This window comes from Stappia sp. P2PMeth1 (genome assembly GCF_900185735.1).
Lineage (GTDB): Bacteria > Pseudomonadota > Alphaproteobacteria > Rhizobiales > Stappiaceae > Stappia.
The window spans coordinates 338,434-394,905 of the sequence record NZ_FYAW01000017.1; the positions used below are offsets into that span (position 1 = coordinate 338,434).

Sequence of the window (56,472 nt, forward strand, 5' to 3'; positions counted from 1 at the left end):
CGAAGCCGACGAGATGCTGGACCTCGGATTTCGCGACGACCTGGAATTCATTCTAGGTGCATCGCCGAAAGACCGCCGGACGCTTCTGTTCTCGGCGACCGTCAGGCGGGGCATTGCCGAACTCGCCAAGACGGTCCAGACCAATGCGGTGCGTGTCGAGACGCTCGCGACCACCGACCAGCATGCCGACATCGACTATCAGGTGATGCTGGTGCGGCGCGACGAGCGCGAGCACGCAATCATCAACACGCTGCTGGAGTCGGACAGCAAGAGCGCCCTGGTGTTCTGCCACACGCGCGAAGCGGTTCGCCACCTCACGGCGCGCCTCGTCAATCGCGGCTTCTCGGTGGTGTCGCTTTCGGGCGAGATGGCACAATCGGAGCGCTCGAACGCGCTGCAGGCCATGCGTGACGGACGCGCGCGCGTCTGCGTTGCGACCGATGTGGCGGCGCGCGGCATCGACCTTCCCAACCTCGACCTCGTGGTCCACGCCGACCTGCCGAGCAAACCGGAGACCCTGCTGCATCGGTCCGGGCGCACCGGGCGCGCCGGCCGAAAGGGCATCTGCGTGCTCATTGTTCCCGAAAACAGGCGTGGGGCAGCGCATCGCGTTCTGACAATGGCGCAGCTCACCGCGACCATGCGTGCGGCTCCCGGCATTGCGGAGATTGAGGCCCGCTACCGCCGGCAGATCCTGGATGCCGCCGTCTCGGCGGCGGAACCCGATGAGCAGGAGGCGGATTTCGTGGCCGAGTTGCTGGAGCGGGCCGGACCGCAGCGTATTGCGGCCGCGTTCCTCCGCCAGAACCTGGCCGCGCATCCGGTTCCGGAGGACCTCCTGCCGCTTCCTGCCGAAGCGCTGCAGAGCCGTGGTCCCGGCAACCGTGTCCGTCGGTCCGGCGAGGACCATGCGCCGACCCGCGAGCCGCGTGGCCCGAGCATGGAGGACGGCGTCTGGTTCACCATCTCGCTCGGGCGCAGGCACCGCGCCGACCCGAAGTTCCTGCTGCCGATGATCTGCAACGCCGGTGGGGTGACGAAGCGCGATGTCGGCGCGATCAGGATCGACGAAAGCGAAACCCGTTTCGAGATTTCCGCCGACAAGGCCGGCAGTTATGCTTGGCAGATCCTGCAGCCTGGCAGTCTCGAGAAGGGCATCAGGATCGCGCCTGTCGGCGAGATGCGCGCAGCGCCGAGGCAATCCAAACAGAAATTCAAGCAGGACGGTAAGCCGGCCCGCAAGCACAAGGCTCCGGAGAGGGCCCCGGCAACCGATCGCGGCAAGCCGCCGAAGCACAAGAACCGCAAGCCGAAGCGCCCTCACTGATCGTGAGGGGACTGGCGGAGGAACAAGGCGTCTTTCCGGGTGAAATGCGTCTTGCGCGCTCCGGCCGAGGGCGCCTGTCGCCAGCACTGATTGTCAGAACCTCATAGCATCAGTTTTCATCTCATTCGTTCTGCAAGGTTTACCCCCCGTTGAGACAGGGCATGTCTAGTTGTAGCCGTGAAACCGGCTGATCGGCGGATGTGTCGAGCATGCGTCTCCATGGCGCGGTCGGGAGGCCGGCACGCCCGTGTCGGCACGCTGGGGGAGGATCCAGAAATGTGCGAGATTGACCATTACGCCCTGTCGCGACGCGGTCTGCTGGGACTTGGGGCAGCGGCGGCGACGACGGCCTTCGCCGGTGGTTTCGCGTTGCCGGGCAGCGCCGCCGCCGAGCAGGCGACGAGCGCACCCAACGACATATCCCCAGAGGACGCGCTGGCGCGGCTGGTCGAGGGCAATTCGCGCTATGTCGCCAACGCCGGATGCAACGGCGACTTCTCGGTCGGCCGCGCCGCGCGTGCCGGAGCTCAGTACCCCTTCGCCGGAATTCTTTCCTGCGCCGATTCGCGCGTCGCCCCCGAACTTCTCTTCGATCAGGGGCCGGGCGAACTGTTCGTGATGCGGGTTGCCGGCAACTTTGTGGACATCAGCGGGCTTGCCAGCATCGAGTACGGCGTTGCCGTGCTCGGCATCCCGCTCCTCGTGGTCATGGGCCATACCAACTGCGGCGCCGTGTCTGCGACCATCCGCGTGGTGGAAGAGGGCACGGAACTGCCGGGTCACCTGCCGGAGCTTGTCGGCATGCTGAAGCCGGGCGTCGAGGCGGCGCTCGCCGACAAGCCCGCCGATCCGCTCGCCGCCGCGACCCGTGCCAATGTTCTGCACAATGTCGAAAAACTGAAGGCCGCCGGCCCGATCGTTGCCGAGGCCGTTGCCGGCGGCAAGGTGCGCGTTGTCGGTGCGCTCTACGATATCGCCACCGGCAAGGTCGAGGTCATCTGACCTTTGCAACGGCGGTGCGGAGACCTTCCGCGCCGTCGATCTTCGCTCACGCCGCTGGGGCTCAGGCAAAGCCGCTCTTCGCCAAGATGGAGATCGTGCTCCGGCGCGACGGCGACCGCGTCCGCCATATGGGAGTGGGCGAATTTTCCACCCTATTTGGAAGGCTTTCTCGCCGGATCGCAACGCCAGCCTTGCACCGAGATCATCGCACCATCGTCTCCCGGTTCCACGCCGCGTAATCCGGATTGCCCTCCGTGCGCACGGGGCCGTCATAGCCGAACTCGACCATGTGTACGCAGACATGATCGGCTGCGATGAACGCGACTCCGTAGCTCGCCGGCAGGTCCGAACTGGACAAGAGTTCGCGTTCGCGGAACAGCGCGATGCCGGCATGGTTCGTGCCGCGCAGCGAGGTTGTCGGCACGCCGGCGGTCGAGCCGGCCAGCGGCAGATGGCAATGCCCGAAGAAGATGTGCCGGATCCGGTCGCGGTGGCGGGCGACGGCGTCGCGGAACGCCCTCCCGTCGGCAAGGCCGATCCGGTCGAGCGGCGCGAGATGGGTCGGGAACGGATTGTGGTGCATGAACAGGAAGAACGGGCCGTCATGTTCGCGAAGCCGGGCCTCGAGCCAGGCCAGCCGGGCTTCGCAATAGTGCCCGGAATGGGTCTGCGGTTCCCAGGTGTCGAGCATTAGGCAGCGCCCCGCCGAGACGTCGCGCACGCTCTGCACGAAGCCGTTCGGGTCGGCGAGTTCGGGAAATACGTCGAGAAATGTCGGGCGGTCGTCGTGGTTGCCGATGCACAGCGCGATGGGGAGGGGCAGGTTGGCGAGCCGGTCGCGCAGGCGTTCATAGTCCGCCCGGTCGCCCCAGTCGGAAAGGTCTCCGGTGATCACCAGCAGTTCGGCATCGCCATGGTCGGCCAGCGCGTGGCCGAGGGCGCGCTCGAAACTGGCGTTCGGGTCACGGCCCTGGATCGTGTGCCCCGGCGTGGTCAGATGGATGTCGCTGAAATGGAGGATCTTCATCTTGTCTGGCTTGGTCTTGAGGGGCCGGATCGGCGCAGGCACGCCAGGCGTATGGCCCGGCGTGCCTGCTGTCGGAGTTACTTCCTCGGCAGCAGCTTCTGCACGTCGGCGGTCATGTCGGCGAGCACCGCATCGGGCTCCTGCGCCCGTGCGCCGGTGATGATCGAGTTCAGGTGATCCTTGATCACGTCGGTGATCTTGAGCCCGTTCTCGCCAGGGAAGGCGTACCACTTGGTCAGCAGGGCGACCTGGCTGACGGCGGTGTAGTTGTTCGGATTGTCCGTATAGAAGTCCTTGAGGTAGACGTCGTTCGCCTTCTTGTTGGGCGGCATGTAACCAGTCGTCCGCGCCATGATGGCCGCGCCTTCGGCGCCGTGCCAGAACTTCATCACCTCCCAAGCAGCCTTCTGCTTTTCGGCGTCTTTGGTCAGGATGATGCCGACATTGCCGCCCGCCGGCAGACGGCCCGTGCCCGGCACCACGTCGGGGAAGGTGAAGGTCTTCAGGTCGAACTTGCCGTCGACCATCGAGGTGACCTTGGCGAGGTCGGAGGTCGAAGTGAAGTGCAGGCCGGTCTTGCCGGCGGCGAAGGCGCTGCGCATGTCGGGCTGGGTGAGGTTCGGCATGCCGGCCTCGGTCACCAGGCCGGCGATCATGTTGATCGCGAAACGGCCTGCCTCACCGTCGAAGGCGACCTTGCTCTCGTCCTCGCTCAGCATCGTGCCGCCACGGGCGAAGACCGGGGCCTGCCACAGCCAGTTGCCGGTAATGTCCCAGGCGTAGGTGACGCCGTTGATGTCGTCGCCAACCGACTTGATCTTGCGCGCGAGGTCAATCACCTCGGCCCAGGTGGTCGGCAGCAGCTCCGGATCGGCGCCGGCGGCACGCACAAGGTCGAGATTGACATACATGATCGGCAGCGAGATCGCGAAGGGCAGCGCGTAGACTTGGCCGTTCTGTGTGCCGATATCGTACATCGCCTTGTGGAAGCCGTCGGTCTCCAGCTCCGGATCGGCGGCGATGAAACCGTCGAGCGGCTGCGCGATGCCGCGATCGACGAAGATGCGGACGCGGTTCAGGCCCTGGAAGGTGATGTCCGGCATCTGGCCGGTGATCGCCTCGCGCAGCACCTTCTGCGTGCCTTCCTCGTAGGACTCGTAGGGCGCGCGGAACGTCACCTTGATGTCGGGATTGGTCTTCTCGAAGGCCTCCCGGATCTGCTCGTGTGTGGTGTTGAAGAGCTCGCCATAGGGGTACTGGATGACGATCTCGGTCTGGGCGGCGGCCGGGAGGACGGCAAGCGTCATCGCGGCCGAAAGCAGGACGTGCTTCAGCATGTGGATCTCCATACGAGGCTGCGGTAGAGGTCCGGCGGACGTTGACCGTCCGTTCTCGGGGTTATTTCATGCCCGTGAAGGTGATGCCTTCGATGAAGCGGCGCTGCGCGAACAGGAAGGCGATAACCAGTGGGGCGATGATGATCGTGGCCGCCGCCATCAGCGGACCGTAGTCGGTGCCGGCTTCCTCGTTGCGGAAGGCGGCGACGCCAAGCGGCGGGGTGAACAGGTGCGGCGAGTTGATGGCGACGAGCGGCCAGAAATAGTCGTTCCAGTGCGAGACCACGGAGAAGATGCCGAAGGCGGTGACGGCAGGGATCGCGGTCGGCAGCATGACGCGCCAGACGATGCCGAACTCCGATATGCCGTCCATCCGGGCAGCGTCGACCAGGTCGTCCGGAACGCTCATGAAGAACTGGCGCATCAGGAAGATGCCGAAGGCGGAGATCGTGAAGGGCACCACCAGTGCGGCATAGCTGTCGAGCAGGCCGAGCTGGTGGAACAGCAGGAACAGCGGCACGGCGGTTGCCTGTTGCGGGACGAGGATCGCGAACAGGACGAGGGCAAAGGCCGTCTGGCGTCCGATGAAGCGCAGCTTGGCCAGGGCATAGGCCGCCGGCAGGTTGACGACCACCTGCAGGGCGAAGATCGCCAGCGTCACGATCGCGCCATTGGCCAGGAAGCGCAGCAGCGGTGCGCGCTCGAAGGCGGCGCTGTAGTTCTCGACCGCGGCGAGGCGCTCCGGCCACCAGCGGATTTCCGAGAGGAAGATCTCGCCGGCCGGCTTGAGCGACGTCGAGATCATCCAGGCGAAGGGCAGCAGGGTCAGCGCGGCGAGCGCCAGCAGCGCGGCGTGGCGGGCAAGGCCGGGCAGGGCCGCGGCCAGCGAGGAGAGTGGCGGGCGCATCAGTAGTGGACCCTCTTTTCGATCACCCGCGCCTTGATCAGCGTGAGCAGCAGGACGAAGGCGAGGAACACCACCGCGATCGCTGCGGCGAGGCCCGAGCGGAAGAACTCGAAGCCCTCGGTGTACATCGAATAGAGCAGCACCTCGGAGGCCTTGCTTGGGCCGCCCTTGGTCAGCACATGCACCGTGTCGAAGACCTGGAACGAGCGGATCGCCGAGATCAGCACCACGAACATGGTGACCGGTCCGAGCAGGGGCCACGTGACCAGGCGGAACCGCGACCAGGCGGAGCGGGCGCCGTCGAGTTCCGCCGCCTCGTAGAGATGGCGTGGAATGGACACCAGCCCGGCGAGAAACAGCACCATGTTGAAGCCGAACATCTGCCACACGCCGATCGCCGCGAGCGTCGGCAGGGCGAGCGCCGGTTCGCTCAGAAACGCGTGGGTCGGCAGGCCGAACGCGGCGAGCATCAGATTGATGAGGCCGAACTGCGGATGCAGCATGAACTCGAACGAGATCGCCATCGCGATCAGCGTCGCCATCACCGGCACGAAGAACACCGCCCTGTAGAGGCTGCGCAGGCTGCGGCCGGACTCGATCAGCAGGGCCACGGCGAGGCCGAGCCCGACGGAGGCGGGCACCACGATCGCCACATAGGCGAGCGTGTTGCCGAGCGCCTTCCAGAACACGCGGTCATCTAGCAGGGCGGCATAGTTTTCAAACCCGATGAAGGAAAAGCCGGAGGCGCCGAGTTGGTAGTCCGTCAGCGACATCAGCAGCACGGCGGCGACCGGCCCGAGTACCAGGAGCACCATGAGCACGCCGGCGGGCAGCAGAAGCGCCGTTGCAACGAGTTGATGCGGGGACCGCGCGGCCGTGGCGGCCGCCTCGTTCTTCCGCGCCGACCGGCCCAAGGGCGCGGCGACGCCATCGCGGGCAAGGGGCAGGCTCGCGTCAGACATGGGCAGCCACTCCAATGCGCGGGGCAATCCGGCGGCCATCGGCGGCGAACAGGCGCGCGGCGGCCGGTGCGAAGTCGAGCCCGACCGTGTCGCCGAGGCGTGTCCGACGCGCCTCGGCCTGGCTGAGCCGCACCACGACCGGAGCCTCGCACCCCTCGACCGCGAGATGAACGAACACGTCCGCGCCGAGATTTTCCGTATGGGCGAGGCGGCCCCGCAATCCGGCGTCGTCCGGCGCGCGCAAGGCGATCGCTTCGGGCCGGATGCCCAGACTGACGCCCGAGCCCGGCGCCGCTGTCGCGGCGCAGCCGGTGTCGCAGCCACCAAGCCGGACGGTCCCGGCGTCGTCGACCGTGCCGTTCAGGACATTGATCTTCGGGCTGCCGATGAACTCCGCCACGCGCAGGCAAGCCGGCTCGTCGTAGATCTGGTCCGGCGTCCCGACCTGCAGGATCTCGCCCTCGGCCATGACCGCGATCCTGTCGGACATGGTCATCGCCTCGGCCTGGTCATGCGTCACGTAGATGAAGGTGGCGCCCAGCGCCCGGTGCAGTTGGGCGATTTCCGTGCGCATGTGTACGCGCAGCTTGGCGTCGAGATTGGACAGCGGCTCGTCGAGCAGGAAGGCGCGCGGCTGGCGCACCATCGCCCGCCCGACCGCCACGCGCTGGCGCTGGCCGCCGGAAAGCTGGCCGGGCTTGCGCCGCATCAGCGCGCCGAGGCCGAGCTGTTCGGCTGTGCGCGCCACCTCCGCGCGGATCTCCCGCTCCACCGCGTGTGTCCCTGGTACCGCGTGGCGGATCAGCGGCATGCGCTGCAGCGTCGACAGTCGACGCATGCGCAACGGCACGGCGATGTTGTCTGCCACGCTCAGATGCGGATACAGCGCATAGGACTGGAACACCATGGAGAGGTTGCGCTCCGATGGTCGCACGGCGTCGACCACGTCGTCGCCGATCCGCACATGCCCCGAGTTCTGGCGCTCCAACCCGGCGATGATGCGCAGCAGCGTGGACTTCCCGCAGCCTGACGGTCCGAGCAGCGACAGGAACGATCCGTCCTCTATCGTCAGGTCGATCCCTTTCAGGATCTCCGTCCGCTCGTAGCTTTTCCGGATGCCCTCTAGCGTTACGCTTGCCATTGGATCGGCCTCACTGTTTGTCCCTTGCGGACACTGCCTAGCAAGTCGGGTTGACAGTCACATAACCGGAAATAAGCCCTGCTAATGATACGGCGGAGTCCCATCCACCCGGCAGGAGAAACGACCGTGAAACCCGGCCTGGCTCAGATCGAGGCGTTTACCGTAGCGGCACGCGAGCGCGGATTTTCCCGCGCGGCGACGGTGCTCGGCATCACCCAGTCGGCCGTGACGCAGCATGTCGCCAAACTCGAGCGGTTGATGGGGGTGCCCCTGTTCGTGCGCCGTCGCGGCGGGCTCGAGCTGACGCGCCCCGGACAGGACCTGTTCGAGCTCACCGACCGGGTCTTCACCCTGACGCAGCTTGTCGGTGAACGCCTGCAGGCCTACGGGGCCATCGAATCGGGGCATCTGCGGGTCATCGCCAATGCGCCGCGCCCCGTTCTGCCGCTGATCGCCGCCTTCAACCGCCGCTATCCCGGCGTCCGGGTGGCCTTCTCGTTGCACAGTTGGTCGGTGGCGATGCAGCGCTTGCGCGGGCGCGATGTCGACATCGCGGTCGTGACCGAGCCCGAGCACGTCGAGGGCATGTACGAGCTTGAGCTGGAGCGCGCCTGTTTCATGGCCTATCTGCGCGGCGAGCATCCGCTCGCCCGCCAGAAGACCCTGTCGCTACGCGATCTCGCGCAGGAATGCGTCGTGCTGCCCGAGGGCGGCTCTCTCACGCGGCGCGCGGTGTCGCAGGCCCTTGCCAGGAACGGCCTTGCGCTCGACCGCATGATGGAGATGACGAGCTATCCGGTGGTCAAGGAGGCCGTTCTGCACGGCGTCGGCGTCGGCCTGCTGCTCGGCGCGAGCTTCTTCCCGTCGCGCCAGCTTGTCGTGCGGCCGATCGCCGAGATGCCGGAGGCCTACCGGACGGTGCTCGTCACCCCTGCTGACAAGCGCGCGCTCCAGATCGTGCGCGCCTTCATCGACGTCGCAGAAGAAAGTGTCGGCTGATGCCTGCCGCCCGGTCTCAGGCGAAGCCGCGCTTCTTGAGCAGCGGCCCGGCATCGGGCAGGGCGCCGCGGAAGGCGACATAGGCGTCCTTCGGGTCCTGCCGGCCACCGGCGGAATAGATCGCCTCGCGCAGCCGCCGGGCGAGGTCCGCGTTGAAGATGTCGCCGGTTTCCTCGAAGGCGGTGAAGGCGTCCGCGTCCATCACTTCCGACCACATGTAGCTGTAATAGCCTGCCGAATAACCATCGCCCGAGAACACATGGGCGAAATGGGTCGGCCGGTGGCGCATGGTGATTTCCGCCGGCATGCCGATACGGCTGAGCGTTTCATGTTCCAGCGCCTCGATATCGGCCTCGCCGTCCGCCTGGCGAGTGTGGACGTCGAGGTCGAACAGGGCGGAGGAGAGATACTCGACCGTCGCGAATCCCTGGTTGAAGTTGCGCGCCGCCAGAACCCGCTCCATCAGGTCTGCCGGCATCGCTTCGCCGGTCTCCACATGCACGGCGAAGCGCGACAGCACTTCCGGCTGCGACAGCCAGTGCTCGTAGAGCTGCGAGGGCAGTTCGACGAAGTCGCGCGCCACCGATGTGCCGGAGATCACCGGATAGGTCACGTCGGAGAGCAGCCCGTGCAGGGCATGGCCGAATTCGTGGAACAGCGTGCGCGCATCGTCAAAGGTCAGCAGCGTCGGCTGCCCCTTGGGCGCCTTGGCGAAGTTCATCACGTTGACGATGATCGGACGGATGTCGGCCGCCAGCTTCTCCTGCCGGCGATAGGCACTCATCCAGGCGCCGCTGCGCTTGGTCGAGCGGTTGAAATAGTCGCCGAGAAACAGGCCGACATGACCGCCATCGGCATCCAGCACCTCGAAGGCGCGCACATCCGGGTGATAGAGCTTCAGCCCGTCGACCTCTCGAAAGGTCAGACCGAACAGGCGCCCGGCGGTGTGGAACGCCGCCTCGATCATCTTCTCCAACTGGAAATACGGCTTCAGCTCTGCCTCATCGAGCGCATGGTCGCGCAGGCGCAGCTTCTCCGCGTAGAAGCGCCAGTCCCAGGGGGCAATGGCGATATTGTCCCCCGTCTCGGCGGCGAGCCGCTGCAGAGCCTCCGCTTCCTTGCGGGCCTGCGCCACCGCCGGGCTCCAGACAGTCTCCAGCAGGTCGCGAACCGCATCCGGTGTGCCGGCCATCGTGTCGTCCAGCTTGTAGGCGGCGAAGCTGTCGAAGCCCAGCAGCCTGGCTCGCTCGTCGCGCAGCCTCAGGATCTCGGCGATGACCGCGCGATTGTCCGTGTCGCCGCCGGTCTCGCCGCGCGAGATCCAGGCCTTGAACGCGGTCTCGCGCAGGTCGCGCCGCGTCGAGAACTGCAGGAACGGCTCGATCAGCGAACGCGACAGGGTGATGACGTGCTTGCCCGGGTGACCGCGCTCGCTCGCCGCCTCGGCCGCCGCCTGGCGCAGGAAGCCGGGCAGACCGGCGAGATCCTCCTCGCTCTCCAGCAGAAGGTGATATCCGGCCTCATCGGCCAGCACGTTCTGCGAGAACCGCGTCCCCAGCACGGCAAGCCGCTGCGAGATCTCGGCCATGCGCTGGCGTCCGGCCTCATCGAGGGCCGCGCCGGCGCGAGTGAACATGCGGTGGTAGCGTTCCAGAACGCGCGCCTGTTCCTCGTTGAGAGCGAGACTGTCGCGTTTCTCCCACAGCGCGGCGACGCGGGCGTAGAGCGCCTGGTTGAGCAGGGTTTCGCTGGAATGGCGGGCCAGCTTCGGGGCGATGTCGCGCTCGATGCGCTGCAATTCCTCGGATGTGTGACTGCCGGCGAGATTGAAGAAGACGGAAGCGACGCGCGTCAGTTCCCGGCCTGACAGTTCCATCGCCTCGATCGTGTTGGCGAAAGTCGGTGCCTGCGGGTCGGCGGCAATCCCGTCGATCGATTGCCGCGCCAGCTTCAATGCCGCCCCGAAGGCCGCCTCGTAGTGCCAGGGCTCGATTTCGCCGAAGGGCGGCAGCCCGAAGGGCGCGGTCCATTCGGCAAGCAACGGATTGCGGTCGGCGACTGCGGCGGCGTCGGTCATGGGGGTCCTGAAAGATCTCACGAGGAAGGAAGCGGGCCAATTCCCGAGAATCCGGCCCTGTCGCGGACAATATGGGACGGCGAGGCGCTTCTGTCAGCCCCCGTGGAGCGGCCTTTGCTCACAATCCCGCCCACATCAAAGCGAGGGACACGGTGACCACGCCGGCTGTGGTCGACAACAGGATCGCCGCCGACAGTTGCTGGATGAAGATGCCATAGCGCTCGGCAACGACGAAGACATTGCCGGCGATCGGCAGCGATGCAACCACCACCAGCACCGCCGTGCGCGCCGCATCCAGGCCAAACAGTGTCGCAGCGGTAAGGACGGCGAGCGGATGCACAAACAGCTTCATCACGATCATCAGCGAGATCGCCCGTGCCTCGCCCTCGACCCGCCGCGCGGCAAGCTGCACCCCAAGCGAGAAAAGGGCGGTGGCGCCGGCTGCATCCCCAAGGAAGTTGAGCAGGTTCTCTCCCGCCTGCGGCAGTTTCCCTCCCGCCAGCGACAGGAGCGTGCCGCCGACGATGGCGAGCACGAACGGGTTGAAGATCACGCCTTTCGCCACGGTGACGACCAGCCGCCAGCTCGCACCCTTGCCCGAGGCCCATTCCAGCAGCCCGATGCAGAGCGGAATGAAGATCGTCAGGTCGATGATCAGCACCACCGCCATCGGCGCGGCGGCCCGGTCGCCGAACGCCGCCAGCATCAAGGGCAGACCGAGAAAGCCGATATTGCCGATGGTGGCGGCCTGGCCGCTGACCGCCATTTCGGCGAGGCCACCGCCGCACAGGATGCGCATGGCCAGCATGGCGAGGCCGAAGGTCACGGCTCCGGCCAGGATCCACACCGGCACCATCGGCCCGGTCAGTGCCGCGATGATGTCCTGTCCCGCCAGCGCCCGGATCACCAGCGCCGGCATGGCGAAGTTGAACACGAAGACATTCAGGCTGCGCACCGCTCCGTCCGGCATCCAGCCTCGCTTCGCGGCGAAGAACCCGAAGGCAATGACAGCGAAGAACGGGCCGGTGATCGAGAGCGTCAGGAGCATGGCATTGCAATCCTTGGTTGAAATGACAGTGGCGGCTTTGGCGCGCCTGGCTCGAATGCGAGGGAATGGACTCAGGATTCGTTAAGAGGGGACGGGGATACTGTGCAGATCATGTCTGCCCTGTCCATCTCCCTTTCAGGCCTACAGGCCGCCGGTCAGCGCTTCGAGGCGTCCGCCCGCCGCATCGTTGCGGCCGGAGCCGAAGCGGGCAATGCGTTGCTCGCCGCGAGCGGCCGCGAGACGACGGACGGACAGAGCGCAGACGGCGACCAGTCGCCCGCCACCGGCGCGCCGGCAATCGGTTTCTCGCCCGACATGGTCGAGGCCATCGTCGACATGATGCAGGCGGAAAATGCCTTCAAGGCCAATGCGCGCGTCGCCGGCCGCATCAGCGACATGCAGAAGGCCTATCTCGACATGTTGGGCAATCGGTCCACACGCTGATCGACGCCGGCTTCTGCAGCCGGCCGCCTGCAGGCCTCAGACCTTATAGAAATCCCGATACCACTCGACGAAGGCGCGCACGCCGTCCTCCACCGAGGTGCAGGGGCGGAAGCCCGTCGCCTGGGTCAGGTCTTCGACATCCGCCCAGGTGGCCAGAACGTCGCCCGGCTGCAGCGGCATGTAGTTGCGGACCGCCGTGACGCCGCAGGCCGCCTCGATGGCGTCCACATAGCGCAGCAGCTTCACCGGCTCGGAATTGCCGATATTGTGGATCTGATAGGGGGCGGAGCTGGTCGCCGGGTCGGCGGCGGCCGCGTCCCAGTCCTCGTTGACCGCCGGCGGCCGGTCGGCGATGCGCACGATGCCCTCGACGATGTCGTCGACATAGGTGAAGTCGCGCAGCATCTCGCCATTGTTGTAGATGTCGATCGGCTGGCCCGACAGGATCGCCCGGGTAAACTTGTAGAGCGCCATGTCCGGCCGCGCCCAGGGGCCGTAGACGGTGAAGAAGCGCAGGCCGGTGAGCGGAATGCGGAAGAGGTGGGCGTAGCTGTGCGCCATCGCCTCGTTCGCTTTCTTCGTCGCCGCATAGAGCGAGATCGGATGATTGCCGCCGCGATGCGGCGACAGCGGCATCGTCTCGTCCAATCCATAGATCGAGGAGGTGGAGGCGAAGACCACATGGTCGACGGTGTGGGCGCGCGCCGCCTCCAGCACCGTCAGGAAACCGGTGACATTGGCATCCACATAGGCCTGCGGCGCTTCCAGCGAGTAGCGCACGCCCGGCTGCGCCGCGAGATGAATGATCCGTTGCGGCGCGTGCTCGGCCATCAGCGCCATCACCGCCGCGCGGTCCTCCAGCGAGATCCGCGCCTCGATGAACTGGGGATGCTGGCGCAGGATCTCCACCCGCGCTTCCTTCAGCGCCGGATCGTAATAGGGGCTGACGCAGTCGAGGCCGATCACCTGCCATCCGTCGGCGAGCAGGCGGCTTGCCAGGTGAAAACCGATGAACCCGGCCGAGCCCGTGACGAGGATCTTGCGCATCGATGTCCTCAGGCGTCGAGCAGCGAGCGCAGCAGCGGCCGCAGCTCGCGGGCGAGCTCCTCATCCTCCAGCGCGAAGGCGATGTTGGCGGCAAGGAAGCCGGACTTGGAGCCGCAGTCGTAGGTCTCGCCCTCGAAGCGCAGGCCGGTGAAGGGCTGCATGCCCATCAGCGAGATCATCGCGTCGGTGAGCTGGATCTCGCCGCCGGCGCCGGTCTCCTGGCTGCCGAGCAGTTGGAAGATCTCCGGCTGCAGGATGTAGCGACCGTTGATGAACAGGTTGGTCGGCGCCGTGCCCGGCGCCGGCTTTTCGACCATGCCGGTGATGGTGAAGGTGCGCGCACTCGCATCGCCGTCGACCTCGACGATGCCGTAGTTCTGGGTCTGGTCCTCCGGTACGGCCTCGACCGAGATGACGTTTCCGCCGGACGCATTGTAGATCTCCACCATCTGCGACAGGCAGCCCGGCTCGGACTTCATCAGCATGTCCGGCAGCAGGATCGCGAAGGGCTCGTTGCCGATGATGTCGCGGGCGCACCAGATGGCATGGCCGAGGCCCAGCGGCTCCTGCTGGCGGGTGAAGCTGGTGGTGCCGGGGGCCGGGCGGATCGCCTCGAGCAGCTTCAGCGCCGCCTGCTTGGAGCGGGCGCGCAGCGTGTCCTCCAGCTCGTAGGCAATGTCGAAGTGGTCCTCGATCACGTGCTTGTTGCGCCCGGTGACGAAGACGATGTGCTCGATGCCGGCATTGCGCGCCTCGTCGACCACATACTGGATGATCGGCCGGTCGACGATGGTCAGCATCTCCTTCGGCAGGGCCTTCGTCGCGGGCAGGAAACGGGTGCCGAGGCCAGCCACCGGAAGGACTGCCTTGCGGATCTTCTTGTTCTGCATGAAACGCATTTTCCGTGTCTGGTGGAATCGGGAGGCGGCACGGGCCGCAAGGTAACCTGAAAGGATGACGGAACCAAGTTGGCGAAAAGAATGTCGGCGCAACGACTTCGCGCCAATCCGCGCAAGCTTTGTCCCAGGATTGGGGCAAGGATTGGGCAAGGGAACGACCGCCCCAGACCGCCGAGGCGCTTGCGCGCGCGCGCCATGCGGACTACTGACGGGCGGAACGCGCCAGCGGGCGGGCGGCCCATGAGTTGGGGCTGGCCCAGCAGGAGAGACGAGCTGCCATGACCGAGACATGCAATCGAACCGTGACCGTCGGGAACGTCGCCTTCTCGCAGGACGCGCCGCTGTCGCTGATCGCCGGCCCCTGCCAGATGGAGAGCCGGGCGCATGTGCTGGAATGCGCCGCCGCGGTGAAGGAAATCGCCGACAGCCTCGGCATTTCCGTCGTCTTCAAGGCCTCCTTCGACAAGGCCAACCGCACCTCCATCGCCGCCTCGCGCGGCGTCGGCCTCAAGGAAGCGCTGCCGGTCTTCGCCGAGATCCGCGAGACCTTTGGGCTGCCGGTGCTGACCGACATCCACTCCGCCGACCAGTGCGCCCCGGTGGCCGAGGTCGTCGACGTGCTGCAGATCCCCGCCTTTCTCTGCCGCCAGACCGACCTCCTGGTCGCCGCCGCCAGGACCGGCGCGACCATCAACGTCAAGAAGGGCCAGTTCCTCGCCCCCTGGGACATGAAGAACGTGCTCACCAAGATCGTTGAGACCGGCAATCCCAACGTGCTTTTGACCGAGCGCGGCGCCTCCTTCGGCTACAACACCCTGGTGTCCGACATGCGCGCGCTGCCGATCATGGCGCAGACCGGCGCGCCGGTCGTGTTCGACGCGACCCATTCGGTGCAGCAGCCGGGCGGGCAGGGCACCTCCTCGGGCGGCGAGCGCCACATGGTGGCGGTGCTGGCGCGCGCGGCCGTTGCCGTCGGCGTCGCCGGCGTCTTCATCGAGACCCACCCGGACCCGGACAACACCATCTCCTCCGACGGGCCGAACATGATCGCGCTCAAGGACCTGAAGGAGCTGCTCGCCGACCTGATGGCCTTCGACCGCATCGCCAAGTCGCGCCCGCGCGGCATCTGACACGGCCTTTTCCTTGTCGCCCGCCTCGGCTAGGAACAGCCGGACGGCGGCAGGTCCAACCAGCCTTGGCCCACCCACTTTCACAAAGTCCCACCCGCAGGGAGACGAGAATGACCGCAATTGTCGACATCACCGCCCGCGAGATCCTCGACAGCCGGGGCAACCCGACCGTCGAGGTCGACGTGCATCTGGAAGACGGCACCTTCGGGCGGGCCGCGGTACCCTCCGGCGCCTCGACCGGCGCGCATGAGGCGGTGGAACTGCGCGACGGCGGCGCCCGCTACCTCGGCAAGGGCGTGCAGAAGGCGGTCGACGCGGTCAACACCGAGATCTTCGACGCCGTCGGCGGCCTGGATGCGGAAGACCAGATCAAGATCGACGAGGCGATGATCGCTCTCGACGGCACGCCGAACAAGGCGCGCCTCGGCGCCAACGCCATCCTCGGCGTGTCGCTGGCCGTCGCCCGCGCCGCGGCCCAGTCGGCCGGCCTGCCGCTCTACCGCTATGTGGGCGGCGCCGGCGCGCGCCTGCTGCCCGTGCCGATGATGAACATCATCAACGGCGGCGCCCATGCAGACAACCCGATCGACGTGCAGGAATTCATGATCATGCCGGTCGGCGCCGACACGCTGGCGGATGCCGTGCGCATGGGCTCGGAAGTCTTCCACACCCTGAAGAAGGGCCTGAAGGACGCCGGCCACAACACCAATGTCGGCGATGAGGGCGGCTTTGCCCCGAACCTCGCCTCGACCGAGGACGCGCTCGGCTTCATCATGAAGTCCATCGAGAAGGCCGGCTACCGTCCGGGCGAGGACATTTGCCTCGCGCTCGACGCCGCCTCCACGGAGTTCTTCAAGGACGGCAAGTATCACATTTCCGGCGAGGGCAAGGTGCTCGGCCCGGACGAAATGGCTGCCTATCTCGCCGATTTCGTCGGCCGCTATCCGATCATCTCCATCGAGGACGGCATGGCTGAGGACGACTGGGCCGGCTGGAAGGCACTGACCGATCTGGTCGGCTCCAAGTGCCAGCTCGTCGGCGACGACCTTTTCGTCACCAATTCGGTGCGCCTGCGCGAGGGTATCGAGAAGGGCGTCGCCAACTCGATCCTGGTCAAGGTCAACCAGATCGGCACCCTGACGGAGACGCTCGACGCGGTCGAGACCGCGCACAAGGCGGCCTATACCGCCGTCATGTCGCACCGCTCGGGCGAGACCGAGGACAGCACCATCGCCGACCTCGCCGTCGCCACCAATTGCGGGCAGATCAAGACCGGCTCGCTGGCCCGTTCCGACCGGCTCGCCAAGTACAACCAGCTCATCCGCATCGAGGAAGAGCTGGGCGAGCAGGCCCGCTACGCCGGCCGCAGCATCCTGAAGGGCTGATCGGCGCCTTACGCCTCCTCGCCTGAAACAATGAAACCCGGTGCGCTCCCCGCGCGCCGGGTTTTTGTTTGGGGAGTTGACGTTGCGTCGGCTAACACGTGTCTGAGCGTTATTCAGGCGGTGAGCTTCTCGAATATCCGTATAATCAATGAAGATTATTGAAGGAACGATAATATCGTTCTAGTCTGTTCCAAAGGTCCAATATCGACCAGGTGAGCGAGTTTTAATTTTGTATTCCTATTTTGAATCTGAGGTTTCCAATGATATTCGAAGTTAAATTCGAAGGTGGATTGGCGGAGTTTCATAAGATACCCGCCTATGATGGAACCAAGTCACTTGAAGGGTTAACTCGTTCCTTGATGATAGTCTCAACCTATCTCGTTGAGGGGCGAGTTAGGCGTAAGAATTTCGGTCAAGTGCCTTTGCATTTTCATCTTACTGCTCATCGTCCAGGTAGTTTTGATGTTCTGTATGAGATAGCATACACTGCAGCCGTCTACGGAGGACCCGTATTAGCAGGAGGCGTAGCGAGCAACCTCCTTACGGATCTACTAAAAACTATTTTCCGAAGAGTGACCGGCGCGGATGCGGATCAAGAAACTCCTGAGACAGTTCAGCATTTGGAGGCTGAACGAGGAGGCGATGTTGCTGCATTGGCAGAAGCAATCGAGCCTTCGGTTCGGCTCGCTCACAACGTAATAAATCACGGGGTTGTAAATATTAATATCAATCAGAATGCTGCGCCGCCGGCAGCCCCATTGGTTCAATTGAATGCCGAAACCAAAAGATATGTTTGGGAAAATGTTATAAACGATGAAATAAGAGTAAGATTATTTAGCGTGGGAAGCTTTAATGCAAACCAAGGTACGGGCCGAGCATTCGATCTGGAGCTCGGGAGATCAATTCCATTCGAGCTAGCAAATAACGTTGATCGAATTACCGTCGACACCCTCCTTCAAAGTATTAGCTCCTATACAAGAACTCGCAGGCTTGGAGATGATTTGAGGTCGGCCATTGCAATTCGTTATACGTCGGTAGATTCCGTCGACGGTCGCTTAAAAAAAATACGTATCTTGTCCGCACGGAATGAAATGCGCGACCTTTAAGGTGCCTATCACAAACGTACCACTCACCCCGCCTTCGTCTCATAGGCATGCTTGATCGCCGCGGCGAGGGTTTCTGGCTTTTCCGCGCCCATGACGATGAAGCGTTCGTCGATGATGAAGGCCGGGACGCCGGTGACGCCGATGCGGTGGGCCTGTTCGACGGCGGCGGTGATCTTGTTGCGGTCGGAATCCGTCGGCAGCAGTTCGGCGACGAGATCGGCCATCATGCCGACTTCGCCGGCCGCCATGACCAGCGTCTGCGGGTCGCTGAGGTCGGCGCCTTCCAGGAAATAGAGGCGGAACAGCCGCTCGGCCATCTCGCTCTGCAGCCCGTCGGCGCGCGACCACAGCAGCAGGCGGTGGCAATCCAGCGTGTTGGGCGAGGTGCGGATGCGTTCGAAGGCGAAGGGGATGCCTTCCTGCAGGCCGGCGGCGGCGATCTGCTCGTGCAGCGCGTCGATGCGCGCCTGGCTGCCGAATTTCTCCATCAGATATTGCTGGCGGTCCTTGCCCTGCGGCGGGATCGTCGCGTCGAGCTGATAGGGCTGCCAGCGCAGGGCAACGGGAATGTCCGGCAGGCTCGCCAGCGCCTTTTCCAGCCGCCGCTTGCCGATATAGCACCAGGGGCAGACCACGTCGGAAATGACGTCGATGGGCATCGCGGCCTGATCGGCGGCGGTCCGGGCGGCTGCCTGCTGCCCGCTCGCGGTGTCGGTCTCCGTCTCGGCGTGCATGGGCAGTCCTTTCGTCGGTTGCGCCAGGAGCGCGAAGGGAGCGCGCCTTAGGACGCGTCAGGCAAAGGCGGTGCTGGCGACGATGGCGCCGATCCGCCGGCGGATGCGCTCCTGCGCCTCCGCATCCCGCAGCACGGCGATATCGCCCAGCCCCTCGACCGTAGCAACAAAATCCTCCTCGCGCGATGCAGCAAGCGTCGCCGAAAGGACGGGGTTGACGGCGGCACCTGCGAAAGGATCGTCATTCGCGGCCATGGAGGTGAGCGGCGGCGGGGCGATCTGCGCCAGTTGCAGGGTCAGCGGCTCTGTCCCGCGCAAGGCAAGCGCTTCGCCGAGCGCCGCCAGATAGCGCTCGAACGCCTCGCGCGGCAGCACCGGCAGGCCCTTGCCCGAACGATGGCGCGGGCGATAGCCGGCCAGCACCCGGTCGGCAAGCGCTCGGCGCGCGCCGGCCCGCAGCAGGCACAGGAGATGCCGGGCGAGGATCTGCGGCGCGGCCTTGCGCGGCACGCAGTCGCTGGCCCCACTCGTCAGCAGGGCTGCCCCCTCCGCCTCGTCGGCGCACAGCGCCAGCACGGGCAGGGCGATATGGCGCGGATCGGCGCGAAGGCGGGCGAGCAACTCGGCCGCGCGGGGCGCGGGCAGGTCGCTCACCAGCAGCCGGGCAGGGGCCGCGTCCAGCGCGGCGAGCGCGGCCTCCGCCGTGAGGCAGCCGCGCAGGTCGAGCGCGGCAAGGCGACCGGACAGCGCCATGCCGATGCGCGCACTGTCGCCGGCGACCAGCACCGGAATGCCTCGGGCAAGACCGCCGGTAGGCGCCGCTGCCAGCAAGGCTCCCGGAGCCAGCGGGCCGAAGGCGGCCCGGCGCAGCCGCGCCTCCTCCATCCGCCGGGCCTGGCGCACGGTCTCGGCCAGCCGCTCCAGCGCCAGTTCCGGCGGGCAGGCGGCGGAGATCATCGCATCGGGCAGGGGCGCTTCAGGGATTTCCGGGGCGGCGCACAGCACGAGGCGCGGCACGTGCACGCCCCTTGCGCGCGCCTCGGCCAGGTGCCGGGCAAGGTCTGGGCAGGTGGTGGCGCCGGCAAGGCTCACCACCGCGTCGGGCAGGAGGGAGCTCTGGTCGCCGGCCCATGAGAGGTCGGCAAGCTCGCCCCACGCTTCAGCAAGACGCGCGAGCGGATTGTCCGGACGATCCCTCGACCCGTCCAGCAGCACCGACAGGCGGCGGGCGGCCTCCCGGCTCATGCGACCTGCGAGTGGCCGAATCCGGCGCGGGCGGCCAGCGCCTCGCGGTCGACCTTGCCGGCCGCATTGCGCGGCAGGGCGGCGACGGGCAGCACCCGGTGCGGCACCTCGGCAAGGCTGGCGTGCTCGGCCTCCAGATAGGCATAGAAGCCCTCGACATCGAAGAGCAGACCCTTCTGCGGCACCATCGCGGCATAGAGCCGGGCGCCGAGAATGCCGTCCTCGACGAGGAAGGCGGCGGCCTCACGAATGCCGGGGAAGGCGGCATAGAGCGCGTCCAGCGTCGGCAGCGAGCCGACGCCCGGCGCCATCTGGCCGGGAATGCCGAAGCCGGTGATGCCGTTCTCCGTCTGGCGCAGCGGCAGCAAGGTGTCGACGAAGCCGGCCTTGTCGGTCGGCATGCGCACCTTGCAGGCGGGCCAGGCCGAATCCGGCACCATGGCGCCGCGCACCTTCAGCATTGCCGGGCTCGTTTCCGTATCGATGGCGATTTCCAGCAGTGCCGGCGCCTGCGCGGCGGCGGAAGGCGAGCCGATCCGCCCGCTCGGCAGCGGGCGGGGCAGGGCGCTGCCCTCGCGGGTGCGGGCGACCATGGCGAATTCGTCGGCGATATGCAGGTCGACCAGCTCGCGGTTGCTGCCATGCGGGGCAGGGGCGGGCGAATGCGCCTGCCAGACCGGCACGATGCGGCAGTCGGGCCGCTCGATCCGCCGGTCGAGCGCCGGCACGAGGGCGCCGGGGCACAGCACGATATCGGCGTCCGCCGCATCCGCGTGCGCGGCGAGCCGGCGCAGCGAGCCGGGGTGGTGCAGATGCAGCGTGCCGCCCGACAGTAGCCAGGGGATCAGGCCGGCGCCGATGCCGGCCATGCCGGTCAGCGCGTAAGGGAGCAGGAAGTTCGGCGCCTGCGGCAGGGAGAGTTCCAGATAGGGCATCAGGCCGCAGGCGATCCACTGGTTGTGGCTGCGGGCGATGGGCAGCGGCTCGCCGCTGGTGGAGCGGGTCCAGGTCAGCGTCGCCACATGGTCGGCAGCGTTCTGGTCGCGGCGGGTCGGCGCCGGCTCCAGATCCTCGGGCAGTTCGCCAAGGATCTGCTCCACCTCCATCAGGCCGTCGGCGACATCGCGCCCCAGGCCGAAGACGAAGCGCAGGGCGAAGAGATCGGCGGCGGTGTCGCGTGCCTCCAGGCCGATGGAGCGTCCGCCGAAGCTCTCGCCGGCGACCAGCGCCTTGGCGCCGGCGCGGGTCAGCGCCTCCAGCACGTTCTTCTGGCGCCAGTGCAGCGGCAGCGGCGCAATGACGAGCCCGGCACGCAAAGCGGCAAGGAACGTGATGACCGCGTCCACCGTGCCGGCGCTCTGCAGGCCGATGACATTGTCGTGCTTCAGGCCGACGGCGGCGAAAAAGGCGGCGAGCCGGCTGATCTCGGCATCGGCCTCGCCATAGGTGAGGCGGCGCGGCACCTCGCGAAAGCCGCCGGCATCCTCATCGGCATCGCACAGGGCCAGCCGTTCGGGATGGGCGGTCGCGGTCTTGCGGAACAGCGCATCCAGCGTCACGCGGCCCCAGATGCCGCTCTGCCGGTGTGCCTCGATCGTCTTCAGCGGGGTCAGGATCATCTCGTCATTCCCAAGCCACTCAGCGCCTTGCAGCAGTGGACCACCAGGTTTCGAAGCGCGGTCCGGTGATGGACTGGACCTCGGGGCGGTCGATCGCGGTCCAGCGCGCCACCCATTTTTCAGGAAGATGGAACAGGGGCACCACATAGGCACCCGAAATCAGCGCCCGGTCGAAGGCGCGCACGGCGGCGGTGAAGTCCTCCGCCTCGCGCGCGGCCAGCATGGCGTCGATCATCGCATCGACCGCCGGGCTCTTCACCCCGGCATAGTTGAACGACCCTTCCTGTCCGGCGGCCTCGCTGCCCCAGCGATAGCGCTGTTCGTTGCCGGGCGACAGGGAAACCAGCCAGGTGTTCAGCACCACGTCATAGTCGAAGGTCTGGCGGCGACGCTGATATTGGGCGCTGTCGACGGAGCGGATCCGCGCATCGACGCCGACGAGTTTCAGCGCCCGCTGATAGGCGATGGCGAGCCGCTCCTGGTCCTGCGATGCCACGAGGATCTCGAAGGACAGCGGCGCGCCGCCGGGGCCGCGCAGGACGCCTCCGTCGATGCGATAACCGGCTTCGCCGAGCAGTTCGACGGCGGCGCGCAGCACCTTGCGGTCGCGCCCCGATCCATCCGCCTCGGTCGGTTGCCAGGTGCCGGCCAGCACGTCCGGAGCGATCTCGTCGGCGAAGGGGGCGAGCAGCGCGCGTTCCGTCTCGCTTGCCGGGCGGCCGAGCGAGGACAGCACGGAATTGTCGAAATAGCCGCCGGTGCGGGCATAGAGCCCGTGATAGAGGGTGCGGTTGACCCATTCGAAGTCGAACAGCATCGCCAGCGCCCGGCGCACCCGCACGTCGGAGACGACCGGGCGGCGGGTGTTGAAGACGAAACCAAACATGCCGGCCGGGGTGCCGAGGCGGAAGCCTTCCTTGACCACCTTGCCACCGGTTACCGCCGGAAAATTGAGCGAGGTTGTCCAGCGGGCCGGATCGGCGACCGGGAGCACCTGGACCAGACCTTTCTTGAAGGCCTCGAACAGGGTGTTCTCGTCGCGGTAGTATTCGATGCTCAGTCGATCGAAATTGTAGAGGCCGCGGCGGATCGGCAGGTCCTTCGCCCAGTAGTCGGGATCGCGGCGATAGACGATGCGGGTGCCCGGATCGACGCTGTCGATCACATAGGGCCCGGAGCCGATCGGCGGGACGAGCGTGCTGCGGTCGAAGGTCTCGGGATCGATCGTGTGCTTGGCAAGGATCGGCGACATGCCGACGAGCAGCGGCAGTTCCCGGTCGGCCCCATCGTCGAAGGTGAAGCGAAGGCTGCGGTCGCCGGTCTTTTCCATCGAGGCGATGCGGGCATAGCGGGCGCGAAAATGCGGGCGCCCCTTGTCGCGCAGGATCTCGAAGGAGAAGATCACATCCTCGACCGTGACAGGCGTGCCGTCGGAGAACCGCGCCTTGTCATTCAGGCGAAACTCGATCCATTCGCGCGTTTCCGGCATGCGCACGGATTCGGCGAGCAGGCCGTAGAGGGTGAAGGGCTCGTCGAGATTGCGCTCCAAGAGGCTCTCGATCACCAGCGCTCCGAAATCCGTGTCGCGGATGCCGCGCGCGGTGGTTGTTCCCCCCTGGACGATGAACTGATTGAGGCTGTCGAACGAGCCCTGGACGCCATGGGTGACGGTGCCGCCGCGCGGCGCGTCGGGATCGGCATAGGGCAGATGAAGGAAATCGGCGGGCAGGGCGGGCTCGCCATGCATGGCGATGCCGTGGCTCCATGGCACACCGGTCTCCTCCGCCACGCTGGCAAGCGGCGCAAGCGCAAGCACGGCCGCCGCGAGAACGGCGGACAGCCTGGCCAGGGAGAGAATCGGGGCGGGTTTCATTTCGGTCATGCTGTCGAATCCTAGCGCCCAATCACTTTGTTATGGTTAACACAGTCTCAACGCCAGCCATGCCTCCGGCAGACCGCCCGGTGGAGCCGGGGACTGCGGCATTCGCGCAACAGCGTGGCAATCCCGCACGAATGAGGCGCCGTTGCGACGGCTCGCACCGCCGACAAACTGGATATTCCCTGCGCCAGACTGTAAAGATGCGCCCGTGATCGCACGGGCCAATGTCTTGCCGCATTCTTTGCGCACAGGTTTGGCAAGCGAGGACAGAGGTTTTCCCGTTGGTGGCGACGACGCGTTTCCATGTGCCCGCCGCAACGAAACAATCGACTTAGGGACGCATTGCATGGCTGAGAGACTGAAGAACCACTTGGCGGGTCTGGCCGTCGGCGTTGCGGCGAGCATCGCTTTCGCAGGCGGCGCCGTTGCGCAGACTGTCGAGCCTTCGGCGGATTCGCCCTGGGTGAAGATCTGCAACACCGACCCGCAGTCCAACAAGGAAATCTGCGTGGTGACGCAGGAACTGCGCACCGACACCGGTCAGTTCCTGGCATCCGTGGCGGTGCGCGAGATCGCCGGCGAGGCCCGCAAGACCCTGCTGATGGCCGTACCGCCGGGCATGCTGATCCAGCCGGGCCTGCGCGTGCAGGTCGACAACGGCAAGCAGACCGAAGCCAAGTACGGCATCTGCTTCCCGAATGCCTGTTACTCGGAACTGGTGATCGAGGATGCCTTCATCAGCTCTCTGAAGGCCGGCGGGAACCTGATTCTGACGACGCTGAACCAGCAGGCCAAGCAGGTTCCGTTCCAGTTGACGCTGACCGGCTTCACCAAGGTTTATGATGGCGCGGCGATTAATCCGGAGGAACTGCAGCAGAAGCAGCAGCAGTTGCAGTCCGAACTGCAGAAGCGTGCCGAGGAAGCCCGTCAGAAGCTGATCGAGAAGCAGAAGGAAGTGACCGGCTCGAACTGAGCCGCGTTCACCTGCCGGCAGAACAAAAGAAACGCCGCGGCTTCGGGCCGCGGCGTTTTTCGTTGGGCAGGCAAAGGATGCGGGAGAGGCCGGCAGTCAGTGCAGGTCCACGTCGCGCGGCCGGTACGAGCCATCGTCCTGCTGCTCGAAGATCTCGTCGACCTGGGGATGGCGAACGGGCTCGCCCGTGTCGTCCGGCACCAGGTTCTGTTCGGAGACATAGGCGACGTATTCCGTCTCCGCGTTCTCGGCGAGCAGGTGATAGAAGGGCTGGTCACGCTCCGGGCGCACGTCCTCCGGGATCGCTTCCCACCACTCCTCGGTGTTGGAGAAAGTCGGGTCGACATCGAAGATGATCCCACGGAAGGGATACACCCGGTGCTTGACGACCTGACCGATCATGAATTTCGCAGTGCGCATCTGTTCGGTTTCAGCCAATTTGAACGTAGGTCGGGATCTTCTCCCTTTGGTCAACACTAGCGCATACGCCCTCAACAGGCGGTTTACAAGTCGCGACCGGCTCCGCCGATCTACAGGCCGTAGAGGGCCGCCATGTCCGGATCCTTGGCCGCGACGATGCGGGCAAGGTCGACGATAACCTTCGCCTGTTTCCAGGTCGCATCGTCCTGCATCTTGCCGTCGATCATCACCGCGCCGGTGCCGTCGGGCATCGCCTCCAGGATGCGCAGCGCGAAGGCGACCTCGGCCGGCTCCGGGCTGAACACCCGCTTGGCGATGTCGATCTGGCTCGGATGCAGCGACCAGGCGCCGACGCAGCCCATCAGGAAGGCGTTGCGGAACTGCGCCTCGCAGGCGGCGGGATCGGAGAAGTCGCCGAAGGGACCGTAGAACGCCTTGATGCCGGCCGCCATGCAGGCATCGACCATCTTGGCGACCGTGTAGTGCCACAGATCCTGCTGGAAGACCGCGCGGGGGGCCGCATCCCCTCCGGCATCGGCCAGCACCGTGTAGTCGGGATGGCCGCCGCCGACGCGGGTGGTCTTCATGCCGCGCGAGGCGGCAAGATCGGCGGGACCAAGGCTCATCCCGTGCATGCGCGGGCTGGCGGTGGCGATCGCCTCGACATTCTTGACGCCCTCGGCGGTCTCCAGGATGGCATGGACGAGGATCGGCTTCGACACGCCGGCCCGAGCCTCGAGCTGGGCAAGAAGCTGGTCGATATAGTGGATGTCCCAAGGCCCCTCGACCTTGGGCAGCATGACGACGTCGAGCTTGCCGCCGACCTCGGTGACGATCTCGACGAGATCGTCCAGCACCCAGGGGCTGTTGAGGCAGTTGATGCGGGTCCACAGGCCGGTGGTGCCGAAATCGTTGTCCTGCGCCATACGGATGAAACCGCGACGCGCGTCGGTCTTGGCATCGGCGGGGATCGCGTCCTCCAGATTGCCGAGCACCACATCGACCGACCGAATGAGATCCGGCACCTTGGCGCGCATCTTTTCGACATGCGGCGGCACGAAATGGATCATGCGCTCCAGCCGCACCGGCTGCTCGCGCAGCGGCGCCGGCGCCCCGATGGCCAGCGGCTGATAGAAGGCACGCGGTGTCTTCATGATGGTCTCCTCCCGAACGGCCCGCGTCAGCGCGGTTCCTTACCCGTCATGTTGCGTTGCATATAATGGCTTTCGCGTTGCGGCATGCAAGCGGGACCTTCGGGCAAGGCGGAAGGCTTCACAGCCACTTGCGGATGATCCACATCCATTGGGCCGGATATTCGCGGATCCACTGCTCGAACAATGCGTGATAGCGGCGGGGGGGGGCCAGCGCGTCGGCCTTGCGGTCGCCGCTCTGCGGCATTTCGACGATGCGGGCCTCGATGCGGAAGCGATTTCCCGGCAGGCGCACGGTTCGGCTGGCGACGAGGGGCACCCCGGCCGCGCGGGCGATGGAGGCCGGATAGACCGTGGCCCAGGCATCGCGGCCGAAAAAGGGAATCACCGCGCCGCGGGGATCGCGCAGGTCGGCGAGCATGGCGGTGCGGCCGCCCGAGCGGGCAAGGGTCAGCAGCCGCCGCGCCGTCTCGTGACTCTTGGGATAGAGACCGCCTGGATAGATGCGGGCGCGCAGGTCGTAGACCAGACGGTCGACGAGGGGATTCTTGATCGACTGGTAGACCCCGGCCGGCTGCCATCCGGCGGCGAGGCCGCCCATGGCGGTCATTTCCCAGTTGCCGGTATGCAGCGAGACGACCACGGCGCCGCCATCGCCCACCGCCTTGCGGACGTCCTCCACGTCATATTCGAAGCGATCCGGCTGGGCGACGATGCGGTCGAGTTGCAGGGTTTCGGCGGCGATGCGGCCGAGATTCTCCCACATGTCGAGCACGAGGCGACGGCGCGCGGCCGGCGCAAGGTCCGGCATCGCCTTTTCGAGATTGCCGAGCGCGCGGCGGTGGCGGCTGTTGAAGCGCGCGAACAGACGCCAGCCCTTGCCCATGGCGGCAGACGCCGCATCCGGCGGCAGCAGCCGCAGCAGCCAGAGGGCAAAGCTCAGCAGCCGCCATTCCAGGCGATAGCGCCAACCGCGTCGCGTCGCCGGCAGGGTGCCGGTTTCGCCGGGGGAGTCCGTCTCCATCATCGCCTGTCGTCGTCTCTACTCACTTATGCGGAGGTCGTTGCCGTTGACCGGTCTCGGCGAACCCGCTAGGCCTGCGGTGATTAACCAAGCGGTCGAGGCTTGGCAACACGCTCCCTGTTGAAGCTCCCTGTTGCGCGGGCGCCCCTCCCGTCCGCCGGAGGCCCTGATGGAAAATGTGATCACGCTGGCCCTTCCGTTTTTCGGACTGATCTTTCTCGGGATCGGTGCCGGCAAGCTGAAGGATATTCCCGCCTCGGGGCTGGCGTGGATGCAGTTTTTCATCATCTACATCGCCCTGCCGGCGCTGTTCTTCCGCCTGCTCGCCAAGACGCCGATCGAGGAACTGACGAATGTCGGCTATGTGGCGGCGACAACCTTCGCCACCTACAGCGCCTTCGCCATCGCCTTCTGCATCGGCGTGCTGGCCTCGCGCGGCAGCATTCCCGAAGCGACGATCCAGGCGCTCGCCGGCTCCTATTCCAATGTCGGCTACATGGGGCCGGGGTTGACGCTGGCGGTGCTCGGACCGGCGGCGGCCGTGCCGACGGCGCTCGTGTTCTGCTTCGACAATATCCTGCTGTTCACGCTGACACCGCTGATGATGGCTCTCGGCGGCACCGACAACGAACCGCCGCTGAAGACCATGGTGACGGTGCTGAAGCGCATTTTCACTCATCCCTTCATCCTCGCCACCATTGCCGGCGTGATGGCGGCGGCGGTCGAGTTCCAGCCGCCGCAGGCGATCGACACGCTCTTGACCTTTCTCAGCAACGCGGCCGCCCCTTGCGCGCTTTTCGCCATGGGCGTGACGGTGGCGCAGCAGCCGATGGGGCGGGTGCCGCTGGAACTGCCGGTGATCCTCGCCGTCAAGCTGATCGTGCATCCGTTGATCGTGCTGGTGCTGCTGAACTGGATGGGCGGCGTCGAACCGGCTTGGGTGGCAACGGCGGTGCTGATGGCCTGCCTGCCTCCGGCGGCCAATGTCTTCGTGATCGCCCAGCAATATCATGTCTATGTCCAGCGCGCCTCCAGTGCGATCCTGATCGGCACCATCGCCTCGACGGTCACCGTGTCGGTCTTCATCTATCTGATCACCGAAGGATTGTTGCCGCTTCAGTAGAGGCTGCCCCGCAAGAGCAGCCGTCCGGGAGGAGACAGGACATGACGCAACAGCCGCTTGCCGGCATCACGGTGCTCGATTTCAGCACCCTGCTGCCGGGCCCGCTTGCCAGCTTGATGCTGGCCGAGGCCGGCGCCACGGTGATCAAGATCGAGCGTCCGGGCGGCGAGGACATGCGCTTCTTTCCGCCCAGGGCAGGACCGGCAAGCGCGCTCTACGCCATGCTCAACCGCGGCAAGACCTGTGTCGAACTCGACCTGAAGGACCCGGCCGCACGCGAGCGCGTGCTCGAACTCGTCGACGGCGCCGATGTGGTGCTGGAGCAGTTCCGACCCGGCGTGATGGCGCGGCTCGGCCTCGGGCCGCAGGACCTCGCTGCCCGCAACCCGCGCCTGATCTACTGTTCGATCACCGGGTTCGGACAGGGTGGTCCGCGCGCGCCAGACGCCGGGCACGACATCACCTACATGGCGCTGACCGGACTGCTGGCGCTCTCCTACGGCAGCGGCGAGGCGCCTGTTCTGCCCCCCGCGCAAATCGCCGATATCGGCGGCGGCAGCTTTCCGGCGGTGATGAACATTCTGCTGGCCTTGATCGCGCGCGAGCGCAGCGGCCGGGGCGCTGTGCTCGACATTGCCATGTGCGACGCGATGTTCACCTTCGCGCTGTTCGCCCAGGCCAAGCTCACGGCGACCGGCAGGGGGCCGGGCAACGGCGCCGATCTCCTCACCGGCGCCTCGCCGCGCTATCGCATCTATGCGGCCGGCGATGGCGGGCTGATCGCCGTCGGGGCGCTGGAGGAAAAATTCTGGACCGCGCTGTGCGATGTGGTCGGCCTGCCGGAGGCAGCGCGCGACGACCGCCGCGATCCGGACGGGACGGGCAGGGCGCTGGCCGCGGCCTTCGCCGCGCAGGACACCGCCTATTGGGCGCCCCGGCTTGCCGCCGCCGATTGCTGCGCCGCGCCGCTCGCCACCCTCGCGGAGGCCTTTGCCGATCCACATTTCCGCGAGCGCGGCCTGTTCGACTTCGACGTGGCGACGGGCGACGTGACGCTGCCGGCGACGGTGGTGCCGATTGCACCGGTCTTTCGCGGCGCCCGCAGCGCTAAGGCACCGGTATAGCCCCGTGCAGCGTCAGCCGAGCGGCAGGCCGCGCATCAGGCGCGGGCGGGCCATCAGTGGGGCGATGCCCTCGCGCATCAAGAGCCGGCGCAGCGGCGGCACGCGGCCGGCGAGGTAGAGCCCGATCCCGCGCAGCAGTTGCACGGGCAGAAGCTCGCTCAGCAGCGAGCGGTTGAGCAGGTCGACGGCCGTGGTGCGCGAGACGATGTCGGGCCGGCGCGCGCGCTCATAGGCGGCGAGCACCGACGGCGCGCCGATGTCCTCGCCGCGGCGGCGGGCAGCGACCAGGATCTCGCCGAGCGCGGCAACGTCGCGCAGGCCGAGATTGAGTCCCTGCGCTCCGATCGGCGGAAACACATGGGCGGCCTCGCCGACCAGCGCACAGCGGTTGGCGGCGACAGTTCTGGCCGTGAGCCCGCCGAGCGGATAGAGCTGCCGCTTGCCCAGAACCCGCATGCGGCCGAGGATCGAGGCGGCGCGCCGCTCGATCTCCAGCGCCAGCGTATCGTCGTCGAGCGCATGCAGGCGCTCGGCCTCGCCCGGTTCCTGAACCCAGACCAGCGAGGACTGGCGCCCCTTGAGCGGCACCAGCGTGAAGGGGCCGGTCGGCGTGTGGAACTCGCTGGAATGGCCGTGATGCGGCACGTCGTGCTCGAGATTGAGCACCAGGGCGCATTGCGGATAGCGCCACTCGCTGACAGCGATCCCCGCCGCCTCCCGCACGGCCGAGCGGCGACCGTCCGCGCCGATGGCAAGCCGGGCGGAGAGGGTGGTGCCGTCCGAAAGCGACAGGGTGACGCCGCTTTCGTCCGGTTCCAGCGCGTCGAGGCGGGCGTCGATCCGCTCCAGCAGCGGCTCGCTCGCGCAGGCTTCGGCCAGTTCGCGGTTGAGATCGGTGTTGCGGATGTTGTAGCCGAAGGCCGGAAGATCGAGTTCCGAGGCGTCGAAGACCACTTCGGGCGCACGAATCAGTCGGCCGGTCGCGTCGATGATGCGCATGTGCTCCAGCGGTGCGGTGTGCGGGGCGATCCGCTCCCACAGCTTCAGCGAGCGCAGCATCTCGACGGAGGACTCCAGCAGCGCCGTCGTGCGGTCGTCGGCGGCGGCAACGGCCGGAGCGACAAGCGCGGTGCGGAAGCCATGGCGGGCGAGCAGCAGAGCCATGCCCATCCCCGAAGGGCCGGCGCCGACGACGGCGATATCGGCCTGGCGCGGAGTGTTGCCGCTTGCGGTTTTGCGCTTTGTCATTGCCGGAACCCGATCTTTCCTCGAACCTTCAAGGGGAAGATGACGCGGCGGCGGCGTAATGCAAGCCCGGTGGCGACGCATTTGGTCGCATCCGGCGCAGCGCGGATGCCGATCCGCGTCCAAGGACACTATCATGCCGTGCGGATATCCGGGGACGAGCCGGAACGGTAAGCAGGAGCGGGACGTGCCGGCAGGACTGGAGATTTCGGCGAAAGGCACGGGCGGCGGAGAGCCGAGGGGCGGCGGCCTGTGGGGGCTCGCCGCGCGGCATCCGCGCGCCACGGTATTTGCCTGCATCGGCGTGGCGGCACTGGCTGGCTGGGCCTATCTGGCGGCAATGGTGGCCGCGATGGTGCCGGTGATGGATATGGACGAACTCGGCCCCGGCATGGTGCTGTTCAACACGTTCAATATCTTCGCCGGCCTGCCGACAGAGGCCCGCGTGTTGCTGGCGGCGATCTGCCTGCCGGAAGGCGCCTCGACCTTCGGCATGCCGGCCTCGGAACTGTGGTCGGCCCACGACATGCTGCTGGTCTTCGTCATGTGGGCGGCGATGGCGCTGGCGATGATGCTGCCGACGGCAGCTCCGGTGATCGCGACTTTCGCCGAGCGAGCGCGGCAACCGGGCGAGGGAACTCACAGCCTCCCGGCCGGGTGGGCGACGTTGCTGCTGGCCCTCGGTTATCTCTCTGTTTGGATGGCCTATGCGGTGGTGGCGACGGGCGCCCAGGCGGCGCTGACCGCGGCCGGTGCGCTGACGCCGATGATGGCGCCGGTGACCACCGTTCTGGCGGGCACGACGCTGGTTGCCGCCGGGATCTACCAGTTCACGCCGGCCAAGGCTGCCTGCCTGTGGCGCTGCCGCAATCCGCGGCTGTTCTTCGCCAGCCACCGGCCGAGGTCGCTTGCCGAAACCTTCCGCCTCGGCGTGATGCAGGGCCTGTTCTGCCTCGGCTGCTGTTGGGCCCTGATGACGGTGATGTTCGCCGTCGGCATCATGAACGTCTTGTGGATCGCCCTGCTCGGCCTCCTGATGGGGCTGGAAAAGACCTTCCTCTCGGACCGGCTGCCGCGCCTCGTCGGTGTCTTCCTGCTGCTGTGGGGTGGCTTCCTGCTGATGCTCGCCACCCTCGGCCACACGACCCTGGCCCGTTGAACTGCCCCGAGCCGGGTTTTTGCGACAAAAACATGTCAGTCTTGTTGCAGTTCGCCCCTCTTGCGGGCATAGGAAGGTCAGGGGGAACCATTCTCTCGTCCCTTCCGGCGGGGGAGGTGGACCAGGTTACGAGGTTGAGCCTGTGGCAAAGGGAAAGATGGCGGATCTCGACGCTGGCGTTACGGACAGGCTGAAGAGCGCGCATCCGCTGTTCCTGATCCATGTGCTGACCGCGCTCGGCGCCCCCATCGCGCTGCTGGCGCTTCTCGCCGGCTCGCACGGCGACTGGACGATGCTCTTCGTCTGGCTCGGCATTGCGCTCGTCATCGACGGCATCGACGGACCGCTCGCCCGCCGCTTCGACATCGCCCGGCGCATGCCGCAATGGTCCGGCGCCTCGCTCGACTTCGTCATCGACTACGCGACCTATGTCTTCCTGCCGGCCTTCGCACTGGCGGCCAGCGGCATGCTGTCGACCCCGTGGAACTGGATCTGCGGTGGTCTCGTCGTCTTCACCGGCGCGCTCTATTTCGCCGACAACGGCATGAAGCAGCCGGACGGCTCGTTCAAAGGCTTCCCGGCCGGCTGGAACATGGTGGTGTTCGGACTGATGGTGCTGTCCTCGTCGGAGGTCTTCACCGTTCTGTTCGTGGTGGCGCTGTGCGCGCTGACCTTCGCCCCGATCCGCTTCGTGCATCCGGTGCGGGTGACGCGCTGGCGCCCGCTGACGCTGGCCGTGACGCTGCTGTGGTTCGTGGCGGCGGGCTTCGCCATTGCCGACGGCATGTCGGCCGACGGGCCGGTCAAGTGGCTGCTCGCCGTCTCCAGCATCTATCTTCTCTCCGTCTCGGCCCTTCAGCAACTGCTGGACAACCTGCGCTGAGCTGATCGCCGCACCCGCTGGCGGCGTTTCTCCAGATCGCACAACGCCTGCCTTGCAAAAGGGGTTGCCCGCTCTGTCCGGCGCCCCCATCATCCGGCTCACGATCGAGACCCATCCCGACGGGAGCAAGACATGGTGAAAGCAATCAGGGTGCATGAGACCGGCGGACCGGACGTCATGCGCTGGGAAGACATCGAACTGGGCGGCCCGGGCAAGGGCGAGGCGCGGATCCGGCACACGGCCATTGGCCTCAACTTCATCGACATCTATTTCCGCTCCGGCCTTTATCCGGCGCCGGCCGGTCTGCCCTTTACCCCGGGCAACGAGGGCGCGGGCACCGTCGTCGCGGTCGGCGAGGGCGTGACCCATGTGGCGCCGGGCGACCGGGTCGCCTATGTCGGTCCGCTCGGCTCCTATGCCGAGGAGCGCCTGATCCCGGCCGACCGTCTGGTCAAGATCCCGGACGGGGTCGACGACAAGACCGCAGCCGGCATGATGCTCAAGGGCATGACCGCCCGCTATCTGCTGCGCAAGACCTACAACGTGACCTCCGACACCACGCTGCTGTTCCACGCGGCGGCGGGCGGCGTCGGCCTGATCGCCGGCCAGTGGGCGGCAAAGCTCGGCGCAACGGTGATCGGCACGGTCGGCTCCGACGAGAAGGCCGAGCTTGCCAAGGCCAACGGCTACACCCACGTCATCAACTACCGGAGCGAGAATTTCGTCGAGCGGGTGCGCGAGATCACCGGCGGCAAGCTGTGCGACGTGGTGTACGACTCGGTCGGCAAGGACACCTATCCCGGCTCGCTCGACTGCCTGCGCCCGCTTGGCCTGTGGGTGTCGTTCGGTCAGGCGTCCGGACCGATCACCGATTTCAACCTGGGCCTGCTCGGGCCGAAGGGCTCGCTCTATGCCACACGGCCGACGCTCTTCACCTACATCGCCTCGCGCGCCGACCTGGAGGAGACCGCCAACGATCTCTTCGACGTGGTGCGCTCCGGCGACGTCAAGATCCAGGTGAACCAGGAGTACCGGCTTGCCGACGCCGCCAAGGCGCATGAGGACCTGCAGGGGCGCAAGACCACCGGCACCACCGTCCTCGTGCCCTGACAACGCCTGTGGATCGGTCCCGCACCCTCTACGGCCCGGCGCTCCGCTATTTCGCGGCCGTCGCCCGGTCGGGATCGATCCGCTCGGCGGCACGCGAACTGAACGTCGCCTCGAGCGCCGTCAACCGGCAGATCCTGTGGTTGGAGCAGTCGCTCGGCCACACGCTGTTCGACCGGTTGGCGCGCGGGGTGCAACTGACGCCCGCGGGAGAGATCCTGCGGGCGCATGTCCTGCGAACCTTCGCCGACCTGGAGGCGACGCTGGGCGATCTCGACGCGCTGACCGGCATGCAGCGCGGCACCGTGCGCATCGCCAGCGTCGAGAGCGTCACCGAAAGCCTGTTGCCCGACGTGGTCGCCGCCTTTCGCCGCAGCTATCCCGGCATTCATCTGCACCTGGTGCTGACCGGCTCGGAACAGGTGGTGGAGGCGATCATCGCCGGCGAGGCGGATGTCGGCTTCGCCTTCGAGCCGCCGGACGATCCGCGCCTTGCGGTCGCCTTCCACCGGGATCTCGAAATCGGCGCTCTGGTGCGGCCCGGCCATCCGCTGACGCGGCTCGAGCGCGTGTCGCTGGCCGACTGCTTGGTCCATTCCTTCTGCTTTCCCTCGTCCGACCTGTCGTTGCGCAAGCGGCTCGATATGGCGCTCGCCGACGGCGGCTTTCCGCCCGGCGCCTTTGTCGAGGCGAATTCGCTGAAGCTGATGAAGGAACTGACCCGCAGCGACGACACCGTCGCCTTCCTGACCACGCTCGGCCTGGAACGGGATCTGGTCGAGGGCTCGCTGGTGTTCCTGCCGCTGGCCGAACAGCCCCTGAAGCGGGACCGCTTCACCATCCTGACCTCGGCGCATCGCAGCCTCGGGCATGCGGCACGGGCGTTTTTCGATCATTCGGTGGACGCATTGCGCGCTCGTCTTGCGATGATCGATGCCAATTCGGCATCATAGGGGTCGAAAATATCTTCTGGTCGCATCTGCTCGGCTGCTGCACTCTTTGGAGGCATGCACAATGCGTGACCATATCCGGCAGGGGGGCGATCGCACGCATGGAAGGGGGAGTATGGGACGACTGACGACACATGTGCTGGACACGGCGCTCGGAAAGCCGGCGGCGGGCCTGTCGCTGTCGCTGTGGCGTGAGCGAAACGGCACCTTCGAGCGCATCCGCACCGCCGTGACCAATTCCGACGGACGGGTCGATGCACCGCTGCTGGAGGGCGATGCCTTCCGCGCCGGTGTCTACGAGTTGCGGTTCGAGGCGGGTGCCTATCTCGCTGCCTCGGGCGCAAACCTGCCCGATCCGCCATTTCTTGATATCATCCCGCTGCGTTTCGGGATCGCCGACGAGGCCAGCCACTATCATGTGCCGCTGCTGCTCTCGCCCTTCGGCTATTCCACCTATCGCGGGAGTTGAGCGATGCGCGAAGTCGTCCGTTTCCTGCAAGGAGGCCGTGTCGTCGAACTGGCGGATGTCCGCCCGACCGAGACGGTGCTCGACTATCTGCGCCTGCGCCGCGGTCTTGTCGGCACCAAGGAAGGCTGCGGTGAGGGCGACTGCGGCGCCTGCACGGTTGCGGTCGGACGGCTCGTCGAGGGGCGCCTCGTCTATCAGCCGGTCAATTCCTGCATCCAGTTTCTCGGCATGCTGGACGGCGCCGAACTGGTGACGGTGGAGGATCTCGCCGCGGACGGGCGGCTGCATCCGGTGCAGCAGGCGCTGGTCGACCATCACGGCTCGCAATGCGGTTTCTGCACGCCGGGCTTCGTGATGAGCCTCTTCACGCTCTACCACGCGCCGGAAACACCCGCGACGCGCAAGACCGTCACCGATTGGCTCGCCGGCAACCTGTGCCGCTGCACCGGCTACCGGCCGATCGTCGACGCGGCGATGGCCGCCTGTTTCACCGAGATCGACGATGCCTTCTCGCAGCGCGCGGCCGAAACCGTCGCGGCGCTCGAGGCCATGGAGCGGGACACCCGCGATGTGGTCATCGCGCAGGAGAGGGGCGGCTTCTTCGCCGCGCCTGCAACGCTCGATGCGCTGGCGGACCTCGCCGAGCGCCATCCGGACGCCACTCTGGTGGCCGGGGCGACCGATGTCGGCCTATGGGTCACCAAGCAGCTCCGTGAGCTGCCGCAGGTCATCTGGCTCGGCCGGGTGCGCGACCTCGACCGTATCGAGGAGACGCCGGGCGGCGTGCTGATGGGGGCGGGCACGACCTTCGCCGCCGCTCATCCCTACATGGCACGGATCGACCCCGACCTTGGCGAGTTGTGGCGGCGGATCGGCTCGCGGCAGGTGCGCGCCTCCGGCACGGTCTGCGGCAACATCGCCAACGGTTCACCGATCGGCGACAGTCCGCCGGCGCTCATCGCGCTCGGCGCGACCATCGAGCTGCGCCGCGGCGAGGCTTCCCGCACGTTGCCGCTGGAAGCCTTCTTCATCGGCTACGGCAAGCAGGACCGAGCCCCGGGCGAGATCGTCACGGGGCTCTATGTGCCGCGTCTCGACCCGAACCACGCCTTCCGCTGCTTCAAGATCTCCAAGCGCTTCGACCAGGACATCACATCGGTGCTCTGCGCCCTGCGGGTCACGCTCGCCGACGGCACGGTCACCGAGGCGCGGCTCGCCTATGGCGGCATGGCCGCAACCCCGAGACGGGCGGAAAATGCCGAACTCGCCCTGCTCGGCGCCCGGCCCGACAGGCCGGCGAGTTGGGCGGCGGCACTGAAGGCGCTGGCCGACGATTTCGCTCCGATTTCCGACATGCGCGCCAGTGAGGCCTATCGCAAGGAGGTGGCACGCGCCTTGCTCGCCAAGGCTTTGGTGGAAATCGGCGGAACGCCGGACGAGCGCACGCGGGTCAGCGGATTGCGAGCCGGGGAGATCATCCATGCGGCATGACGAGGACAGCGGAACACAGGTCGGCGCGGCGCTCGCCAGCGTCGGCCGGCCGCTGCCGCATGACAGCGCCATCCGCCATGTCAGCGGCAGCGCGGTCTATGTGGACGACATCCGTGAGCCTGCCGGCACGCTGCATGTGGTGCCGGGTTGGGCACGTGACGCCACAAGAGGCAGGATCGTCTCGCTGGATCTCGATCCGGTGCGCGCCCATCCCGGCGTCGTGGCGGTGGTCGGCCCGGCCGACGTGCCGGGCAAGAACGACGTCTCTCCCGCCCTCGGCGACGAACCGATGTTCGCGGACGAGGAGATCCTGTTCTGGGGCCAGCCGCTCTTTGCCGTGGTGGCGACCACCCGCGAGGCGGCGCGTCATGCCGCCCGCAAGGCGCGAATCGAGGTGGAGGAGCTGCCGCCGCTGCTGACCGTCGAGGACGCGCTGGCGGCGGGCGAGACGGTGCTTCCCGACTACCAGTTCCGCAAGGGCTCGCCGGAAACGGGGCTCGCCACCGCCAGCGATCTGTTGGAAGGCTCGCTGCGCATCGGCGGACAGGAGCATTTCTATCTCGAGGGCCAGGTCTCGCTGGCCGTGCCCGGCGAGGACGGCGACATGTTCGTCCACACCTCCTCGCAGCATCCGAGCGAGACGCAGCACATCATCGCCCGGGTGCTCGGCGTGCCGGACGCGGCGGTGACGGTGGAGGTGCGCCGCATGGGCGGCGGCTTCGGCGGCAAGGAGTCCCAGGCAAACCACTGGGCGGCGATCGCGGCGATTGCCGCGCGTGCGACCGGGCGCCCGTGCAAGCTGCGGCTCGACCGCGACGACGACATGATCATGACCGGCAAGCGGCACGACTTCCGCGTCGACTGGAAGCTCGGCCACGATGCGCAAGGGCTGTTGCGGGTGGTCGACATGCGGCTCTTCGCCCGCTGCGGCTATTCGGCGGACCTGTCGCTCGGCGTCGTCGATCGGTCGATGTTCCACGCCGATTCCAGCTACTACTATCCCGACGCGATGATCCATTCGCGCCGGCTGAAGACCCATACCTGTTCCAACACCGCGTTTCGCGGCTTTGGCGGCCCGCAGGGCATGCTGGCGGCCGAGCGGATGATGGATGCGCTGGCGATCCGGCTCGGCGTCGATCCGCTGGATCTGCGCAAGCGCAACTTCTACCGCGATGGGCGCGACGTCACGCCTTACGGCATGAAGGTGGAAGAGCACGCGACGCTGCATGCCATCGTCGATGAGTTGGAGCAGAGTTCCGACTATCGCCGGCGGCGGGAGGAGATCGCTGCCTTCAACGCGACCAGCCCGATCCTCAAGAAGGGCCTGGCGCTGACGCCGGTGAAGTTCGGCATCTCCTTCACGCTCAAGCATCTGAACCAGGCCGGCGCCCTGGTGCATCTCTACACCGACGGTTCGATCCACCTGAACCACGGCGGCACCGAAATGGGGCAGGGCCTGTTCCAGAAGGTGGCGCAGATCGTCGCCGAGGAGTTCGGCGTCTCGCTCGACACGGTGAAGATCACCGCGACCCATACCGGCAAGGTGCCCAATACCGGGCCGACGGCGGCCTCCTCCGGCACCGATCTCAACGGCATGGCCGCCAAGATCGCCGCCGAGACCATCCGCGGCCGCCTCGTCGCCTTCGCGGCCGAGCGCTACCAGATCGAGCCGGCGGAGATCGTCTTCGCAGACAACCGCGTGCAGCTCGGCGAGCGGAGCATGACGCTCGGCGAACTGGCGCGCGAGGCGCATCTGGCGCGGATCCAACTGTCCGCCGCCGGCTTCTACGCCACGCCCAACATCACCTGGGACCGGCCGAGCGCCTCCGGGCGACCGTTCTTTTATTTCGCCTATGGCGCGGCCTGTTCCGAGGTCACCGTCGACACGATGACCGGCGAAATGCGGGTCGACCGGGTCGACATCCTCCACGACGTCGGCCACTCGCTCAATCCGGCCATCGACATCGGCCAGATCGAGGGCGGCTTCGTGCAAGGCATGGGCTGGCTGACCACCGAGGAGCTGGTCTGGGACGACCGGGGGCGCCTGCGCACCCACGCGCCCTCGACCTACAAGATCCCGACCGCCTCCGATGTACCGGAGGACTTCCGGGTGGAGCTCTACGCCTCGGCCGGCAATCCCTCGCCGACGGTCTACCGCTCCAAGGCGGTGGGCGAGCCGCCGGTGATGCTGGCGATCTCCGTCTTCAGCGCCATCCACGACGCGCTGGCGAGCCTCAACCCCGGCGCGATACCGGACTTGGACGCCCCGGCGACTCCGGAAGCGATCCTGCGGGCGGTGCAATCCATGAAGCGGGGCAGGGCCGGCTGATGCGCAACCCCTGGAGCGCCGTTCGCGATCTGCTGCAACGCCATGGCGGCTGCGCCATGGTCAGCGTGCTGGCGCTGCAGGGCTCGGCCCCGCGCGAGATCGGCGCGCGCATGGTGGTGGCGCCGGACGGGTCCTTCCACGGCACCATCGGCGGCGGCACGCTGGAATACGAGGCCATCGCCATCGCCTCCGCGCAGGCCGGCGACGAGAGCTCGACCGACCGGCTGAGGCTGCGCACCTTCACGCTGGGGCCCGACCTCGGCCAGTGCTGCGGCGGCCGCGTGACGCTGGCGGTGGAGAGCTTTTCGCTTGCCCGGCTCGACGAGGCGCGATGCCTTGCCGAACTCGCCGAACGCGGCGGCTTCGCGACACGGGCTGCCATCGGCGCGCAAGGGGAGGTAGCCCCGCGCGAGATCGTCGCCGGCGAAGACACGGTCGACGCGCCGCTGGCGCTGTCGGCAGGGCTGCTGGAGGAGCGGTTCACCGCCGGAGAGACCCGGCTGATTCTGTTCGGTGCCGGCCATGTCGGGCGGGCGATCGTGCTGGCGCTGGCCAGCCTGCCGTTCCGCATCACCTGGGTCGACAGCCGTGCCAACGCCTTCCCCGCGCACGCACCGCGCAGCGTCGAGGCGCGCCATGTCGCCGATCCGCCGGCGGTCTTTCGCGAGGTCGCGCAAGCGGGCGTGGTGCCGGCCGAAGTCCTGATCATGACCCATGACCATGCGCTTGATCTTGCGATCGCCGACGCGGCGCTGCAGGCGCCCGGCATCGGCGGCGTCGGCATGATCGGCAGCGCCACCAAGGCGGCACGCATGGTCTCGCGGTTGCGGGCGGCCGGCCACAGCGCGGAGACGCTCGGCCGCTTCCGCTGCCCCATCGGCATTCCGGGGATCGTCTCGAAGGAGCCGGCCGCCATCGCCGTCTCTGTCGCAGCCGAACTGATGCTGCGCCGGGAGCAGGCGGGAGCTTTCCACAACAAACACGGCGGCAGGCTTGCAGGGGGAATGAGGCTCGTATGATAAGGCGCCGGGGGAAGCGATGACAGCCACGACACCGACAGACCCGCCGGCGATAGGCCGCGAGCGGCAGGGCGACATCCTGCTCGAGGCGCGCGGCATCACCAAGCGCTTCGGCGACATCCTTGCCAATGACGACGTCTCGATCGCCCTGCGTGCCGGCGAGATCCACGCCCTGCTCGGCGAGAACGGCGCCGGCAAGTCGACGCTGGTCAAGATCCTCTACGGTGCGCTCGAGCCTAATGGCGGCACGCTGCATTGGCAGGGACGGGAGGTGACCATCGCCTCTCCGGCCGAGGCTCGCAAGCTTGGCATCGGCATGGTGTTTCAGCACTTCTCCCTGTTCGAGGCGCTGACGGTGGCGGAGAACATCGCGCTGGCGCTGCCGCGAGGCACGGCGATGCGCGACTTGTCGGCGCGCATCCGCGAGGTCTCACGCGACTACGGGTTGACGCTCGACCCGCAGGCGATCGTCGCCGACCTGCCCGTCGGCATCCGTCAGCGCATCGAGATCGTCCGCTGCCTGCTGCAGGAACCGCAACTGATCATCATGGACGAGCCGACCTCGGTGCTGACGCCGCAGGAGGCCGACCAGTTGTTCCTGACGCTGGAGCGCCTGACCCTTGAAGGCTGCGCGATCCTCTACATCTCGCACCGCCTGGAAGAGGTGAAGCGGATCTGCCACCACGCCACCGTGATGCGGCACGGCAAGGTCATCTCCGAATGCGACCCGGCACGGGAGACCGCCGCCTCGCTGGCCCGGATGATGGTGGGTAGCGCGGTGCATGACCTGAAGCGCGGCCCCCGCCCGGACGCCGGTGCCGTGCGGCTGGAACTGCGAGGACTTTCCGCGCCGGCGGATGGGCCGTTCTCCGTTGCCATCGACACTGTCGACCTGCAGGTCCGCGGCGGCGAGGTGGTGGCGATCGCCGGAATCGCCGGCAATGGGCAGGGCGAACTCTTCGATCTCGTCTCCGGGGAGCGGCTGTCCTCCTCCGGCAGCGTCCAGATCGACGGCCAGGCGGCCGGCCGCAGCGGCATCACCGCGCGTCGGCGGGCGGGAGCCGCCTTCGTGCCGGAGGAGCGGCTCGGGCACGGCGCCGTGCCGGGTTTGCGGCTGTCGGAAAACATCGTCCTGACGCGCCATTCCACCGGCGACGGCCTCGTGCGCGGCGGCTTCGTCGATACGGACAGGGCCGGGGAGCTTGAAAAGCGCATCAAGAACAATTTCGACGTGCGCATGTCGCATGACGATGCCGAGGCGCGGGCTCTCTCCGGCGGCAATTTGCAGAAATTTGTCATCGGCCGCGAGCTCGACCGGCAACCCGGCGTGCTGGTGGTGAACCAGCCGACCTGGGGGGTTGATGCCGGCGCGGCGGCACTGATCCGCCAGGAACTGATCGATCTCAGCCGGCAGGGCTCGGCGGTGCTGGTGATCAGCCAGGATCTCGACGAGATCTTCGAGATCGCCGACCGGATCGCCGTCATTTCGCGCGGCCACCTGTCGGAGGCGGAGCCGGCGGAGACCATGACGCGCGAGCGCATCGGCCTGCTGATGGGCGGGATGGAAGACCGGCAGGGAGGCGCGACCCATGCGGCTTGAGCTGGAAAAGCGCGCCGAGCATTCGGCAGCGATGGCGCTGCTGTCGCCGGTGATCGCACTCGCCCTGACGCTGGTCAGCGGCGCGATATTGTTCGCAGCGCTGGGGCAGAATCCGGCGCGCGCCCTCTATGTCTTCTTCATCGATCCGCTGACCGCGTCCTGGTCGCTGCAGGAACTGGTGGTCAAGGCGACGCCGCTGATCCTCATCGGTGTCGGCCTTGCCGTCTGCTACCTCTCCAACACCTGGAACATCGGCGGCGAGGGGCAGTTCACGGCCGGAGCTCTCGCCGGTTCGATCCTGCCGATCCTGTTCGCGGGCTTCGAAAGCCCGCTGACCCTGCCCCTGATGCTGCTGATGGGCGTCGCCGGCGGCATGGCCTGGGCCGCGATCCCGGCCTTTCTCAAGGTGCGCTTCGGCACCAACGAGATCCTCACCAGCCTGATGCTGGTCTATATCGCGCAGCTTCTGCTCGACTGGCTGGTGCGCGGCCCCTGGCGCGATCCGGCCGGTTTCAACTTTCCCGAAAGCCGTATGTTCACCGCTGCGGCGACCCTGCCGGCGCTGGCCGACGGGCGCATGCATGTCGGCGCCATCTTCGCGCTGATCGCGGTGGCGGCCCTTGCCGTGGTGCTGATGAAGACGCGAAAGGGCTTCGAGATCCGCGTCCTCGGTCAGGCGCCGAGGGCAGGGCGCTTCGCCGGGTTCTCTCAGAACCGGATGGTATGGTTCGCCTTCCTGCTGGCGGGCGGCCTTGCCGGCCTTGCCGGCATCAGCGAAGTGTCGGGCTCGATCAACCAGCTCACACCGGTGATTTCCCCCGGTTACGGCTTCACGGCGATCATCGTGGCCTTTCTCGGACGGCTGAACCCGATCGGCATCCTGTTCTCGGGGCTGCTGCTGGCGCTGTCCTATCTCGGCGGCGAGGCGGCGCAGGTGGCGCTCGGCATCTCCGACAAGACCACCCGCGTGTTCCAGGGGATGCTGCTGTTCTACGTGCTGGCCTGCGACACGCTGATACTCTACCGCATCCGGCTCGGCGGGCCGGCGGCGACGGGGAAGGGGGCCTGACATGGGCATGTTCGAAGCCATCCTCCTGACCGTCATCACCGCCGCGACGCCGCTGCTGCTGGCCGCCATCGGCGAGCTGGTGGTGGAGCGCTCGGGTGTCCTCAACCTCGGCGTCGAGGGCATGATGATCCTCGGCGCGGTGATGGGCTTTGCCGCCGCCCAGGCGACCGGCTCTCCCTATGCCGGCGCCCTGTGCGCGATGCTTGCCGGCATGACGCTGGCCCTCCTGTTCGGCTTCCTGACGATCCACCTCGTTGCCAATCAGGTGGCGACGGGGCTGGCGCTGACGCTGCTCGGCCTCGGTCTTGCCGGGATGATCGGCGAGGCCTTTGTCGGCCGGCCGGGCGTCCGTCTGCAGGCGATCAACATACCGGTGCTGAGCGATCTGCCGGTGGTCGGGCGGATACTGTTCGGTCAGGACCTCTTGGTCTACATATCCTTGGCGCTGGTCGCCGCCGTCACCTATGTGCTGTTTCACACGCGGGTGGGGCTCGTCATCCGCGCGGTCGGCGACAACCACGGCTCGGCCCATGCGCTCGGGGTCTCCGTGCGCAAGGTGCGCTACCTCGCGGTGTTGTTTGGCGGCGCCTGTGCCGGGCTTGCCGGCGGCTATCTGTCGCTGGCCTACACGCCGCAATGGATCGAGGGCATGACCGCCGGGCGCGGCTGGATCGCGCTGGCGCTCGTCGTTTTCGCCACCTGGCGGCCGTTGCGGCTGCTGGCCGGCGCCTATCTGTTCGGCGCGGTCGGAATCATGCAGTTTCATGCGCAGGCGCACGGGTTCGGCATTCCCTCGCAGTTCCTCTCGGCTCTGCCCTATGCTGCGACGATTGCCGTGCTTGTGATCATCTCGCGAAACCGTATCCTGACCCGTATCAACACGCCGGCCTGCCTCGGCAGGCCGTTCGTGCCGGACCGGTGATGCGCTGAACAGCGGGCGCGGGACGGGGCAGCCCCATCCGCCGCCTGCCATATTGACAGCCGGCAACCGTCCGGCGGGGCTGAAACAGGGGACAGGAGCAGGAAATGAAGAAAATACTGGGGTTGGCGGCGGCCGCGCTGCTCGGCTTCGGCGTGATCGGTGCCGAGGCGGCCGACAAGCTGAAGATCGGTTTCATCTATGTCGGCCCGATCGGTGATCATGGCTGGTCCTACCAGCACAACCAGGGCCGTCTCGCCATCGAGAAGGAGTTCGGCGACAAGGTCGAGACCGTCTATATCGAGAACGTTTCGGAAGGTCCGGATGCGGAGCGCGCCATCGAGCGCCTGGCGCGCGACGGGGCAGGGCTCATCTTCACCACGTCCTTCGGCTTCATGAACCCGACGCTGAAGGTCGCCCAGAAGTTCCCGGATGTGAAGTTCGAGCACGCCACCGGCTACAAGCGCGCCGACAACGTCTCCACCTATTCGGCCCGCTTCTATGAAGGCCGTTACGTGATCGGGCAGATGGCGGCGAAGATGTCGAAGACCGGCACTGCCGGCTACATCGCCTCCTTCCCGATCCCGGAAGTGGTGCGCGGCATCAACTCCTTCATGCTCGGCGCGCAGTCGGTGAACCCGGACTTCAAGATCAAGGTCGTCTGGGTCAACACCTGGTATGATCCGGGCAAGGAGGCGGATGCCGCCAAGGCGCTGCTCGACCAGGGCGCGGACGTCATTGCCCAGCACACAGACAGTCCGGCACCGCTGCAGGTGGCCGAGGAGCGCGGCGCGATCGGCTTCGGCCAGGCGTCCGACATGATCGCCTTCGCGCCGAAGGCCCAGCTCACCGCCATCGTCGACGACTGGAGCGCCTATTACATCCGCCGCGTCCAGGCCGTGCTCGATGGCACCTGGACGAGCGAGGATGTCTGGGGCGGTTTTGCCGCCGACATGGTCGTGATGGCGCCCTACACCAACGTGCCGGAGGATGTCGCCAAGGATGCGGCCGAGATGGCCGAGAAGATCCGCTCGGGCGAATTCCATCCCTTCACCGGCCCGATCTACAAGCAGGATGGCAGCGAGGCTGTCGGCGACGGCATCATCCTCGATGATGGCGTCCTGCTCGGCATGAACTGGTACGTCAAGGGTCTGGACGACCAGTTGCCGCAGTAAGGCTGCACTGCGTTTCGCCTTGTGAGAAAGGTGAGGGCCGGGGGCGCAATCCTCCGGCCCTTTTCGTTTGCAGGCACAAGTGCCTTGCTGCGCCAGCGCTCCGCGTCGATAGAATGCGCCTTGGAATTGGGGTTGGCGGGAGGGCGGTGGACCACATGACTCACAAGACATCGGAATGCCTGTTCTGCAAGTTCGCGCGCGGCGATATCCGCCCGCATGTCGTCCACGAAGACGACCGCCTGCTTGCCTTCCTCGACATCGGGCCGATCCGCCGCGGCCATGTGCAGATCATTCCGCGCGCCCATTACGATTATTTCGAGATGCTGCCGGAAGACCTCGCCGCCGACATTCTCGCGCTCGGCCAGAAGATCGCCCGCGTACAGAAGCGGCTCTATGGCGTTCCGCGCGTGGCGTTCCTGTTTTCCGGCGGCGACATCGCCCATGCCCACGCGCATCTGGTGCCGATGGTGGAGGGAACCGACATCACCTCGCGCCGTTACATCCGCGAGGAGACGCTGAGTTTCGCCGCGATCCCGAGCCCGCCGCCTGCGGAACTGGCCGAGGTTGCACGGGAGATTAGGGGCGCTCTGGAACGGGACGAGGCACAGGGCAGGGAGGCGTGAGACTGGAGGCCCTTCCCGCAGCCGAACAGGAACCATTGACTTCGTCCATATTTGGGATATATTCCCGAATATGGACGGAAACGAACGACAGAACCAAGCCCTGGCCGACCATCTCCGGTCGCTGAGAACGGAGAGGGGCCTGACGCTTCAGGACCTTGCGGACAGCAGTGGGGTCAGCAGGGCGACACTCTCCCGCATCGAGAACGCGGACGTCAGCCCAACGGCGGAGACGCTCGGCCGTCTGGCATCGGCCTTCGGCCTGCCGCTGTCCCAGCTTCTGGCCCCGCTGGAGCCGGAGTTTCCGCCGCTGCTTCGCCGCGCGGAGCAGGGCACCTGGTCGGATCCGGACGGCGGTTTCGTCCGCCGGTCGGTGTCGCCGCCCGCCAGCGGCCTGAAGCTGGAAATGATCGAATGCGAGATCACGCCCAACCAGCGCATCTCCTATGAACGACCGGCTGTTGCAGGGCACGAACACCACCTTGTCCTGCTGGACGGAGCGCTGACGCTCACCGTCGACGATGAGCGGTACGAGCTGCGGCCGGGCGACTGCCTGCGCTATCGGCTGTTCGGAGCGTCAAGCTTCGAAACTGGCAAACACTCCGCGCGCTACCTGATCGCGCTGGCCTGAGGGCTCCCTATATGGAAACGCAGATCCTCGAACTCGATGGCCCCGCCATCGAAGCAAATAGTGCCGCGCTCTCCCGCATCCTCATCGACAGTGTCGCCGACGGCGCGGCCATCAGCTTCATGGCGCCCGTGTCCGCGCACGAGGCCGCCCGGTTCTGGCTGGAGACTGTGCGTCCGGAAGTAGAGGCCGGGCGCCGGACGGTTTTCGGTGCGCGGCGCGGCGGCGCCCTTATCGGGACCGTGCAGCTTCTCACGGCCATGCCGCCCAACCAGCCGCATCGCTGCGAGATCGCCAAGATGATCGTCCATCCGCAGGCACGACGCCTCGGCATCGGCCGCGCGCTGATGACCCGTGCTCTGGAGCGTGCGCGCGAGCTCGGCAAGACGCTGGTGACGCTCGACACGCGCACCGGCGACGTCGCCGAGCCTCTCTATGCCTCCGTCGGGTTCGAGATCGCCGGCACCATCCCGGACTATGCCTTCGACCCGGACGGACGGGCGCGGCACGCCACGACCTACATGTACCGGCGGCTTGAAGAGCGCGCGCCGGCCTGAGCGCCGCTGCTGATCGGGCAGTGTCATGGCCGGCAGATTGCCCAGGCGGTTCGTCGGCACGGCAATATCGGCTCGCAACAGCCAGACAGCGCCGAGCCGGGGGAGCGCGAGGCGGCCTTTGGCCCGATCCCGACCACCACATCGCTAATTCGCATAAGATATATTATGGAATATTTTTTATTGATGCCGGTAAGGCATGGCGCGCCGTGCGAGCCGATCCCCCCGGCACAGGAAAACGCTGCGTGAATTAATTCGCCGCGATCCCCGCAACTGCCGAGACATCCATGTGCAGTTGTAGTTATGTATCTTCGAAACGAGCGGGTTTCGCGGGGTCTGATCCGTTGGCATTGAACAAGCAGGACATGCCTGGGCGTGCAGGCATCAACACCTATCTCATCGTGTTGATGCTGGTGTGTCTGATCCCCATTCTCGTGATCTCGGGATATGCCGCATGGCGGACCGGCGAGGCCTACAGGGATACGGCAACCGCGCGTCTCGCCGAGACCGCGCTCACCATTCGCAGCGCAATCGAGGCGGAACTGGAGAGTCGTTTCACGGTCCTCAGCACCTTCGCAACGCTTTGGACGCCGGACGACCGCAGTGATCGCCTGAGGCTTCAGGCCAGCCCCTATGCGGGCATCGGTCTCACCGGCGAAGTCCAGATCATCGAGTTCGAGGGCCGGCGCCCGATGGCTTCCGCCTCGGAGCAGGTTCTGGCCATCGCGCGCCTGTCCTTCGATCGCCAGGCTCCGGTCGTTTCCAACCTCGTGCTCGGCTCCAGATTGTCCGACCACCGGATCCATCTGGCAATACCGTCGGCAGCGGAGAGCGGCGAGCGCGAACGCGTGTTTGTCCTGTCGCTTTCGCCCTCGCAGCTTATTCGCACTCTCCAATATGGCCGCGAGCGGGTGAGCGGCATTCTGATCGCGGTCGCGGATGGCAATGGCCGGATCCTTGCCCGCTCCCGCGACGCGGAAAATGCCGTTGGCCTCAAGGCTCCGGATTGGGACAAGCTGCAGGCCATTTCCGGCAGCAGCGGCTCTTTCGAAGCGATGACGACCGAGGGCCAGAACACGGTCATGGTCTTTCAGCGCATCGAGATGACGCCCGGCTGGACTGCCGTGGTCGCCGAACCGCTGGAGGTGTTCAACGCGCGCTGGCATACCCCACTGGTGGGTCTGCTGCTCGGCTCCGTGCTGGCGACCGTTCTGGCGACCGTCGTCGCGATCCATATCGGACAGATGATCCGGCGACCCGTTCAGGCTCTTGCCGCACGCAGCCTGGCGATCGCCAGAAGCGAGGGCCGCGGCGATACGCCTCCTGAGGCCCTGCCGCAATCGACGATCCGCGAGTTCGAGGTCGCGCGCGTCAGCTTCGAGGCGGCGGAAGCGGCCCGCCGCACGCTCGAGCGCCGTCTGCGCACCGCCGCAAACGCCGGTGCGCTGGTGTTCTGGCGCTGGTCGAAGGCCGGCGATCTCCTGTCGCTGGAAGGATGGGAGACGCTGACAGGAAGGGCGGACAGCGAGGCGCTGGGAACCGCCTGGATCGACCAGGTTCACCCGGACGATCGGGACCGGGTGATGACGGCTATCGGCCAGAAGAAAGAGGGCAGGCTCGACTACTTCGACATCGAGTTCCGCCTGCGCGTCGCCAATGGCCGTTGGCTGTGGGTCCGCGATCGCGGCGGCCCGGTGCTCGACGACGCCGGTCAGGTGATCGAGTGGGCAGGCGTGCTTGAGGATATCGACGCGCGCAAGCAGGACGAGGCGAAGATTGCCCATATGGCGACCCATGACGCCTTGACCGGGCTCGGCAATCGGGTGCTGCTGCACGAGCGGCTGCAATTGGCGGCGGCCGCCGCCGGGCGCGGGGTGACCAGCGCCCTCCTCGCGCTCGACCTCGATCTCTTCAAGCAGGTCAACGATACGCTCGGGCATCCGGCCGGCGACGAAGTGCTGCGGCAGGTGGCCAGACGGCTTTCCGGCTGCGTGCGCGAGGTCGATCTGGTGGCGCGGATCGGTGGCGACGAATTCGCCATCCTGCAGCACGGCGCGGCGCAGCCGGCGGCAGCCAGAACCCTGGCGGAACGGCTGATCGCCGCCGTTTGCGCGCCCTATGAGGTCCACGGTCAGAGCATCGTCATCGGCATCAGCGTCGGCGTTGCGTTGATCACCAGCGGAACGCATGGGGCGGACGACCATATGTGGCGGGCGGACAAGGCCCTCTACCGGGCAAAGGCGCTGGGGCGCGGTCGCATCGCGGTCTTTGGCGAGGACATTCTCGGCGGCCCGCAGGACGGATAGCACCGGCCGGCGATCTTGTTCCGGATTGCCGGGTGCGGCTACCCTGGGTCGTCATGCTTGGAGGTTCGTTCATGCCTTTGCCGTTTGAGAGGTTTTTCGCGCGGCCAGCGCATGCCCTGTCCGTCATCCTCCTGTCGCTTGCCCTGTCTCTTGGATCTGCCACCGCCCGCACGGAGATCGACGCAGATATCGGTGCGGTCCTGGAGAGGGAGCGCGCCGAGCTCGCGCAGACCTGCGGCCCGCTGCTGGAGTTTCTCGACGGCTTCGCGACCTCGGTCGATGTCGACGGCAATGCCCTGCCTGACATTCTGGTCGATTACGGGCGGCTCTCCTGCGACGGCAGCCGGATGATGTTCTGCGGCTCGGCTGGATGCACCCAGAAGATCTATCTCGGCCGTTCCGGCGGCGCGCCGGAGATGGTCGGCGAGTTTCTCGCTTACGAACTGCGCTTCGATCGCCCCTCGCAGGGCAGCTTTCTCGCCGTGCTGCACGGTGGCTCCTGCGGGCGTGCCGGTGCCGAGACCTGTTTCCGGCGCTATGCGCTGTCCGGCGGCGCGGTCGTTGCGCTGGAGGAAGAACCGCGCGATCGCTGGTTCTTCACCGCGTCCCCCTCACCCTCCGCCATGCTGGCGACCACCGATGGCGACAGCCTGCGCCTTGTCTGTGACGGCGATGCGCTGCGCATCGAATACGGACCGACATGGCTGTGGGAGGACGGCGGCTCGGTCAGCGAGCATGCTCGCGACCTTGCAAAGCCTCAGGGGCGGATCGAGATCGACATCGAGGTCGACCGTGGCCAGCCGACGCCGGTTGCCTTCATGATCGAGGAAACAGCACGCGTGCTGCAGTCCTCGACCTTCGCGCCGGATGAGCCGCTCTTCGCGGCGATGATGCGGGGAAGCGGGATGGATTTGCATCTCGGCGGCTCGCTGGAGCATCTGCGCAATGTCACGCTGAAAGGCTCGTCCAGGGCGATCGGCAGCCTGCTGCGGGCTTGCGGGCAGGGCTGACACGGCTGGACAGAGGAGGGGGCAGCCCCCTTCCCTCGCCTGTTGCCGGGCTCTATCCCTGCTCCTCTTGCAACTCGGCGGCATCCCCCGCCTCCACGACCCTGCGCGCGACCGCCAGCGAAAATCCCTGCCGGCACAGCGCCGCCATCTCCTTGCGCAGCCGATCAGGGTCCCCGTCGCCTCGCCGCCAGGGACCGAAGCGCCGCTTGCGCGCGGCAATGCAGGCCGCCGCAAGGTCGTCGCTTTCCTCTTTCGCGATGAGCTGTTCGGCCAGTTCCTGCTCGATACCCTTGGCGGCCAGCACCGCGCCGATCCGCCGGGCGGAGCGGCCCTTGCGGCGTTCGGAGGCGATCCGCGCCTCCGCAAACAGCCGGTCGTCGACCAGGCCCGATGCGGCGCAGCGGGCCACAACCGCCTCGATCATGTCGCTGAACCCGGCCGGATCGAGGTCGAGCTCGCGGGCCGCGCGCATCACCTTGCGCTCGAGCACCCGTCTCAGGTTCTCGCGGCTGGAGCCGTAGCGGTCGAGATAGTGGAGCGCCGCCTTCATCAGCCGCTCCTCGGTCGGCGGACGGGCGGCGCGCGTCATGGCGCGGCGTCGAGGCTTGCCGAAAACCGCAGGCCGTCATAGGCCGGGACCACGCCCTCGGGCAGTTCCGCTTCCAGCGTGCGGTAGTCGAGATCGACATGCATGTTGGTGAGGATCGCCTTGCGCGGTTGCAGGCGCGAGATCCAGTCGAGCGCTTCCGACAGGGAGAAATGCGAAGGGTGCGGCGTGCGGCGCAGCGCGTCGATCACCCAGGTGTCGAGCCCCGAGAATCCGGGCTGAACGCTCGGTGGAATATCTTTCGCATCAGGGAGATACGCGACGTTTCCAAACCTGAATCCGAGCGCGGGAATATCGCCGTGCGGCACTTCCAGCGGTAGGAACGGGATCGGCCCGCCGGCCCCGTCGATCGCCCCCGCCTCGCCGTCCACGATGCGCATGTCGCGCAGGATCGGCGGATAGCTCGACCCCGGCGGCGTGGCGAAACCGTAGTAGAACAGGTCATGGGCGCGGCGCGAGGTAAAGGCGTCCATATAGACCGGGATCAGCTTGCGATGGGTGATCGCCAGCGGCCGCAGGTCGTCGATGCCGTGCAGGTGGTCGGCATGGGAATGGGTCAGCAGCACTGCGTCGAGATCGGCGACGCGGGCGTCCAGCAATTGCTGGCGCAGGTCCGGCCCGGCATCGACCAGCACGCGGGTGGTACCGCCCGGCCCCTTGCGCTCGACCAGCAGCGCGCAGCGCATGCGCCGGTTGCGCGGCTCGTTCGGGTCGCAGTCGCCCCAGATATTGCCGACGCGCGGCACCCCGGCCGAGGAGCCGCAGCCGAGGATGGTGAAGTCGAGCCTGCCGCCGCCGGCCATCGGTCTCAGCTTTCCGGCAGCAGGTGGCGCGGCACCCGCGAAAACAGGCGGAAGAAGTTCTCCGTGGTCTGGCGGGCCATCTCCGTCTCGCTGACGCCGCGCGTTTCCGCCAGCACCTTGTTGGTATGGGCGACATAGGCCGGCTCGTTGCGCTTGCCGCGCCAGGGCTGCGGCGCAAGATAGGGCGCATCCGTTTCCACCAAGAGCCGGTCGGCCGGCAGCTCGGCGGCGATCGCGCGCAGTTCCTCGGAGCGCTTGAAGGTCAGGATGCCGGAAAACGACACATAGAGCCCCAGCTCGATACCGGTCAGGGCAAGGTCGCGACCCGAAGTGAAGCAGTGCAGCAGGGCCGGAAAGGCCCCCTCCCCCGCCTCGTCCCGCAGGATCGCGGCCATGTCCTCGTCGGCATCGCGCGAATGAATGACCAGCGGCAGACCGGTCTGGCGCGCGGCGGCGATGTGGCGGCGCAGGCCCGCCGCCTGCGCCTCGCGCGGCGCCTTGTCGTAGAAATAGTCGAGCCCGGCCTCGCCGATCGCCACCACCTTCTCATGCGCCGACAGGCGCACCAGATCGTCGGTGGTGACCAGCATCTCGGCCTCCTCCCCTGCATTGTGCGGATGGGTGCCGACCGAGCAGAAGACGGTGTCGTAGCGCTCGGCAAGCGCCCGGATCGTGTCGAACCGGGCGACCCGCGTCGAGATCGTCACCATCAGGCCGACCCCGGCCTCGCCGGCGCGGGCGATGATCGCATCGCGCTCGGCGTCGAAGTCGGGAAAGTCCAGATGGCAATGGCTGTCGACCAGCATCACGCCGCCCCGCCGGCCGGCGCCTCGGCCTCGACATAACGCGGGAAGACGCCCTCGGGCTTGGGCAGCTCCGCGCCGGCGGCAAGCCGCCCGCCCGCTCCCAGCCGGTCAAAAGCGCGTGCATCCGCCGGGACCGCCAAAAGGTCGAGCAGCTTGCCCGCGCTCGTCGGAATGACGGGCTGCGCCAGGATCGCGATCTGGCGGATCACCTCGGCGGTGACATAGAGCACCGTCGCCATGCGCGCCGGGTCGCTCTTCTTCAGCGCCCAGGGCTCCTGCGCGGCGAAATAGCGGTTGGCCTCGGCGACGCAGGCCCACACCACCGACAGCGCCTGATGGATCGCCTGGCGCGACATCGCCTCGCGCGCCCCCGCCAGCATCGCATCGGCCTGGCCGACAATCGCCTCGTCCTCGGCCGTGAAGGCGCCCGGCTCCGGCAGGCGGCCCTCGCAGTTCTTGCCGATCATCGACAGCGAGCGCTGCGCCAGGTTGCCGAGGTCGTTGGCAAGGTCGGCGTTGATGCGGTTGACGATGGCCTCGTGGCTGTAGTTGCCGTCCTGGCCGAAGGGCACCTCGCGCAGGAAGAAGTAGCGCACCTGGTCGAGGCCGTAATGGTCGATCAAGGCGAAGGGGTCGATGACGTTGCCGACCGATTTCGACATCTTCTCGCCCTTGTTGAACAGGAAGCCATGGGCGAAGACCCGCTTCGGCAATTCGATCCCCGCCGACATCAGGAAGGCCGGCCAGTAGACCGCGTGGAAGCGCACGATATCCTTGCCGATGACGTGCAGGTCCGCCGGCCAGTAGCGCCAGCGCGGGTTGCTCTCGTCCGGGAAGCCGGCGCCGGTGATGTAGTTGGTCAGCGCGTCGACCCACACATACATCACATGCCGCTCGTCGTCGGGCACGCGCACGCCCCAGTCGAAGGTGGTGCGCGAGATCGACAGGTCCTTCAGGCCGCGGCTGACGAAGCTCACCACCTCGTTGCGGCGCTCGTCCGGGCCGATGAAGTCCGGATTGGCCTCATAGTGGGCGAGCAGCCGGTCCTGATAGGCCGACAGGCGGAAGAAATAGCTCTCCTCCTCCACCCATTCCACCGGCGAGCCCTGCGGGCCGTAGCGCACGCCGTCGGCGCGCAGTTCCGTCTCGTTTTCCTGGTAATAGGCCTCGTCCCGCACCGAGTACCAGCCGGAATAGCTGTCCTTGTAGATGTCGCCATTGGCCGCCATCCGGCGCCAGATCTCGCGGCTCGCCTCGTGGTGGCGCGGCTCGGTGGTGCGGATGAAGTCGTCGTTGGAACAGCCGAGCGCCGCCGCCATGTCGCGGAAACGGGTGGCGTTGCGCTCCGCCAGGTCCTGGACCGGGATGCCTTCCGCACGCGCGGTCTGCAGCATCTTCTGGCCGTGCTCGTCGGTGCCGGTGAGGAAGAACACGTCGCGACCATCGAGGCGCTGGAAGCGCGCGATGGCGTCCGTCGCCATGCTCTCGTAGGCGTGGCCGATATGCGGCGCGCCGTTAGGATACGAGATGGCAGTGGTGACGAAGAAGGGCGATCGATCGGTCATGGCCTGTCAGAGGGTCCGGATTGCGGGTGGGTGGCCCGGATGGGCGCTCCAGAAGTCGAGTGCGAGGCGGCCGGCGTCAAGCCCGCGCGGTTTCGGCAAGATCGCGCAGGGTGTTGAGCGCGATCTGCTTCCTGTCGAGATTGTAGGCATCCGCCTCGCGCGCGGCGCGGCTGGTCTTTTCCCATACCTCGCTCACCCTGACAAGGCGGTGCAGATCGCCCGCCCCCGCCGCGCCCAGCCGGGCGTGCAGGTGATCGGCAACGAGATCCTGGAACAGGCTCCAGGCATCGTCGGCGCCGCTGCGCGACACCTGGTCGGCAAGCTCATGCGCGGCCGCCGCATCCAGGCGCGGCAGCCCCGCCATCAGGCCGGCAAAACTGTCGGCAAGCTCGATGGCATCGCCGGCGGCGAGCTTGATCGCCTTGCGCAGGCTTCCCTGCGCCAGCTCGGCCGCCCTCGCCGCCACCCGGTCGGCCGGATCGGCGACGCCGAGATCTCCGAGCCCTGCCAGCACCTCCTCGCGCGACAGTCCCCGCAGGTGGAGCTTGCGGCAGCGTGAGCGGATCGTCGGCAGCAGCCGGCCCGGCGCATGGGAGAGCACGAGAAACAGAGAACGTTTAGGCGGTTCTTCAAGAACCTTCAACAAGGCATTGGCCGCGTTGACATTCATGTCGTCGGCGGCATCGACGATACAGATCCGCCACGACCCTTCCGCGCCGGTCGAACCGAAGAACGGCACCGTCCGGCGGATCTCGTCGACCGTCAGGTCCTGCTTGATCTTGTCCTTCGCCTTGCGCTTGGGGTCATAGGGCCGGCGCAGATGCAGAAGGCCCGGATGGGCGCCGGCCGCGACCTTGCGGAAGTCCGGATGGCCGGCCGGCAGCGCGCAGTCGGCCGCCTCGGCCACCGCCGCGGAGGCCGGGTCGGGATGGGCGAGCGCGAAGCGGGCGAAGCGAAATGCCAGCGTCGCCTTGCCGATGCCCTTCGGGCCGGCGAGGATCCAGGCATGGTGCATGCGCCGCGAGCGATAGGCGGCCAGCAGTTCCTCCTCCGCTTCGCGATGGCCGATCAGGCTGGCCCGCTCGCGCGGCAGCGGCACATCCTCGATGGCATCGGCTTCCGTCAGCAGCGGATCGAGATCGCTCATCGCCACGCCTCCTCCTCCGCCTGCAGCAGGCGCGCGGAAACCGCCTGCCAGATCTCCAGTTCCACCGCATCCGGCGTCTGGGTGCCATCGACGACGAGAAAGCGCTCCGGCTGGCTGGCGGCAAGCTCCAGGAACATCCGTCGGCGCCGGTCCTGCACGTTTTCTCCCTCCGTCTCGAACCGGTCCGGCTGCGGCGCGGCTCCCGCCGAACTGCGCGCCGCCACCCGGGCGATGCCGACATCCGCCGGCACGTCGATCAGCACGGTCAGGTCAGGCCGGCAGCCGGCCACCGCCAGCGCCTCCAGCCGGTCGAGGAAAGCCGTGTCGACGCCCGCCTCCCCCTGGTAGATGCGGGTGGAGTCGGCGAAGCGGTCGCACAGCACCCAGTCGCCGCGCCTCAGCGCCGGCTCGATCGTCGTGTCGACATGGTCGGCCCGGGCGGCGGCAAACATCATCGCCTCCATTTCCGGCCCGAGTTCCTTGATGCGGCCGCCGAGCAGCAGCCGGCGGATGGTCTCCGCGCCGGGCGATCCGCCCGGCTCGCGCGTCACCACCACATCGACGCCCGCGCCGTGCAGCCGCTTGCGCAACCGCTCGATCTGGGTCGATTTGCCGGCCCCCTCGCCGCCCTCGAAGGTGACGAAATGGCCTCGGCCGGCAGCATGGCCGGCAACGATTGCCGTGTCACTCATTGAGCCACCATCCGAACAGGGTTTCCTTGACCGCATCGGCGGCGCGGCTGGTGAGGGTGCCCTCGCCCGCCTCCGCGCCGGTCAGCAACGGCGCGCGATAGACGATGTCGCTGTCCCTGAGCACCCGCAACTCGCCGACTTCCTCGCCGCGCCTCACCGGCGCCGGCAGCGGACCCTTGTAGATCGCCCGCAGCCGATAGGCATGGCGATTGCCGCGCGGCAGCAGGATCTGGACCGGCTCGCGCACCACCAGCGGCACGGCGCCGATGGAGCCGCCGAACACCCGCGCCTCGGTCACGGTGTCGCCCGGCGAGAACAGCACCACCTCCTCGAAATCCTTCTCCAGACTGTCCAGCAGGCGGCGCAGCGCCTCCTCCCGCCGGTCGGCGCCCGGGTGGCCGGCAACGACGGCGATCAGCCGGCGGCCGCCGCGCTCCGCCGAGGCGACCGCATTGAACCCCGCCCCTTGCGCGAAGCCGGCGGCCAGCCCGTCGACCCCGGAAACGGCGCCGATCAGCGGGTTCTTGTTGCGCTGGAAGATCCCGTTCCAGGTAAAGTCTGGCGCACTGAAGAGGGCGTAGCGGTCGCCATGGCGGGTCAGCACATAGTCGGCGAGCCGCGCCATGTCCCGCGCTGTCACATAGGAGTCGGACACCTCATAGCCGGTGGGGTCCGCGAATCTGCTGCCGGTCAGGCCGATCTCCGCCGCCTTGTCGTTCATCCGCGCGGCAAAGGCCGCCTCGCTGCCGGCAAGTCCTTCCGCCAGCACGATGGCGGCGTCATTGGCGTTCTGGATGATCAGCCCGTGCAGCAGGTCGATCACCGGCACGGCGCTGCCGAGCTTGGCGAACATGGTGGTGACGCGGGCCGGCGCGCCGCCGCTGCGCCAGGCATGTTCGCTGACGGTGAAGGCGGTGTCCTCGCTCACCTCGCCCCTGGCCAGCGCGTCGAAGACGACGGCGGCGGTCATCAGCTTGGCGGTGGAGCCGGGCTGGTAGCGCACCGTCGGGTTGCGGCTCGCCAAAAGAGTGCCGGTGGTGATGTCGAGCAGCAGGGCCGAACTGGTGTCGGGCGCGCTTGCGTCCTGCGCCTTCACCGTCCCCCCGCCGAACCCGAAGCCGGCAACGAGCGCGAGGAGCAGCACCAGCAGCGCGGCGACGGTCCTGGGCGGCAGGCCGTGATGCCGCGC

General features: G+C 67.1%; 51 protein-coding genes (2 of these 51 cut by a window edge). 27 read left to right on the plus strand and 24 right to left on the minus strand.

Going from position 1 to position 56,472, the window contains the following annotated elements; translation table 11 throughout:
- Positions 1-1,327, plus strand: partial view of a DEAD/DEAH box helicase gene (locus P2PM1_RS10565; protein ID WP_186399069.1) — the 3' portion only. Its footprint begins 491 nt before the window's first position; the window shows 1,327 of its 1,818 coding nt (coding positions 492-1,818); the start codon falls outside the window, past its left edge; its stop codon occupies positions 1,325-1,327.
- 276 nt (positions 1,328-1,603) lie between these two features.
- Positions 1,604-2,329 (plus strand): carbonic anhydrase, encoded by a 726-nt coding sequence (locus P2PM1_RS10570; protein WP_186389516.1) that lies wholly within the window; start codon positions 1,604-1,606, stop codon positions 2,327-2,329.
- A gap of 202 nt (positions 2,330-2,531) precedes the next feature.
- Here the strand turns inward: P2PM1_RS10570 and P2PM1_RS10575 are convergent, their stop codons facing one another.
- From P2PM1_RS10575 to P2PM1_RS10595, 5 genes are all read right to left on the minus strand, one after another.
- Complete coding sequence (locus P2PM1_RS10575) at positions 2,532-3,356, minus strand: phosphodiesterase (protein WP_186389515.1); 825 nt, start codon at positions 3,354-3,356, stop codon at positions 2,532-2,534.
- A 77-nt stretch (positions 3,357-3,433) separates the two neighbouring features.
- Positions 3,434-4,693, minus strand: coding sequence for an ABC transporter substrate-binding protein (locus P2PM1_RS10580; RefSeq protein ID WP_186399016.1), 1,260 nt, complete (start codon positions 4,691-4,693; stop codon positions 3,434-3,436).
- Between the two features lie 61 nt (positions 4,694-4,754).
- Entirely contained in the window at positions 4,755-5,600 is an 846-nt protein-coding gene (locus P2PM1_RS10585) for a carbohydrate ABC transporter permease (protein ID WP_186395747.1), read from the minus strand.
- A complete protein-coding gene (locus P2PM1_RS10590) occupies positions 5,600-6,562 on the minus strand; it encodes a carbohydrate ABC transporter permease (RefSeq protein ID WP_186399017.1) in 963 nt (320 codons plus the stop codon). The genes P2PM1_RS10585 and P2PM1_RS10590 overlap by 1 nt, the downstream gene beginning before the upstream one ends.
- Positions 6,555-7,703, minus strand: coding sequence for an ABC transporter ATP-binding protein (locus P2PM1_RS10595; RefSeq protein WP_186399018.1), 1,149 nt, complete (start codon positions 7,701-7,703; stop codon positions 6,555-6,557). Before P2PM1_RS10595 ends, P2PM1_RS10590 begins: the two co-directional genes overlap by 8 nt.
- A 126-nt stretch (positions 7,704-7,829) precedes the next feature.
- Between P2PM1_RS10595 and P2PM1_RS10600 the strand changes: the two genes are divergently transcribed.
- A complete protein-coding gene (locus P2PM1_RS10600; RefSeq protein ID WP_305849907.1) occupies positions 7,830-8,702 on the plus strand; it encodes a LysR substrate-binding domain-containing protein in 873 nt (290 codons plus the stop codon).
- A gap of 16 nt (positions 8,703-8,718) precedes the next feature.
- On the opposite strand, the gene P2PM1_RS10605 is transcribed toward P2PM1_RS10600, so the two are convergent.
- Entirely contained in the window at positions 8,719-10,779 is a 2,061-nt protein-coding gene (locus tag P2PM1_RS10605; RefSeq protein ID WP_186399020.1) for a M3 family metallopeptidase, read from the minus strand.
- A 118-nt stretch (positions 10,780-10,897) separates the two neighbouring features.
- Positions 10,898-11,827 carry an AEC family transporter gene (locus P2PM1_RS10610; protein ID WP_186399021.1) on the minus strand — a complete coding sequence of 310 codons (930 nt, stop codon included), beginning with the start codon at positions 11,825-11,827 and terminating at the stop codon, positions 10,898-10,900.
- 111 nt (positions 11,828-11,938) lie between these two features.
- Here P2PM1_RS10610 and P2PM1_RS10615 point away from each other — a divergent pair, with 111 nt between their 5' ends.
- On the plus strand, positions 11,939-12,271 hold the full coding sequence (locus P2PM1_RS10615) for a hypothetical protein (RefSeq protein WP_186399022.1): 333 nt from the start codon (positions 11,939-11,941) through the stop codon (positions 12,269-12,271).
- A 36-nt stretch (positions 12,272-12,307) separates the two neighbouring features.
- Here the strand turns inward: P2PM1_RS10615 and P2PM1_RS10620 are convergent, their stop codons facing one another.
- Entirely contained in the window at positions 12,308-13,318 is a 1,011-nt protein-coding gene (locus tag P2PM1_RS10620; RefSeq protein ID WP_186399023.1) for an NAD-dependent epimerase/dehydratase family protein, read from the minus strand.
- 8 nt (positions 13,319-13,326) lie between these two features.
- Entirely contained in the window at positions 13,327-14,208 is an 882-nt protein-coding gene (gene galU / locus P2PM1_RS10625) for a UTP--glucose-1-phosphate uridylyltransferase GalU (protein WP_186389505.1), read from the minus strand.
- Positions 14,209-14,495: 287 nt separating this feature from the next.
- Here galU and kdsA point away from each other — a divergent pair, with 287 nt between their 5' ends.
- From kdsA to P2PM1_RS10640, 3 genes are all read left to right on the plus strand, one after another.
- Positions 14,496-15,347, plus strand: coding sequence for a 3-deoxy-8-phosphooctulonate synthase (gene kdsA / locus P2PM1_RS10630; RefSeq protein ID WP_186389504.1), 852 nt, complete (start codon positions 14,496-14,498; stop codon positions 15,345-15,347).
- Between the two features lie 110 nt (positions 15,348-15,457).
- Positions 15,458-16,732 (plus strand): phosphopyruvate hydratase, encoded by a 1,275-nt coding sequence (eno, locus tag P2PM1_RS10635; RefSeq protein WP_186399024.1) that lies wholly within the window; start codon positions 15,458-15,460, stop codon positions 16,730-16,732.
- A gap of 260 nt (positions 16,733-16,992) precedes the next feature.
- Entirely contained in the window at positions 16,993-17,838 is an 846-nt protein-coding gene (locus tag P2PM1_RS10640; protein WP_186399025.1) for a hypothetical protein, read from the plus strand.
- A gap of 23 nt (positions 17,839-17,861) precedes the next feature.
- Here P2PM1_RS10640 and P2PM1_RS10645 read toward each other — a convergent pair whose 3' ends face one another.
- From P2PM1_RS10645 to P2PM1_RS10660, 4 genes are read right to left on the minus strand one after another with little or no spacing between them, the layout of a single operon-like run.
- On the minus strand, positions 17,862-18,572 hold the full coding sequence (locus P2PM1_RS10645) for a DsbA family oxidoreductase (RefSeq protein WP_186399026.1): 711 nt from the start codon (positions 18,570-18,572) through the stop codon (positions 17,862-17,864).
- 57 nt (positions 18,573-18,629) lie between these two features.
- The gene (locus P2PM1_RS10650; protein ID WP_186399027.1) at positions 18,630-19,817 is read right to left on the minus strand and encodes a hypothetical protein; all 1,188 of its coding nucleotides are present in this window, start codon (positions 19,815-19,817) and stop codon (positions 18,630-18,632) included.
- Positions 19,814-21,436 carry a class I adenylate-forming enzyme family protein gene (locus P2PM1_RS10655; RefSeq protein WP_186399028.1) on the minus strand — a complete coding sequence of 541 codons (1,623 nt, stop codon included), beginning with the start codon at positions 21,434-21,436 and terminating at the stop codon, positions 19,814-19,816. Before P2PM1_RS10655 ends, P2PM1_RS10650 begins: the two co-directional genes overlap by 4 nt.
- A gap of 19 nt (positions 21,437-21,455) precedes the next feature.
- On the minus strand, positions 21,456-23,318 hold the full coding sequence (locus P2PM1_RS10660) for an extracellular solute-binding protein (RefSeq protein WP_371636620.1): 1,863 nt from the start codon (positions 23,316-23,318) through the stop codon (positions 21,456-21,458).
- Positions 23,319-23,523: 205 nt separating this feature from the next.
- On the opposite strand from P2PM1_RS10660, the gene P2PM1_RS10665 reads away from it, so the two are divergent.
- Positions 23,524-24,288, plus strand: a complete 765-nt coding sequence (locus tag P2PM1_RS10665; RefSeq protein ID WP_244301464.1) for an invasion associated locus B family protein — start codon at positions 23,524-23,526, stop codon at positions 24,286-24,288.
- Between the two features lie 96 nt (positions 24,289-24,384).
- Here the strand turns inward: P2PM1_RS10665 and hspQ are convergent, their stop codons facing one another.
- The 3 genes from hspQ to P2PM1_RS10680 form a co-directional block, all read right to left on the minus strand.
- The gene (gene hspQ / locus P2PM1_RS10670; protein WP_186389498.1) at positions 24,385-24,708 is read right to left on the minus strand and encodes a heat shock protein HspQ; all 324 of its coding nucleotides are present in this window, start codon (positions 24,706-24,708) and stop codon (positions 24,385-24,387) included.
- A gap of 110 nt (positions 24,709-24,818) precedes the next feature.
- Positions 24,819-25,862 carry a CoA ester lyase gene (locus P2PM1_RS10675; protein WP_186399029.1) on the minus strand — a complete coding sequence of 348 codons (1,044 nt, stop codon included), beginning with the start codon at positions 25,860-25,862 and terminating at the stop codon, positions 24,819-24,821.
- A 118-nt stretch (positions 25,863-25,980) separates the two neighbouring features.
- A complete protein-coding gene (locus P2PM1_RS10680; protein WP_186399030.1) occupies positions 25,981-26,886 on the minus strand; it encodes a lysophospholipid acyltransferase family protein in 906 nt (301 codons plus the stop codon).
- A gap of 166 nt (positions 26,887-27,052) precedes the next feature.
- Between P2PM1_RS10680 and P2PM1_RS10685 the strand changes: the two genes are divergently transcribed.
- Both P2PM1_RS10685 and P2PM1_RS10690 read left to right on the plus strand, forming a co-directional pair.
- Positions 27,053-28,006, plus strand: a complete 954-nt coding sequence (locus tag P2PM1_RS10685; protein WP_186389495.1) for an AEC family transporter — start codon at positions 27,053-27,055, stop codon at positions 28,004-28,006.
- 41 nt (positions 28,007-28,047) lie between these two features.
- Positions 28,048-29,130 carry a CaiB/BaiF CoA-transferase family protein gene (locus P2PM1_RS10690; protein WP_186399031.1) on the plus strand — a complete coding sequence of 361 codons (1,083 nt, stop codon included), beginning with the start codon at positions 28,048-28,050 and terminating at the stop codon, positions 29,128-29,130.
- A gap of 12 nt (positions 29,131-29,142) precedes the next feature.
- Here P2PM1_RS10690 and P2PM1_RS10695 read toward each other — a convergent pair whose 3' ends face one another.
- The gene (locus tag P2PM1_RS10695) at positions 29,143-30,378 is read right to left on the minus strand and encodes a UbiH/UbiF family hydroxylase (RefSeq protein WP_186399032.1); all 1,236 of its coding nucleotides are present in this window, start codon (positions 30,376-30,378) and stop codon (positions 29,143-29,145) included.
- 184 nt (positions 30,379-30,562) lie between these two features.
- Here P2PM1_RS10695 and P2PM1_RS10700 point away from each other — a divergent pair, with 184 nt between their 5' ends.
- The 17 genes from P2PM1_RS10700 to P2PM1_RS10780 all read left to right on the plus strand — a co-directional run bounded on the left by P2PM1_RS10700 (position 30,563) and on the right by P2PM1_RS10780 (position 49,663).
- Positions 30,563-31,534: a DUF2182 domain-containing protein gene (locus P2PM1_RS10700; protein ID WP_208985238.1), complete on the plus strand. Its 972-nt coding sequence runs from the start codon at positions 30,563-30,565 to the stop codon at positions 31,532-31,534.
- A 157-nt stretch (positions 31,535-31,691) separates the two neighbouring features.
- Positions 31,692-32,417 (plus strand): phosphatidylcholine/phosphatidylserine synthase, encoded by a 726-nt coding sequence (locus tag P2PM1_RS10705; protein WP_186395726.1) that lies wholly within the window; start codon positions 31,692-31,694, stop codon positions 32,415-32,417.
- A gap of 132 nt (positions 32,418-32,549) precedes the next feature.
- Positions 32,550-33,527: a quinone oxidoreductase gene (locus tag P2PM1_RS10710; RefSeq protein ID WP_186399034.1), complete on the plus strand. Its 978-nt coding sequence runs from the start codon at positions 32,550-32,552 to the stop codon at positions 33,525-33,527.
- An 8-nt stretch (positions 33,528-33,535) separates the two neighbouring features.
- Positions 33,536-34,477, plus strand: a complete 942-nt coding sequence (locus P2PM1_RS10715; RefSeq protein ID WP_186389489.1) for a LysR family transcriptional regulator — start codon at positions 33,536-33,538, stop codon at positions 34,475-34,477.
- Between the two features lie 112 nt (positions 34,478-34,589).
- Positions 34,590-34,943 carry a hydroxyisourate hydrolase gene (gene uraH / locus P2PM1_RS10720; RefSeq protein WP_186399035.1) on the plus strand — a complete coding sequence of 118 codons (354 nt, stop codon included), beginning with the start codon at positions 34,590-34,592 and terminating at the stop codon, positions 34,941-34,943.
- A 3-nt stretch (positions 34,944-34,946) separates the two neighbouring features.
- Entirely contained in the window at positions 34,947-36,434 is a 1,488-nt protein-coding gene (xdhA, locus tag P2PM1_RS10725; protein WP_186399036.1) for a xanthine dehydrogenase small subunit, read from the plus strand.
- The gene (gene xdhB / locus P2PM1_RS10730; RefSeq protein ID WP_186399037.1) at positions 36,424-38,763 is read left to right on the plus strand and encodes a xanthine dehydrogenase molybdopterin binding subunit; all 2,340 of its coding nucleotides are present in this window, start codon (positions 36,424-36,426) and stop codon (positions 38,761-38,763) included. The genes xdhA and xdhB overlap by 11 nt, the downstream gene beginning before the upstream one ends.
- Positions 38,763-39,782 carry a xanthine dehydrogenase accessory protein XdhC gene (gene xdhC / locus P2PM1_RS10735; RefSeq protein WP_186399038.1) on the plus strand — a complete coding sequence of 340 codons (1,020 nt, stop codon included), beginning with the start codon at positions 38,763-38,765 and terminating at the stop codon, positions 39,780-39,782. The genes xdhB and xdhC overlap by 1 nt, the downstream gene beginning before the upstream one ends.
- 19 nt (positions 39,783-39,801) lie before the next feature.
- Positions 39,802-41,382 carry an ABC transporter ATP-binding protein gene (locus P2PM1_RS10740; RefSeq protein ID WP_186399039.1) on the plus strand — a complete coding sequence of 527 codons (1,581 nt, stop codon included), beginning with the start codon at positions 39,802-39,804 and terminating at the stop codon, positions 41,380-41,382.
- Complete coding sequence (locus tag P2PM1_RS10745) at positions 41,372-42,451, plus strand: ABC transporter permease (protein WP_186389483.1); 1,080 nt, start codon at positions 41,372-41,374, stop codon at positions 42,449-42,451. The genes P2PM1_RS10740 and P2PM1_RS10745 overlap by 11 nt, the downstream gene beginning before the upstream one ends.
- Before the next feature lies 1 nt (position 42,452).
- Positions 42,453-43,373, plus strand: coding sequence for an ABC transporter permease (locus tag P2PM1_RS10750; RefSeq protein ID WP_186395718.1), 921 nt, complete (start codon positions 42,453-42,455; stop codon positions 43,371-43,373).
- A gap of 104 nt (positions 43,374-43,477) precedes the next feature.
- A complete protein-coding gene (locus P2PM1_RS10755) occupies positions 43,478-44,545 on the plus strand; it encodes a BMP family ABC transporter substrate-binding protein (protein WP_186395717.1) in 1,068 nt (355 codons plus the stop codon).
- 155 nt (positions 44,546-44,700) lie between these two features.
- Positions 44,701-45,168 (plus strand): HIT family protein, encoded by a 468-nt coding sequence (locus P2PM1_RS10760; RefSeq protein WP_186399040.1) that lies wholly within the window; start codon positions 44,701-44,703, stop codon positions 45,166-45,168.
- Positions 45,169-45,238: 70 nt separating this feature from the next.
- Complete coding sequence (locus P2PM1_RS10765) at positions 45,239-45,796, plus strand: helix-turn-helix domain-containing protein (RefSeq protein ID WP_186399041.1); 558 nt, start codon at positions 45,239-45,241, stop codon at positions 45,794-45,796.
- 11 nt (positions 45,797-45,807) lie between these two features.
- Positions 45,808-46,350 (plus strand): N-acetyltransferase, encoded by a 543-nt coding sequence (locus P2PM1_RS10770; RefSeq protein ID WP_186399042.1) that lies wholly within the window; start codon positions 45,808-45,810, stop codon positions 46,348-46,350.
- Between the two features lie 362 nt (positions 46,351-46,712).
- Positions 46,713-48,653 carry a diguanylate cyclase domain-containing protein gene (locus tag P2PM1_RS10775; protein WP_186399043.1) on the plus strand — a complete coding sequence of 647 codons (1,941 nt, stop codon included), beginning with the start codon at positions 46,713-46,715 and terminating at the stop codon, positions 48,651-48,653.
- Between the two features lie 71 nt (positions 48,654-48,724).
- Positions 48,725-49,663, plus strand: a complete 939-nt coding sequence (locus P2PM1_RS10780) for a hypothetical protein (RefSeq protein WP_186399044.1) — start codon at positions 48,725-48,727, stop codon at positions 49,661-49,663.
- Between the two features lie 52 nt (positions 49,664-49,715).
- Here the strand turns inward: P2PM1_RS10780 and P2PM1_RS10785 are convergent, their stop codons facing one another.
- The 7 genes from P2PM1_RS10785 to P2PM1_RS10815 all read right to left on the minus strand — a co-directional run.
- Complete coding sequence (locus P2PM1_RS10785) at positions 49,716-50,252, minus strand: regulatory protein RecX (protein ID WP_186389475.1); 537 nt, start codon at positions 50,250-50,252, stop codon at positions 49,716-49,718.
- Positions 50,249-51,073, minus strand: a complete 825-nt coding sequence (locus tag P2PM1_RS10790) for an MBL fold metallo-hydrolase (RefSeq protein WP_186399045.1) — start codon at positions 51,071-51,073, stop codon at positions 50,249-50,251. The genes P2PM1_RS10785 and P2PM1_RS10790 overlap by 4 nt, the downstream gene beginning before the upstream one ends.
- Before the next feature lie 5 nt (positions 51,074-51,078).
- Positions 51,079-51,879 (minus strand): TatD family hydrolase, encoded by an 801-nt coding sequence (locus P2PM1_RS10795; protein ID WP_186399046.1) that lies wholly within the window; start codon positions 51,877-51,879, stop codon positions 51,079-51,081.
- A complete protein-coding gene (gene metG / locus P2PM1_RS10800) occupies positions 51,879-53,444 on the minus strand; it encodes a methionine--tRNA ligase (protein WP_186399047.1) in 1,566 nt (521 codons plus the stop codon). The genes P2PM1_RS10795 and metG overlap by 1 nt, the downstream gene beginning before the upstream one ends.
- Before the next feature lie 76 nt (positions 53,445-53,520).
- Entirely contained in the window at positions 53,521-54,591 is a 1,071-nt protein-coding gene (locus P2PM1_RS10805; protein ID WP_186399048.1) for a DNA polymerase III subunit delta', read from the minus strand.
- The gene (gene tmk / locus P2PM1_RS10810) at positions 54,588-55,283 is read right to left on the minus strand and encodes a dTMP kinase (protein WP_186399049.1); all 696 of its coding nucleotides are present in this window, start codon (positions 55,281-55,283) and stop codon (positions 54,588-54,590) included. Before tmk ends, P2PM1_RS10805 begins: the two co-directional genes overlap by 4 nt.
- Positions 55,276-56,472: the 3' portion of a D-alanyl-D-alanine carboxypeptidase family protein gene (locus P2PM1_RS10815; RefSeq protein ID WP_186399050.1), read on the minus strand. It continues 42 nt past the right edge of the window; only the last 1,197 of its 1,239 coding nucleotides appear in the window; the start codon falls outside the window, past its right edge; the stop codon is at positions 55,276-55,278. Before P2PM1_RS10815 ends, tmk begins: the two co-directional genes overlap by 8 nt.

Coding starts and splice junctions, on each gene's coding strand:
- P2PM1_RS10570 (WP_186389516.1), top strand. CDS start 1,604: ATGTGCGAGATTGACCATTACGCCCTGTCGCGACGCGGTCTGCTGGGA.
- P2PM1_RS10575 (WP_186389515.1), bottom strand. CDS start 3,356: ATGAAGATCCTCCATTTCAGCGACATCCATCTGACCACGCCGGGGCAC.
- P2PM1_RS10580 (WP_186399016.1), bottom strand. CDS start 4,693: ATGCTGAAGCACGTCCTGCTTTCGGCCGCGATGACGCTTGCCGTCCTC.
- P2PM1_RS10585 (WP_186395747.1), bottom strand. CDS start 5,600: ATGCGCCCGCCACTCTCCTCGCTGGCCGCGGCCCTGCCCGGCCTTGCC.
- P2PM1_RS10590 (WP_186399017.1), bottom strand. CDS start 6,562: ATGTCTGACGCGAGCCTGCCCCTTGCCCGCGATGGCGTCGCCGCGCCC.
- P2PM1_RS10595 (WP_186399018.1), bottom strand. CDS start 7,703: ATGGCAAGCGTAACGCTAGAGGGCATCCGGAAAAGCTACGAGCGGACG.
- P2PM1_RS10605 (WP_186399020.1), bottom strand. CDS start 10,779: ATGACCGACGCCGCCGCAGTCGCCGACCGCAATCCGTTGCTTGCCGAA.
- P2PM1_RS10610 (WP_186399021.1), bottom strand. CDS start 11,827: ATGCTCCTGACGCTCTCGATCACCGGCCCGTTCTTCGCTGTCATTGCC.
- P2PM1_RS10615 (WP_186399022.1), top strand. CDS start 11,939: ATGTCTGCCCTGTCCATCTCCCTTTCAGGCCTACAGGCCGCCGGTCAG.
- P2PM1_RS10620 (WP_186399023.1), bottom strand. CDS start 13,318: ATGCGCAAGATCCTCGTCACGGGCTCGGCCGGGTTCATCGGTTTTCAC.
- galU (WP_186389505.1), bottom strand. CDS start 14,208: ATGCAGAACAAGAAGATCCGCAAGGCAGTCCTTCCGGTGGCTGGCCTC.
- kdsA (WP_186389504.1), top strand. CDS start 14,496: ATGACCGAGACATGCAATCGAACCGTGACCGTCGGGAACGTCGCCTTC.
- eno (WP_186399024.1), top strand. CDS start 15,458: ATGACCGCAATTGTCGACATCACCGCCCGCGAGATCCTCGACAGCCGG.
- P2PM1_RS10640 (WP_186399025.1), top strand. CDS start 16,993: ATGATATTCGAAGTTAAATTCGAAGGTGGATTGGCGGAGTTTCATAAG.
- P2PM1_RS10645 (WP_186399026.1), bottom strand. CDS start 18,572: ATGCACGCCGAGACGGAGACCGACACCGCGAGCGGGCAGCAGGCAGCC.
- P2PM1_RS10650 (WP_186399027.1), bottom strand. CDS start 19,817: ATGAGCCGGGAGGCCGCCCGCCGCCTGTCGGTGCTGCTGGACGGGTCG.
- P2PM1_RS10655 (WP_186399028.1), bottom strand. CDS start 21,436: ATGATCCTGACCCCGCTGAAGACGATCGAGGCACACCGGCAGAGCGGC.
- P2PM1_RS10660 (WP_371636620.1), bottom strand. CDS start 23,318: ATGACCGAAATGAAACCCGCCCCGATTCTCTCCCTGGCCAGGCTGTCC.
- hspQ (WP_186389498.1), bottom strand. CDS start 24,708: ATGCGCACTGCGAAATTCATGATCGGTCAGGTCGTCAAGCACCGGGTG.
- P2PM1_RS10675 (WP_186399029.1), bottom strand. CDS start 25,862: ATGAAGACACCGCGTGCCTTCTATCAGCCGCTGGCCATCGGGGCGCCG.
- P2PM1_RS10680 (WP_186399030.1), bottom strand. CDS start 26,886: ATGATGGAGACGGACTCCCCCGGCGAAACCGGCACCCTGCCGGCGACG.
- P2PM1_RS10685 (WP_186389495.1), top strand. CDS start 27,053: ATGGAAAATGTGATCACGCTGGCCCTTCCGTTTTTCGGACTGATCTTT.
- P2PM1_RS10690 (WP_186399031.1), top strand. CDS start 28,048: ATGACGCAACAGCCGCTTGCCGGCATCACGGTGCTCGATTTCAGCACC.
- P2PM1_RS10695 (WP_186399032.1), bottom strand. CDS start 30,378: ATGACAAAGCGCAAAACCGCAAGCGGCAACACTCCGCGCCAGGCCGAT.
- P2PM1_RS10705 (WP_186395726.1), top strand. CDS start 31,692: ATGGCGGATCTCGACGCTGGCGTTACGGACAGGCTGAAGAGCGCGCAT.
- P2PM1_RS10710 (WP_186399034.1), top strand. CDS start 32,550: ATGGTGAAAGCAATCAGGGTGCATGAGACCGGCGGACCGGACGTCATG.
- uraH (WP_186399035.1), top strand. CDS start 34,590: ATGGGACGACTGACGACACATGTGCTGGACACGGCGCTCGGAAAGCCG.
- xdhA (WP_186399036.1), top strand. CDS start 34,947: ATGCGCGAAGTCGTCCGTTTCCTGCAAGGAGGCCGTGTCGTCGAACTG.
- xdhB (WP_186399037.1), top strand. CDS start 36,424: ATGCGGCATGACGAGGACAGCGGAACACAGGTCGGCGCGGCGCTCGCC.
- xdhC (WP_186399038.1), top strand. CDS start 38,763: ATGCGCAACCCCTGGAGCGCCGTTCGCGATCTGCTGCAACGCCATGGC.
- P2PM1_RS10740 (WP_186399039.1), top strand. CDS start 39,802: ATGACAGCCACGACACCGACAGACCCGCCGGCGATAGGCCGCGAGCGG.
- P2PM1_RS10745 (WP_186389483.1), top strand. CDS start 41,372: ATGCGGCTTGAGCTGGAAAAGCGCGCCGAGCATTCGGCAGCGATGGCG.
- P2PM1_RS10750 (WP_186395718.1), top strand. CDS start 42,453: ATGGGCATGTTCGAAGCCATCCTCCTGACCGTCATCACCGCCGCGACG.
- P2PM1_RS10755 (WP_186395717.1), top strand. CDS start 43,478: ATGAAGAAAATACTGGGGTTGGCGGCGGCCGCGCTGCTCGGCTTCGGC.
- P2PM1_RS10760 (WP_186399040.1), top strand. CDS start 44,701: ATGACTCACAAGACATCGGAATGCCTGTTCTGCAAGTTCGCGCGCGGC.
- P2PM1_RS10765 (WP_186399041.1), top strand. CDS start 45,239: ATGGACGGAAACGAACGACAGAACCAAGCCCTGGCCGACCATCTCCGG.
- P2PM1_RS10770 (WP_186399042.1), top strand. CDS start 45,808: ATGGAAACGCAGATCCTCGAACTCGATGGCCCCGCCATCGAAGCAAAT.
- P2PM1_RS10775 (WP_186399043.1), top strand. CDS start 46,713: ATGCCTGGGCGTGCAGGCATCAACACCTATCTCATCGTGTTGATGCTG.
- P2PM1_RS10780 (WP_186399044.1), top strand. CDS start 48,725: ATGCCTTTGCCGTTTGAGAGGTTTTTCGCGCGGCCAGCGCATGCCCTG.
- P2PM1_RS10785 (WP_186389475.1), bottom strand. CDS start 50,252: ATGACGCGCGCCGCCCGTCCGCCGACCGAGGAGCGGCTGATGAAGGCG.
- P2PM1_RS10790 (WP_186399045.1), bottom strand. CDS start 51,073: ATGGCCGGCGGCGGCAGGCTCGACTTCACCATCCTCGGCTGCGGCTCC.
- P2PM1_RS10795 (WP_186399046.1), bottom strand. CDS start 51,879: ATGCTGGTCGACAGCCATTGCCATCTGGACTTTCCCGACTTCGACGCC.
- metG (WP_186399047.1), bottom strand. CDS start 53,444: ATGACCGATCGATCGCCCTTCTTCGTCACCACTGCCATCTCGTATCCT.
- P2PM1_RS10805 (WP_186399048.1), bottom strand. CDS start 54,591: ATGAGCGATCTCGATCCGCTGCTGACGGAAGCCGATGCCATCGAGGAT.
- tmk (WP_186399049.1), bottom strand. CDS start 55,283: ATGAGTGACACGGCAATCGTTGCCGGCCATGCTGCCGGCCGAGGCCAT.